General features: G+C 50.3%; 41 protein-coding genes. 20 read left to right on the forward strand and 21 right to left on the reverse strand.

The window, feature by feature from the left end; all coding sequences use genetic code 11:
• Nucleotides 1-265: 265 nt before the first annotated feature.
• The gene (locus E0496_RS29755; RefSeq protein ID WP_141505527.1) at nt 266-1,627 is read left to right on the forward strand and encodes an asparaginase; all 1,362 of its coding nucleotides are present in this window, start codon (nt 266-268) and stop codon (nt 1,625-1,627) included.
• A 20-nt stretch (nt 1,628-1,647) separates the two neighbouring features.
• Nucleotides 1,648-3,846 (forward strand): asparaginase domain-containing protein, encoded by a 2,199-nt coding sequence (locus E0496_RS29760; RefSeq protein ID WP_141505528.1) that lies wholly within the window; start codon nt 1,648-1,650, stop codon nt 3,844-3,846.
• A 67-nt stretch (nt 3,847-3,913) separates the two neighbouring features.
• Here E0496_RS29760 and E0496_RS29765 read toward each other — a convergent pair whose 3' ends face one another.
• Both E0496_RS29765 and E0496_RS29770 read right to left on the reverse strand, forming a co-directional pair.
• Nucleotides 3,914-4,924, reverse strand: a complete 1,011-nt coding sequence (locus tag E0496_RS29765; RefSeq protein WP_141505529.1) for an ABC transporter substrate-binding protein — start codon at nt 4,922-4,924, stop codon at nt 3,914-3,916.
• An 89-nt stretch (nt 4,925-5,013) separates the two neighbouring features.
• On the reverse strand, nt 5,014-6,840 hold the full coding sequence (locus tag E0496_RS29770) for a helix-turn-helix domain-containing protein (protein WP_141505531.1): 1,827 nt from the start codon (nt 6,838-6,840) through the stop codon (nt 5,014-5,016).
• A 211-nt stretch (nt 6,841-7,051) separates the two neighbouring features.
• On the opposite strand from E0496_RS29770, the gene E0496_RS29775 reads away from it, so the two are divergent.
• The 7 genes from E0496_RS29775 to E0496_RS29800 all read left to right on the forward strand — a co-directional run bounded on the left by E0496_RS29775 (nt 7,052) and on the right by E0496_RS29800 (nt 12,967).
• The gene (locus E0496_RS29775) at nt 7,052-7,690 is read left to right on the forward strand and encodes a TetR/AcrR family transcriptional regulator (RefSeq protein WP_141505533.1); all 639 of its coding nucleotides are present in this window, start codon (nt 7,052-7,054) and stop codon (nt 7,688-7,690) included.
• Nucleotides 7,691-7,752: 62 nt separating this feature from the next.
• Nucleotides 7,753-7,881, forward strand: a complete 129-nt coding sequence (locus tag E0496_RS37030) for a hypothetical protein (RefSeq protein WP_277755895.1) — start codon at nt 7,753-7,755, stop codon at nt 7,879-7,881.
• A gap of 107 nt (nt 7,882-7,988) precedes the next feature.
• Entirely contained in the window at nt 7,989-8,765 is a 777-nt protein-coding gene (locus E0496_RS29780; protein ID WP_141505536.1) for an ABC transporter ATP-binding protein, read from the forward strand.
• Between the two features lie 49 nt (nt 8,766-8,814).
• Nucleotides 8,815-9,870, forward strand: coding sequence for an aliphatic sulfonate ABC transporter substrate-binding protein (locus E0496_RS29785; RefSeq protein ID WP_141505537.1), 1,056 nt, complete (start codon nt 8,815-8,817; stop codon nt 9,868-9,870).
• Between the two features lie 36 nt (nt 9,871-9,906).
• Nucleotides 9,907-10,758 (forward strand): ABC transporter permease, encoded by an 852-nt coding sequence (locus E0496_RS29790; protein ID WP_141505539.1) that lies wholly within the window; start codon nt 9,907-9,909, stop codon nt 10,756-10,758.
• Nucleotides 10,755-11,576: an ABC transporter permease gene (locus tag E0496_RS29795; protein WP_141505541.1), complete on the forward strand. Its 822-nt coding sequence runs from the start codon at nt 10,755-10,757 to the stop codon at nt 11,574-11,576. The genes E0496_RS29790 and E0496_RS29795 overlap by 4 nt, the downstream gene beginning before the upstream one ends.
• Before the next feature lie 35 nt (nt 11,577-11,611).
• Nucleotides 11,612-12,967 (forward strand): LLM class flavin-dependent oxidoreductase, encoded by a 1,356-nt coding sequence (locus E0496_RS29800; protein WP_141505543.1) that lies wholly within the window; start codon nt 11,612-11,614, stop codon nt 12,965-12,967.
• A 134-nt stretch (nt 12,968-13,101) separates the two neighbouring features.
• Here the strand turns inward: E0496_RS29800 and E0496_RS29805 are convergent, their stop codons facing one another.
• From E0496_RS29805 to E0496_RS29835, 7 genes are all read right to left on the reverse strand, one after another.
• A complete protein-coding gene (locus tag E0496_RS29805; RefSeq protein ID WP_141505545.1) occupies nt 13,102-13,755 on the reverse strand; it encodes a response regulator transcription factor in 654 nt (217 codons plus the stop codon).
• Nucleotides 13,752-18,836, reverse strand: a complete 5,085-nt coding sequence (locus tag E0496_RS29810; RefSeq protein ID WP_141505547.1) for an AAA family ATPase — start codon at nt 18,834-18,836, stop codon at nt 13,752-13,754. The genes E0496_RS29805 and E0496_RS29810 overlap by 4 nt, the downstream gene beginning before the upstream one ends.
• A 254-nt stretch (nt 18,837-19,090) precedes the next feature.
• Complete coding sequence (locus E0496_RS29815) at nt 19,091-19,819, reverse strand: peptidylprolyl isomerase (protein ID WP_141505549.1); 729 nt, start codon at nt 19,817-19,819, stop codon at nt 19,091-19,093.
• Between the two features lie 307 nt (nt 19,820-20,126).
• Entirely contained in the window at nt 20,127-21,425 is a 1,299-nt protein-coding gene (gene melA / locus E0496_RS29820; protein WP_141505551.1) for an alpha-glucosidase/alpha-galactosidase, read from the reverse strand.
• Nucleotides 21,426-21,475: 50 nt separating this feature from the next.
• Complete coding sequence (locus tag E0496_RS29825) at nt 21,476-22,360, reverse strand: carbohydrate ABC transporter permease (RefSeq protein ID WP_141505552.1); 885 nt, start codon at nt 22,358-22,360, stop codon at nt 21,476-21,478.
• A gap of 16 nt (nt 22,361-22,376) precedes the next feature.
• Nucleotides 22,377-23,273: an ABC transporter permease gene (locus E0496_RS29830; protein ID WP_141505554.1), complete on the reverse strand. Its 897-nt coding sequence runs from the start codon at nt 23,271-23,273 to the stop codon at nt 22,377-22,379.
• 36 nt (nt 23,274-23,309) lie between these two features.
• Complete coding sequence (locus E0496_RS29835) at nt 23,310-24,974, reverse strand: extracellular solute-binding protein (protein WP_141505556.1); 1,665 nt, start codon at nt 24,972-24,974, stop codon at nt 23,310-23,312.
• A gap of 71 nt (nt 24,975-25,045) precedes the next feature.
• Between E0496_RS29835 and E0496_RS36290 the strand changes: the two genes are divergently transcribed.
• Nucleotides 25,046-25,249, forward strand: coding sequence for a hypothetical protein (locus E0496_RS36290; protein WP_206669911.1), 204 nt, complete (start codon nt 25,046-25,048; stop codon nt 25,247-25,249).
• Here E0496_RS36290 and E0496_RS29840 read toward each other — a convergent pair.
• The 3 genes from E0496_RS29840 to E0496_RS29850 all read right to left on the reverse strand — a co-directional run bounded on the left by E0496_RS29840 (nt 25,221) and on the right by E0496_RS29850 (nt 30,019).
• Nucleotides 25,221-26,252: a response regulator transcription factor gene (locus E0496_RS29840; RefSeq protein ID WP_141505558.1), complete on the reverse strand. Its 1,032-nt coding sequence runs from the start codon at nt 26,250-26,252 to the stop codon at nt 25,221-25,223. The genes E0496_RS36290 and E0496_RS29840 overlap by 29 nt on opposite strands.
• A complete protein-coding gene (locus E0496_RS29845) occupies nt 26,227-27,996 on the reverse strand; it encodes a sensor histidine kinase (RefSeq protein ID WP_141505560.1) in 1,770 nt (589 codons plus the stop codon). The genes E0496_RS29840 and E0496_RS29845 overlap by 26 nt, the downstream gene beginning before the upstream one ends.
• A 193-nt stretch (nt 27,997-28,189) precedes the next feature.
• Nucleotides 28,190-30,019 (reverse strand): AbfB domain-containing protein, encoded by a 1,830-nt coding sequence (locus tag E0496_RS29850; protein ID WP_421924794.1) that lies wholly within the window; start codon nt 30,017-30,019, stop codon nt 28,190-28,192.
• A gap of 506 nt (nt 30,020-30,525) precedes the next feature.
• On the opposite strand from E0496_RS29850, the gene hisS reads away from it, so the two are divergent.
• A complete protein-coding gene (gene hisS / locus E0496_RS29855) occupies nt 30,526-31,818 on the forward strand; it encodes a histidine--tRNA ligase (RefSeq protein ID WP_141505610.1) in 1,293 nt (430 codons plus the stop codon).
• Between the two features lie 188 nt (nt 31,819-32,006).
• Here hisS and E0496_RS29860 read toward each other — a convergent pair whose 3' ends face one another.
• The 4 genes from E0496_RS29860 to E0496_RS29875 form a co-directional block, all read right to left on the reverse strand.
• Nucleotides 32,007-32,501: a glutathione peroxidase gene (locus tag E0496_RS29860; protein ID WP_141505564.1), complete on the reverse strand. Its 495-nt coding sequence runs from the start codon at nt 32,499-32,501 to the stop codon at nt 32,007-32,009.
• A gap of 191 nt (nt 32,502-32,692) precedes the next feature.
• Entirely contained in the window at nt 32,693-33,187 is a 495-nt protein-coding gene (locus tag E0496_RS29865) for a hypothetical protein (protein WP_141505566.1), read from the reverse strand.
• Between the two features lie 82 nt (nt 33,188-33,269).
• Nucleotides 33,270-34,247 (reverse strand): aldo/keto reductase, encoded by a 978-nt coding sequence (locus tag E0496_RS29870; protein ID WP_141505568.1) that lies wholly within the window; start codon nt 34,245-34,247, stop codon nt 33,270-33,272.
• A gap of 48 nt (nt 34,248-34,295) precedes the next feature.
• Complete coding sequence (locus E0496_RS29875) at nt 34,296-34,742, reverse strand: MarR family winged helix-turn-helix transcriptional regulator (RefSeq protein WP_141505570.1); 447 nt, start codon at nt 34,740-34,742, stop codon at nt 34,296-34,298.
• A gap of 221 nt (nt 34,743-34,963) precedes the next feature.
• On the opposite strand from E0496_RS29875, the gene E0496_RS29880 reads away from it, so the two are divergent.
• Together E0496_RS29880 and E0496_RS29885 are read left to right on the forward strand one after the other, a co-directional pair.
• Entirely contained in the window at nt 34,964-35,200 is a 237-nt protein-coding gene (locus tag E0496_RS29880) for a DUF6953 family protein (RefSeq protein WP_141505572.1), read from the forward strand.
• A 240-nt stretch (nt 35,201-35,440) separates the two neighbouring features.
• Nucleotides 35,441-35,809: a hypothetical protein gene (locus E0496_RS29885; RefSeq protein ID WP_141505573.1), complete on the forward strand. Its 369-nt coding sequence runs from the start codon at nt 35,441-35,443 to the stop codon at nt 35,807-35,809.
• A 188-nt stretch (nt 35,810-35,997) separates the two neighbouring features.
• Here the strand turns inward: E0496_RS29885 and E0496_RS29890 are convergent, their stop codons facing one another.
• Genes E0496_RS29890 through E0496_RS29900 form a run of 3 tightly spaced genes read right to left on the reverse strand, consistent with a single transcriptional unit; the run spans nt 35,998 to nt 39,253 of the window.
• Nucleotides 35,998-36,981, reverse strand: coding sequence for a 2,3-diaminopropionate biosynthesis protein SbnB (locus tag E0496_RS29890; RefSeq protein WP_421924795.1), 984 nt, complete (start codon nt 36,979-36,981; stop codon nt 35,998-36,000).
• A gap of 49 nt (nt 36,982-37,030) precedes the next feature.
• Entirely contained in the window at nt 37,031-37,993 is a 963-nt protein-coding gene (sbnA, locus tag E0496_RS29895) for a 2,3-diaminopropionate biosynthesis protein SbnA (RefSeq protein ID WP_141505575.1), read from the reverse strand.
• Nucleotides 37,994-38,005: 12 nt separating this feature from the next.
• Nucleotides 38,006-39,253, reverse strand: coding sequence for a phenylacetate--CoA ligase family protein (locus tag E0496_RS29900; RefSeq protein ID WP_141505577.1), 1,248 nt, complete (start codon nt 39,251-39,253; stop codon nt 38,006-38,008).
• Nucleotides 39,254-39,415: 162 nt separating this feature from the next.
• Between E0496_RS29900 and E0496_RS29905 the strand changes: the two genes are divergently transcribed.
• Entirely contained in the window at nt 39,416-40,246 is an 831-nt protein-coding gene (locus tag E0496_RS29905; protein ID WP_141505579.1) for a YheC/YheD family protein, read from the forward strand.
• Nucleotides 40,247-40,415: 169 nt separating this feature from the next.
• Here E0496_RS29905 and E0496_RS29910 read toward each other — a convergent pair whose 3' ends face one another.
• Entirely contained in the window at nt 40,416-42,086 is a 1,671-nt protein-coding gene (locus E0496_RS29910; RefSeq protein ID WP_141505581.1) for a PucR family transcriptional regulator, read from the reverse strand.
• Nucleotides 42,087-42,305: 219 nt separating this feature from the next.
• Here E0496_RS29910 and E0496_RS29915 point away from each other — a divergent pair, with 219 nt between their 5' ends.
• From E0496_RS29915 to E0496_RS29940, 6 genes are all read left to right on the forward strand, one after another.
• Entirely contained in the window at nt 42,306-43,067 is a 762-nt protein-coding gene (locus tag E0496_RS29915; protein ID WP_141505582.1) for an ABC transporter ATP-binding protein, read from the forward strand.
• Nucleotides 43,067-43,963: an ABC transporter permease gene (locus E0496_RS29920; protein WP_141505584.1), complete on the forward strand. Its 897-nt coding sequence runs from the start codon at nt 43,067-43,069 to the stop codon at nt 43,961-43,963. Before E0496_RS29915 ends, E0496_RS29920 begins: the two co-directional genes overlap by 1 nt.
• Nucleotides 43,964-44,050: 87 nt before the next feature.
• Complete coding sequence (locus E0496_RS29925) at nt 44,051-45,148, forward strand: ABC transporter substrate-binding protein (protein WP_141505586.1); 1,098 nt, start codon at nt 44,051-44,053, stop codon at nt 45,146-45,148.
• A gap of 425 nt (nt 45,149-45,573) precedes the next feature.
• Nucleotides 45,574-46,944 (forward strand): allantoinase, encoded by a 1,371-nt coding sequence (locus tag E0496_RS29930; RefSeq protein WP_141505588.1) that lies wholly within the window; start codon nt 45,574-45,576, stop codon nt 46,942-46,944.
• Between the two features lie 33 nt (nt 46,945-46,977).
• Nucleotides 46,978-48,264: an allantoate deiminase gene (allC, locus tag E0496_RS29935; protein ID WP_141505590.1), complete on the forward strand. Its 1,287-nt coding sequence runs from the start codon at nt 46,978-46,980 to the stop codon at nt 48,262-48,264.
• On the forward strand, nt 48,261-49,487 hold the full coding sequence (locus E0496_RS29940; protein ID WP_141505591.1) for a pyridoxal-phosphate-dependent aminotransferase family protein: 1,227 nt from the start codon (nt 48,261-48,263) through the stop codon (nt 49,485-49,487). Before allC ends, E0496_RS29940 begins: the two co-directional genes overlap by 4 nt.
• Nucleotides 49,488-50,551: 1,064 nt before the next feature.
• Here the strand turns inward: E0496_RS29940 and E0496_RS29945 are convergent.
• A complete protein-coding gene (locus E0496_RS29945) occupies nt 50,552-51,220 on the reverse strand; it encodes a hypothetical protein (RefSeq protein WP_141505593.1) in 669 nt (222 codons plus the stop codon).
• Between the last annotated feature and the right edge of the window lie 179 nt (nt 51,221-51,399).

Here is a 51,399-nt window from a genome sequence, read left to right on the forward strand (position 1 = left end):
ATCTGTAATTTGCGAGTAAAGCAATAGTTGTGAATAGATGTCATAGTAGAAAACAATATATTAGAACTAGAGTGATTTTGTGTAAAGTAAACTAACATATGTAATCTGCAATAAAGAGAGTAATAGAGTGATGTTAAGAGAATTATAGAGATAAAACCTTTTGTTAACGCTTAATTCGCCATTTTTTAGCTTGTTAACTTATATAACATAAAATAGACTATGGAATAGACAGAGAGAAATATATAACACAGGAGGAGAAGTTAATATGACACAAATGGTAAAAAGCGAGATGGCGAAAAAGGTTCTTATTCCATTATTAGTACTCTCACTGCTAGCGGCAATGGTTGGAGTGCTGGCGAGAACGGATTTTGTTCGCGCTGAGGAAGCGCCACAATTACCTACCTTTAATATTCCTGCTCTGACAGATGAGCAAAAAACTTCCGCTCTTCCTAATGTTATCGTAGTTGCAACTGGCGGTACAATTGCAGGCAAAGCAAGAAATGATGATAAAACAAATTTTCAAAACTATGCAGCGGGAACCTTCCTTATGGCTGATATGGTAGCCCAGCTGCCAGGTAAAAATAAAATTGCTGATGTTTCGACTTTCCAATTTGGAAACAAGGGATCAGGCGGATACACAATGAAAGAGCTTTACGATCTGTCGCTAGCCGTTGATGCAGCGCTTGAAATTTACGATAGCGCCGTTGTAACGACAGGTACAGATACAATGGAAGAGATTGCTTACTTCCTTGATCTTACGGTTCGCAGCGAAAAACCGGTTGTTGTTACGGGTGCGATGAGACCATGGGATGTTATCGGTACAGACGGTCCTGCCAACCTTTATCAAGCGATTAAAGTAGCAGGCAGCGCGAAAACAAAATGGTTTGGTACAGTAGTTATGCTTAACGACGTGATTTATGCGGCTCGCGAAGTTACCAAAACAAACGCTCACCGCAATGATACATTTGATGCTCCGATGTTTGGCGCACTTGGTTATGTAGATGATCCAGCTGTTCGCATTTACCGTGCTACTGCAAGAGCAGCTAAAGCGGGTACAGCAGCTTGGGCTTCGCCATTCGATCTTAAAACCATTTCTAAAGACAGCCTTCCTAAGGTTGAAATTGTATATAGCTATCAAGAAGCAGGCGGCGGCGCTATTCGCGGACTTGTTGAAGACGGAGCTAAAGGAATTGTAACAGCAGGTACAGGTGCAGGCGGTATTTCGTCAGCTCTAAGTACAGCTCGCACAGCTGCAATCAGAGATAAAGGCGTAGTATTCGTATCGACAACTAGAACAGGCTCTGGTTCTATCTATGATAGCGGAAGCGGCAGCGTAATTGGCGGAGACAACTTGAATGCGGCACATGCTCGTATGATGCTGTTGCTATCTCTTGCATTCACTAACGATGTAAGTAAGATTAGAAGCTGGTTCACAACGTTTGGTACGCAAGATGTTGAAATTTCGGTTGATGAAAACACAGTACTGAGCACATCGGTTGAAGAGCCAATTGTTGAGCCTGTCGTTACTGAGCCGACTCCTGAAGTAGAGGTTCCAGCGGCAACAGATGTCATAACAGAGCCTGTTACGACAGAACCAACACCTGAAACAGCACCGGTGACGCCATAATTTTTGAGAGGAGTACGGTTATGACCCAAACAAGCCATTCAAATACAACAAAGAAAATTTTCATTCCTCTCCTCATTGTGGCGCTCCTCAGCACGATACTGACTGGCTATGCCAGCTCAGTCCGCGCTGAGGTAGCAGCACCGGAGCTGCCTACTTTCAATATCCCAGCCTTGTCAGAAGAGCATAAGACCTCACCGCTGCCAAATGTAATTGTTGTGGCAACGGGCGGTACGATTGCAGGCAAAGCTAGAAATGATGATAAAACGAACTTTCAGAACTATGCTGCAGGAACTTTTTTGATGGCTGACATGGTAGCTCAGCTGCCAGGCAAAAATAAAATTGCGGATGTGTCCACGTTCCAGTTCGGCAACAAAGGCTCAGGCGGCTATTCGATGAAAGAGCTTTATGACTTATCGCTAGCGGTTGACGCAGCGCTTGAAATTTATGATAGTGCTGTCGTTACTACGGGAACGGATACGATGGAAGAGATTGCTTACTTCTTGGATCTGACGGTGCAAAGCGAGAAGCCGGTAGTGGTCACGGGTGCGATGAGACCTTGGGACGTTATCGGCACAGATGGCCCAGCTAACCTTTATCAAGCGATTAAGGTTGCAGGCAGCGGCAAGACGAAATGGTACGGCACAGTCGTTATGCTGAATGATGTTATTCAAGCAGCGCGTGAAGTAACAAAATCAAATGCCCACCGCATGGACACATTCGAAACGCCAATGTTCGGCGCACTCGGTTACGTGGATGATCCGGGAGTGCGTATTTACCGCTTGAATGCTCGTGCATTGAAAGCGGGTCAAGCCGACTGGAAAACGCCTTTTAACTTGAAGAAAATTTCCAAGGACAGCCTTCCGAAGGTTGAAATTGTTTACAGCTATCAGGAGGCTGGCGGCGGAGCCATTCGTGCCTCAGTAGAAGATGGGGCAAAGGGTATCGTTACCGCAGGAACCGGTGCGGCAGGAATTTCGTCCCAAATGAGCGCTGCGCGCTCTGCGGCGATTAAAGACCATGGCGTGACATTTGTCTCCACGACAAGAACGGGTTCAGGCACCATTACGGGCGGCGGCAATGGCATTATTGCCGGCGATAACCTGAACGCGCAGCATGCCCGCATTATGCTGATGCTGTCGCTCGCTTTCTCCAGTGATTTCAATCAAGTGAAGAGCTGGTTTGAAACGGTAGGTACGCAGGATATTACGATTGATGCAGAAGAGACGCCAACGACGCCTCCAACGACACCTCCGACAGGCGGATCGGGAGGAAGTGTATCAACTCCTGGAAAAGTGACAATTGGGGCAGGGAATTCCGGCACATTGGGGCTTGATGACAGTGTGACGGTATCCATACCGGCTGGTGCAACGAAGGAGCAAATGGAGCTTTCCATTGAGAAATTGATAGGTAATGGCGGCATCGTAGATTCAACAAGCCAGCTGTTGTCACCAATCTTCGAAATTCTCAAAACGATTTCAGCGAACTTCTTGGTTCCGGCTACGCTGACCTTTAAGTTCGATACGACATTGATTAAGGAAGGCCAAACGGCTTCCGTATTCTACTACGATGAAACGAAGAAACAATGGGTTGAGATGGGTGGTACCATTAACGGAAACCAAATTACCGTTACCTCTGATCATTTCACGAAATTCGCAGTATTCGCTGTAGAGAAGAAAGAAGATTCAATCTCGTTTACGGATATTTCAGGACACTGGGCAGAGGCTGCAATTAAAGAAGCGGTAGCTGCGGGTATCGTGAAAGGTTATGTAGACGGCACGTTCAAACCGAACAACACGGTAACACGGGCAGAATTCTCTGTCATGCTGATGGGCGCATTGAAAGCCGAAGGTGAAGGGGCAGCACTTGCCTTTACCGATAATGCCAAAATCGCAGATTGGGCGAAGGATGCCGTAGCACGTGCGGTTAAAGCAGAAATTATTAGCGGTTATCCGGATGGCACTTTCCGTCCAAGCAGCAACATTCTGAGAATGGAAATGGTATCGATGATTGCGAGCGGTGCGGGTCTCACTTTGGATCCGAATGCAACGACAAGCTTCGTCGATAACAAGGACATTCCTGCATGGGCAATGGGCGCGATTAAGGCTGTGAGTGACAAAAGCATCATTCAAGGCCGTACCGGTAATGTTTTTGCTCCAAAAGCAACAGCTACGAGAGCGGATGCGATTACGATTATTATGAACTTGCTTCATAGCAAATAAACAAACAACAGCATGAAAGGGCGATTCCAAGAGGTCTGCAAAGACCTGGAGGAATCGCCCTTTTCTTTTATTTGATGAGTATATTTGCAATTAAATCAATTTGTCCAACAATGGAGATTGGATCGTAGTGCAGATAGGTGTTGTAATCCAGAATATGCAGATTTCCGTTCTTCACTGCCGGGAGATTTTTCCACACGGGGTTATTCAGGATGTTATCGATGTCCTCCTGCGCGGTTCCCGTGTTGAAGCAGATGAAGATATGGTCGGCATCCGCATATTGCGGGAGAACCTCTAGCGAAATTTCTTTGATTTGCAGTCCGCTGTCTATGACCTCTTTCTGTACGATATCTGGCGCTTTAAGCTGAAGAGCATCGTATATCGCATAGCCTCCGCGGCCATAGTTATCGCCAAGAATAGAAAGTTTCTTTTCCCTGACATTGATGAGAACCGCTGTTTCACCTGGTGCTACGGCTGCCTTGATTTTCTCCCGGCCAGCTTCAGCTGTTTGTTCATAGGTTGCAAGCCATTTTGCGGCTTCCTCTTGCTTGCCTAGAAGCTCGCCGAACAGCTTGACTTCTTCTTTAGGATTTTTATAAGCGGTGTAAGGAACATGCACGGTTGGCGCGATTTTGGCAAGCTGGTCATATATTTCTACGTCAAAATCATTGATTAAAATGAGATCAGGCTCCAGAGTAGTCACTTTCTCCAATGAAGTTGGCGCTCCGATATCCTCAATCATTTTCTCCTGCTCCTTAAGAAAAGGACTGCCCATCCACCATTCCTTGTTCGCGCCGATTGGCTGCAAACCCAGAGCAAGCAAGGTGCCGTGATAATAAGCGGAGACGATCCGCTGCGGATTGGCAGGAACGGTGATGTCCCCTTTGTCTGTTTGGACGATGCGTGTATCGGAGGGAGCGGCAGCTTCCTCATTATTTGTGCTTTCGTTAGCAGTCCCGGTTGGTGAAGCTGACGGGGTGGTTCCCTCGTTATTACCAGAATTGCTGCTGCAAGCGGCTAGTGCGGCAAGAATTAAGATAAGGATAAGACTCGCGGAAACTGTTCTTTTTAAATGAAGCATGATGATCCTCCCTGTGATTAATAATCATTCTCAACGAGAATAGTATCAACCTAGGCTTCCCATCGTCCATGCACAATACTGGCGGATATTCACAATGAATGTGACGTGAAGTGCTCCAAAAGCAGCTTGAGCTGCAGGGATAGGGAGAGCGGGTCGAAGCCGTAGAAAATATCAGCGTTTGATTCGTACACCCGGTTGTTTTGGACGGCAGGAAGCGATTTCCAAACGCTGGAATGGGCTAACTGTTCGGAGGGCTCCACCCAGTGCGAAGGATAATGATGCAAAATAATATGATCACCGGCATATTCGGGCAAGTCCTGAAGCGGAATCCATTCGTTCAGCTTGCGTTGTTCGATGATATTCGCCTGCACGATGGCTGGCGCTTTAAGCTGCAGCCCTTGATAGATGAGCGGTCCGCCCATGCTTCGCAAGTCCCCGTATACGTAAATTTTTTCGGATACAATCTTTAAAATGGTTACTGTCTCAGAGTCGTCGATTCGCTTAGCCAATTGTTTGCGGGCATCTTCGAGCTGCCTATCGAATTGCGCAAGCCATCCCTCACACGACTCGCGTTTCCCCACAGCGTCGGCAATCATTCGAAACTGCTCGCGCCAATTCATCTTATCGTATGCTAAGGGAAGAACCGGAGCTATTTCACGGAGTGCCTCCAGCCCTTGTGACTCCATGTAGCACAAAATAAGGTCGGGTTTTTCGTGAGAGACAAGCTCCTCGCTTTCCTGGCTCCACCAGTCGATGCGTTGAAACCCGGATAGCGAGAGCTTTGTTCCGTAATGCTCAAGCATCCAAGGATCGATATGGCCGAGCCTGGGTACTATTCCAAGCGTAAGTAAACAGGAGGTTGCGTTCGGAATAAGCGATACAAACTGCTTAGGGCGCTTAGCGTAGGCGGAAGGAGATTCGCCGATGAGCTGCTTAAACTTGCGGCTGAAATAGTACTCGTTCTTGATGCCGACCTCCTTGGAAATACTGCTAATAGTGGCGTTCGATAGCTGCAGCAGCTCTCTAGCCTTCTCGATGCGGAGGCGGGTGAGATAATCGACGAAGCTTGTGCCTTTCTCTTTCTTGAACATGCGTGAGAAGTAGGAGGGACTAATTCTGTTCATTCTCGCGAGAAGTTCCCTAGACAGCTCCTCTCGGTAATGCTCCCGCATATAGGCGACAGCGCGCTCGATCGTGGATTTGCTGTCGAACGGGTGCGAGGAGCTCTCCTCTTGGAAAATAAGGTGAAGCAGCTCGTAGAAGAGCAGCTGCGCTTGAAACAAATGGCGATAAGGCTCGCCTGTGGCTGCTTTCTTCAGCTGTTTCACAAGCTGGTGGGCACGGTAGGCGGAAGACAGCCGGACTTCACCGAACTGTGGCCAATCCAACTTTTTTCGGAAGTATTGCCGATCTGGGCTCAAGGGAGCTGTCTCGCCTACAACGTCGAAGGTGATTTTATCGAGCTCAAGCATTTGGTCATTCTCGTTAAATAAATGCATGCCGCTGCCTGCATGGCAGAATAAGGCTGTGTCCTGCTTTAGCTCATGCTTGCGCCCGTTCATATAGAGAATTCCGCTACCTTGGCGTACCATAATTAGCAGGTCTGAATCAGCAACATTCCACTCCTTCTGCGAGTACGGAGCATAGGTGAGGGATTGAATTTCCTTCGGTACAAAAATAGAGGAGTCCAGCAACTCACGGCTTATTTTCTCGCTGAGGGGTGAGGTTGCCTTGCTTTGGTGCTGCTGTTCCTTCAGGACGAGCCGCATAGCATCTGCCTCTTGATCGGATAAGCGGCCGATATGCTTGATTAGACGATGCTTATTTTTTCCATATTCATCCTTGTAAGTGGCGACGATTTTGTAATAGCTATAGGTTTTTCCATTTTTGGTTACGGTGCTTTTTTTCAAAAACATAGGAAGGCTCCTTCATAAAGGTAGGGACTATTTTGGGGACTTTTTTAGCATACCATAACATTGCTGTATCCGTTCATTCTAGTTGCCATGAAGGACGGAAATAGTCATTTCAATTGAGATAGCTGTAGATGGATGAGGGCATGCTTCGGTATAATGGCAAAATGACAGACCGTGAAAACAAAAATAGCGATTGGAAACGAGGGGAAGCTGCATGTCACCAAGAAATGTGGAGAAAGACAAGCTCATGCGCGAGAAGCGAATGCAGCATATTTTGGATTGTGCGCTAAAGGTCATGGCAATTAACGGGTTCCAATTGACGAGCATACAGGATATTGCAAGGGAAGCGAATGTTAGCGTCGGCAATGTTTATCATTATTTTGCATCGAAGGAAGAAATATTTAGCGAGGTGCTGCGTTCGGGACAGACCACTTACGGCAAGTATGTTTCAGAGGTAGCGGCGATGGATATAGACGCAATTACGAAGCTGCGGGGCATCATGTCATCTTGGCTGTCGATTCGCGAGAATTGGGCGTTTACGATTCTGATGCATACGGCAAGACTGTCGGAGGCTACACCGCCAGATATCAAAAAAGCAATCACGGAGCGGTTTACAACGAACTTGAATCCTGTGGCGGCTATTATGCGGGAGGGTATAGAGAAGGGCGTCATTGTGGATGAGGACCCACTGCAGCTGGCCTTTTATTTTGTTAGCTTAATCCAAGGCTTGACGCTGCAAAGGCCGCCTGATTATGAGGTTCCTGTTGATATCAATGTCGATGCGATGATCCGTTTGTTTGAAGTGAAAGAAGCCCGCAGACCGATAGCGAAAAAAAGAGTTGACAAAGCATGAGGCGTACGGCAAAATAAGCAACATAACAAACCGAATACATATTCAACTTGTAAGAATCGCATATGTATGGACAAATCGACCAGACCGCTGGAGATTTAACGTTCCTTTTGGAGATGGGGCACAGGATAGGCGTATGCCTAGATAAAGTGCTTCTTGATCTTCTTGACGAAACGGCTGCCGTTGCCAAATAAAAGACGGAGACAGCCGCTTTCGCATACGAGACGTTAAGTCTTTTTATTTTAGCATAAAACCAAGTAAACGGGTGCGAATAATATTGTATGTTGAAAGGAGCTTTCCTATGGCTGCAGAAATGCTCGTCGTGCAGGAGTTGAACAAGACGTTTGCGACACCAACGGGCGATGTTATTGCCTTGAATCGAATCGGGCTTCAGGTGAAGCAAGGAGAATTTATTACGATTATCGGTCCAAGCGGCTGTGGCAAGAGTACTTTGCTCAAGATTGTAGCCGGACTCGATACGCGTTATGAAGGGACGGTGCTGCTGAACGGAAAACCGATTGACGGTCCGAGTATCGAGAAGGGATTTATTTTTCAGGAGCCTCGGCTGTTCCCTTGGCTGACGGTAGAGAAGAACATTGCGGCAAACCTTTCACTCCGCAAGCCAGAGGTACGGAAGCGTGTGGATGAACTCATTGAGCTCGTACGGCTGAAGGGCTTTGAGCAATCGTATCCGCGTGAGTTGTCCGGCGGGATGGCCCAGCGCGTTGCGATTGCGAGGGCGCTGCTGCGCAGCCCTGATATTTTGCTGCTGGATGAGCCGTTCGGTGCGTTGGATGCTTTCACTAGGTCGCATATGCAGGAGGTGCTGCTCGACATCTGGCAGAAAAACCGGACGACGATGCTGTTCGTCACGCATGATTTGGATGAAGCGGTATTTTTGGGTGAACGGGTCGTTATTATGAATCCGCGTCCAGGGCATATCCGCCATATATTGCCGATTAATCTGCCTTATCCTAGGAAAAGATCGGGAAACGCATTTCAAGAGCTGCGCCATAGAGTGCTGAGTGAGTTTGAGAAAGTAGAAGGTCCTGACATTGATGAGGGTGCAGGCATTTAATCGGTTTATTAGTTTTTCACTATATAGAGGCGATGGGGAGAGATGTAGGATGAAGAGGCAATTACGGTGGCTTACGGCAGCAATCATGATTATGGCGGTGTTTATCAGCGGCTGCGCGGCGAATGGAAATGGCAAGTCCGGCGGCAATAACGCAAGCGGCAACAAGGCAGGCGATGAGAAGGCGGCAAACGAAGAGGTTGGTACCGATAAGTATAAGGGCTTGACCGTAACGATTGGTTATCAGGGCAGCGGCGGCTTGTTCGGTAAAGCGATTGAGGAAAAATGGTTTGAAGAGGAATTCGACAAGCTGGGCGTGAAGGTGGAGTTCGCGGAATTCCAAAGCGGGCCGCCGATGACAGAGGCGATGGCTTCCAACCGCCTTGATTTTGCGGGACTGGGCAACATGCCAATCATTGCCGCTCAAGCGGCGGACATTAAATTTACCGTCATTTCGCAAGCGCTGGAAGGCAAAAACAATGTGGCGATTATTGTACCGAAAGATAGTGCTATTCAATCGATTTCGGATTTGAAGGGCAAGAAGGTTTCGGTAGCTAAAGGCAGCAACGCCTACAATTTCTTGTATCGCGGCTTGGAGGGTGCGGGCTTAAAGTCTTCGGATTTGGAAATTATTCCATTACAGCCGGATGAAGCGCAGCCGGCATTCGAATCAGGCAAAATTGACGCATGGGCGACGTGGGACCCGAATATTACGCTGAACACGCTGCAAGACAAAGCAAGAGTGCTGGCTGACGGCGAGCAGCTGGGCGTATTGTCGCCATCGTTCTACATTGCTAGAAAACAATTTGCGGATGAGTATCCTGAATTGGTAACCCTATATCTGAAAGTATTGGATAAAACGCTGAAATGGGAAAATGACAATTGGGATGAAGCGCTTGACCGTTATGCTGCGGAACGCAGCGTTCCCAAAGCACTGATTGAGGCAATCTTCGTTCGTTCAAAATCAATCAGTATTCCAGTTTCGGATGAAATCATTGCCGAACAGCAGAAAACGGCCGATTTCCAATTTGAGATTAAATCGATTCGCAAGAAAATTGACGTATCCGAGGTTTTTGACAACACGTTTATTGAAGAGGCGCAGAAGTAAGTAGTCTGAAAAAGATAATGAAACGAGGCGTTTGTTATGCAGCAAGCAGAAACGAAAAGGGTAGTGCCAGGGCACATTCGCGCAGAGAAACGCAGGCAACCGAGCCGGTTCTCTATACAGTCGGTCAATCTTTTGCTAGGCGTACTGCTGCCCGTCATCCTGCTTGCTGTGTGGCAAATTGCGGGAATGATGGGCAAGCTCAACCCGACGCTGCTGCCGACGCCAGGCGTGATTGTACAGGAGTTCGTCAGCTTAGCGGCTTCGGGTGAACTGCTTCGGCATCTTGGCGTATCGACCTGGCGCGCCGTACTTGGGTTCTTGCTCGGCGGCGGGCTCGGTCTTGCAGCTGGCCTTTGGGTGGGCTTCTCTTACAAGACGGAGCGGCTCATTGATCCATCGCTGCAAATGCTTCGTACATTGCCGCATCTGGCGGTGGCGCCATTGTTTATTTTGTGGTTCGGATTTGACGAGACATCCAAAATTCTGTTGATCGCCAAAGGAGCGTTTTTCCCGCTTTATGTGAACACGTTTCTAGGTATTCGATCGGTAGACGGCAAGCTGTTCGATGTTGCTCGCGTGCTGCAGTTCAGCCGCTGGCAGATGATCAGCAAGCTGGTGCTGCCGGCTTCGCTCCCGAATATTTTTCTCGGCATGCGGTTGTCTATTGGCGTTGCTTGGCTCGGTCTGGTCGTGGCGGAAATGATGGGCTCCAGCTCGGGAATTGGTTTCTTGATTAACGATGCGCGTTATTTCTCGATTACATCCGTCGTGTTTGTAGGCATCATTGTATTCGCACTTGTCGGAAAGCTGACGGATTCGCTGGTTAAGCTGCTGGAGAGAAGATTGCTGAGATGGCAGGACAGCTACAAAGGGGGAGACGCATCATGAGCGGTCAAGTGGTGGAGAAGAAAACGGCCAATCGTGCCGCAGGCGGGGACTGGCTCAGCCGGATTCCTAAATCACTGCATGGTTGGATCGTGCCGCTCGTGATTACAGCCATCTGGCAGGCGGTCACGGGTATGGGGCTGTTGTCGGAGACAATTCTACCCACTCCCCTTGCCATTCTAAAGAGCTTTGCTGCCCTTGGCGCCAGCGGAGAATTGTTTGAGCATTTGGGCATTAGCATTTACCGCGCCGGCATGGGCTTTTTTCTGGGAGGCACGCTGGGTTTGCTGCTCGGCTTGTTCTCGGGACTTGGCAAGGTCGTGGAGAAGACGCTTGACCCATCGCTGCAAATGCTGCGCACCGTGCCTTTGCTCTCCGTTATTCCGCTATTTATATTGTGGTTTGGCATCGGTGAGTTTTCTAAGGTTTTACTTATCGGACTTGGGGCTTTCTTCCCGGTTTACGTGAATACGTTCCTTGGCATACGGAGCACCGACGCGAAGTTGTGCGAAGTGTCTCGGATTTTTCAATACACGAAGCTCCAGCAGGTTACGAAGCTCATTATTCCTGCTGCTCTTCCTAATATTTTGCTCGGCGTAAGGCTGTCGCTTGGTGTTTCCTGGCTGCTGCTGGTCGTAGCGGAAATGATGGGCACGAGCGCGGGCATTGGTTATATGATTCAGGATGCAAGAGCCTATTCGGAGACGGAAATTGTTTTTGTCGGCATTATCATTTTTGCCGTTGTCGGCAAACTGTCGGATTCAGCGGTTCGCCTACTGGAAACGAGGTGGCTTCGCTGGCGCGATACGTATAAAGGGTAAGGACATCGATGGTTGGGAGAGGCAGGTAATTAATTATGGGGAAACGGCACGAGCAACTCCATCTGGGAGCTTTCATTTATTATGCGGGGCATCACCATGCGGGCTGGCGGCATCCGGATTCAGGCGTCGAGGGCATGTTCGACGTGAAGTTTTATCGGGAGCTGGCACAGACTGCCGAACGCGGCAAGCTGGATATGATTTTTTTCGCGGATTTATTGTATGCAACGAATGTGGGCCAAGCGGTCGCCGGCATGCTGGAGCCGATCACGCTGTTATCCGCGCTGTCGGCAGCTACCGAGAAAATCGGCTTGACGGCAACCGTCTCGACGACGTACAACGAGCCGTTTAACGTAGCGCGTAAGTTTTCTTCGCTTGACCATATTAGCGGCGGGCGCGCAGGCTGGAATATTGTCACCTCGCAGCTGGATATAGAGGCTCATAATTATGGCCGGCCGGAGCATCCGGAGCATGGCCTTCGTTACGAGATGGCGCGAGAGTTCGTTGATGTCGTTACGCGTTTATGGGATAGCTGGGAGGACGGGGCGCTTGTGCTTGATCGCCAGGCGAACCAATTTGCCGATGAGGCAAAAGTGAAGCCTGTGGACTATAGCGGACAATGGTATTCGACGAAAGGGCCGCTTAACGTGCCGAGGTCGCCGCAAGGCTATCCGGTGCTCATCCAAGCGGGCTCGTCTGAGCCGGGTAAAGATTTTGCCGCGAGTACGGGCGAGGTGATCTTTACGGCACAGCAATCGCTGGAATCGGCCAAGGCGTTCTATGAGAGCGTGAATAACAAGCTTGGCGATTACGGTAGAGAACGCGGAAGCCTGAAGATTATGCCGGGACTGTCGCCTGTCCTTGGAGCAACGGAGGAAGAGGCTAAGCAGCGATTCCAGGAGCTGCAGAAGCTTATTCCGGAATCGGCGATTGTCGGTTTTCTATCAGCCTTTCTCAGCTTTGATATTAGCGGCTACTCTCTTGATGAGCAACTGCCGGACATTCCCGATCCAGTCGAGGCGTCCAATGGTATGAAAAGCCGCGTCCAGTTGATCATGGATCTGGCGCGTAAGGAACAGCTATCCATGCGTGATCTGGGCAGGCGAATACTCGGAGCGCGGGGGCATCTGCAATTTGTGGGCACGCCTGAACAACTGGCGGATCTGATCCAGCTTTGGTTCGAGGAGTACGGCTGCGACGGCTTTAACATCATGGCGCCTGTCTTGCCGGGGGGTCTCGACGACTTCGTTAATCTGGTCGTGCCGATTCTTCAGAAGCGGGGGTTGTTCCGGAAGGATTACACGGGCAATACCCTTCGTGAGCATCTGGGCCTGGTACGTCCGAGCGAGCATCATTTCCGTAAGGCGCATCTGGTCGGGCAGGAACAGGCTTAGAAAAAAAGTGACCCGGAAACGGCCTTTCTAATAGAAAGGATCGCTCTTCCGGGTCTTTGCTTGTTAAGGCAGGGCTCTAAGGCGGACTTGCAGTGAGCGATAGGCATAAATACATACAACCTCAACCCATCCGCCTACAATAAAGTCTGAAGCCGAACAATTGCCTGGCCGCGGTCAATGACCTCCAATTTGCTATACAAATTGCTAATATAGTTGCGGGCCGTGCCCTCGGCAATATGCAGCGTGTCGGCAACTTCGCGATTGTTAAGTCCCTTGATGATCAGCTGTGCCAGCTCTTCTTCACGTTTAGTCAATTTGATGCGGTTCAGGTTGCTTTTTTGCATATATTCATATTCCTCGGTGAGCATGCTCATCCGGGCTGCCAATTTAGCCGCTACAGCAGCGGGGAGGATGAACTGTCCCGCTATGGTATCGTGAATGGCAGCGATCATCTTGTCAGCGTCCATATCCTTCAGCATATAGCCGCTCGCTCCGTTTGCTAATCCCTCGACAATATAATCAATCTCGATAAAGGTAGTTAATATCAGAACGAACAGGTTCGGATGGCTTTGTTTAATCCGCTTTAACGCACTGATGCCATCCATAACGGGCATTTGAATATCAAGCAGCACGAGATCAGGTTGAAGTGATTCGACCAGCTCACAAGCCTCTTCTCCATTTTTTGCCGCGCCTATAACTTCTAAATCATCTTCCAAATCCAGTATGGTGCGAAGTCCTTCCCTGGTTAGCAGCTGGTCGTCCGCAATGACAATTTTAATTTTTTTCATGTTCTGTCTCCTATCCAGCGTAATTGATAAGGCAAATCAATGCGGAGTAAACATCCTTGTCCGGCACGGGATTTAATTGATAATGTACCGCCCAGTTGCTCGACACGTTCTTTCATGGCTTTAAGTCCGAATCCCATGAGGATAGTATCTGAACCTTTGCCCCTGTCTTCCAGTCGGAACTGCAAATGAGCTCCGACAGGCTGTAGGCTGAAGTGAAATTCCGCGCTTCCTCCATGACGAATGCCATTGGTTAATCCTTCTTGCAGAGCATGATAGATGGTTTTCTTATAGGCTGTAGACATTAAATCGGGCAAATCGTGTATAGCCTTATGAATGGTTACACCCGCATTCCGCTCAGTATCCCGAATAAGCTGCTGCAGCATGACGGGAAGGTCGGCATACTTATCCTCTTTCAGCATGTGGACGGAGCCACGAATCTCATTCAGGCTGTGCCGGATCAAATCCTGTGCCTCGCCCAGTCGTTTAAGGCCGCTTTCCATATCCTTCTGAAGCAGCCGCTTGCCGGCCTCGATCTGGAGAATGGTTGAAGTGAGCGTATGTCCAACGATATCGTGGATCTCTTGAGCAATCCGATTGCGCTCCTCATAGACGGAAACTTCTGCTAGCGCCGCGGAGGTCTCTCGCATCGATCTCTCCAAGCTGCTGGTTCGTTCTTCCACTTGCTGCTCCAGATTATTTTTTAGATACTGAATTCCGGAATAAAGCTTCGCGTTAGCGATAGATATGGCACATTGATTGCTAAGCAGGTTGAGTACATCGAGCCTCTGAGGAGTAAATACGCCTGGCGACAGATTGTTCTCCAAATAGATCAAACAGATCAGCTTGTTCTGATGTACGATTGGCAGGCAAAGTACCGATTTTAACCCAGATTCCCGGATCTCCGGATTTCGGGAAAACACGCCCTCAACAGCCGCATGATGCAAAAGGACCTTTTCATGCGTTCTTGCGGCATACGCGACAATAGCCGTTGGAACGATTGTGGATGACTCTTCAAGTAGAAGGGACTCGATATGCAGCTTCTCTGCCGTGCCGTAGGCTTCAATAGTCCATGTATCCTCATGGTCAAAAATAACTGCTCCGTATTCCGCTCCAGCATTATGCAGCATAAGTCTCATGAGCGAATCTAATAATCGGCTCATCTCCATTTCGCCCGACAAGGCTTGTGCGGACTGGACAATCGATAGGGTGTCGAAATGCTCTAAGCCCGGCTCCCGCCTGGTGTGCAGAAGATGAGGGAACTTTTGCTTCACATCATCTGCTTTGGCCTTTGCCCCCCATTGCAGGTAGGCCTCGTAGGCTTCGGTCATATATAGTTTGGCTAAGTGCAGCTTGCCTTGGCGAATGCCATATTTGGCATAGCATTCCGCTGCTATAGCCAGGTCGTGGATATAATGGTAAGTACGGGCTGCTTCAATCGCTTGCTCATATTGTTTTTCGGCTTGCTGGTAGTGACGTGATAGCCGAGAGAGCTCAGCCTTGATAAGGAAATATTTATGGCTGAAATTTTCGGGACTGCGAGCCGCGAACTTCTGTATGTACTTTAGATTCTTGCGCATAGCTGCTATATATACACTCTGCTCTTCGGTGGAGGATTGCTCATACAACTGGGACCAGACCAGCGACTCGTAATAATACTGCAGCGTATGGTCTGCTGTCTTATCTTTCCTGGTCTTCAAGATGGCGGCTGATTGGATCAAGGCTTCCTTGGCTTCTTGATATTGACCGAATAAATAGCCGGGCAAATAGCGGCATACACAAATCAATTCATCTACAATTTGAAAATGATCGCCATGAACCGATTCAATATAAGCGGCTTCGTTAATGCTAGCAAGATCAAAGGTATCGTCAGAGGATCGCTCCCCTGTCAACCTGACGAGCAGGGCGACAAACACGATAGCTTGCTTGAGATGGAAGTTGCTATTGTCACGCGAGAAATCCCCTGAATTTTCAATGAGCCGTTGATAGATGCTTCCGAGTGGACTGCTTCCTTGCAGCATGGCCCCGCAATTAATGAGCACGCTTTGATTCCCTTCCCATAAATCGCCGGATTCCAAGCCGACTCTGCCAGCATTTTCAATGAATTTGTCTAACAGAGCGGGATTATAGCGCCGCCAGCTGTTGTAGCAAAGGGTAAAGGCCGTCAGCGTACGAACGTGCAAGGACGGGAAGGGCTCCGATAAGCGGCATGCCAGCATCCCCCATCTGTAGGCCTCCTCATCGTTGCGGAGCTGGTAATATTGAAAGAAGGAGTAGCTCATAAAGCCAATGGAGGCCTCTGGCGTCATGCCATAATCGAGAGTTAGCTCTATCATTTTGAATGCAGTGCCGAGCCAGCCCTTTCTGTTCAAATAAAAGGAGGCATGGCTGGTGTGGGAAAGGGTGGTCATCGCTGTTTTGCGGGCTTCATCCGACATTGGCGGCAGCTTGCTCAGCTCATCCAAAGGGTATTTCCGTAATTTCCGGCGCAGCTTCAGCCATTGGAGAGTCAGTGCTGCGGTACTGGGATTGAAATGATGAGCTACATTTAATAGCTCAAGCGTGTGGCCACCTAGCTCAAGGACCTCCGTGTAATGGTTGCTGCTTGCTTCTAGCTGAATTTTAATGGAATAGATTTGCGCTTTATCCTTATTGTTCGTCACTTTGCTAAGCAGCAGTTGAAACAGCTCATTGGCCTTGTCAAAGTGGGCGCATAAATATTCAAGCTCCGATTGTTCCAGGTAAATTCGAAAGGTAAGCGCATAATGCTGTTCCCAGCTCGATTCTTCCAGTAGGGCAGACGCATAGCGCATATAACGAAGGGATGTCTCATAGGCCGTTGTTTGCTTGGCTCTCAGGCCGGCATCCAGATTAAGCTCTGCAAGCTCAAGCCGCTGCTTGGGAAGAACGACTTGGTCCCAAGCTTGATTGAAATGGCTTAACGCTTCGAAGAGGGTTGTCTTGCCCTTGTCCATTTGCAGAATGAAATGCGAACCAATTCGGTAATGCAAACCGTTGCGATCTGCTTCAGGGACAAGAGCATTCGCTGCCAGGCGAATACGGTCATGCTGAAACTTATATAAGCCAGCCGAAGGATTGCCCTGGATCAGTTGGAGCAGATTCTCCTGCAGCGCTATGGTCAGTGCTTCGGAAAGCTCATGGGCGCCAATGCCGGTAATCGTGCTAAGTGTATCCAAATCAAAGCGCTGCCCAAGAAAAGAGGCTCGGCCCAGCGCAAACACGGTCTGCTCGTTGTACCCTTGTAATTTGTCTGCCAAATATTCAACGGCATTATCAGATATGTTCATCTCGGCAATAAGCCCCAGATCCCATTGCCAGCTCCGGCTGGACTGATTAAAGCTTACGGAATGGTCGGCAACAAGATCTTGAAGATATTGCTTGAGGAAAAAAGGGTTGCCTTCCGTCTTGTGAAGCAAGGCCGCAGCCAAATCTTCGATGGTCGCAGACTCGCTGCGCATGGCGTCGAGAAGAAGCTGTTTCAAGTCACCGGTTGTAAGGGCTGCTAATGGCAGCTTACGCATAGCTATGCAACGGTCCTCTAGCTGCTTCTCCAATTGGGCCAGTGGATGCTGCTCTGTTATGGAGCTGCGGTAGCCCAAGGCGACAAGCAGGTGCGTAGTGGCGTGGTCTTCCAGCAAATACATCAAATATTGAAGCGAAGCCTCGTCAGCCCAATGCATATTGTCGAAAAATAACACCACGGGCCGGTCTCGTTGCAGGAACAGCTGCAGAAATCGGTTCAAAATCTGATGGAATCTGCGTTTGGCTTCGACTGGTGGGAGAGGAGCAATAGGCGGCTGTTGGCCGATTAATAGCTCCAGTCGCGGAACAAGCTCGATCAGGAGCTGGCCGTATCCGTCCATGGCTTGCAATATTCGCAGCTTCCACACTTCCATTTGCAGCATGTTCTCCATTAACAATTGGCTGACCAATTGATCAACAGCATCCTGCCATAGGCCATAAGGAAGCGGAGGGTAATGCGAGCTGCCATTACCGGTAATGATAAACCCTTTGAAGGGGGCTTCGGGTCGGAGGCATTCATGGATGAAGGCCGTTTTGCCGATTCCAATGCTGCCGCTTACCCATACCGTTTCAACAGCGCCGTTGGCAGCTCGAAGCATAGCTTGCTCAAAATGATGCAGCTCGGAATGCCTTCCATAAAACTTATTCGGTATGATCAAGCGTTCCGAAATATCCAGGCTTGCCAGTACAAAAGCTTCCTCATGGCGCGAGGAGTCCAGCCAAGCTGGAATAAGTTCGATGTCTGATTTAATGCCATAGGCGCTGGCATAACGCCCCTCCGGCATTTTCTCCATGCATTTTGCTACTATATCAGAGACGGGTTTGGGAACGGAAGGGTGGCGATGATGCAGCGGCTCGGGTGTGCCAGCTAGATGGCGATACACGATATCAACAACATCCTGCAGCTCGAAGGGCAGGCTTCCAGCTATCCATTCATAAAGAGTGACGCCTAGCGAATAAAAATCGGATCGGTAATCGGGCTCCATTCCGGTTCTCCCCGTATGCTCCGGTGATATATAGGGAAGCATGGACTCGGGCCGGCTGCCGGCCCGCACTAATGGGCTTTGTTCGCCTTTAAAGGAGCACATGCGGATATCTATCAATCTGACTTCATAGGTTGCAGGGTCGACCAGCAGATGAGAGGGGGTTAACTCATTCAGCGTCCAATTCTTCCTATGGATATGCAGAATACAATCGGCGGCTCCTGCTGCAATGCGCAGCCTTGCAGGCAGTGTCAGTAGGGTAGCATGTGTGCGCAAGAGAATATCCATTGTATAACCGTTCATATCCTGCATGAGCAGGACAGGACGGTCCGCCAAAATAGTTAGGCTGAGGGGCTTGATTGCTCCTTGCCCATCTAGTTTTTGAAGCAGCTCATACTCATAACGAAAAGCGGCCACCGCGTCCGATCCCGGGTAGGCATGATAGGTTGTTTTAACGATAACTGTATGTTCATCCTCAAGGTGCTGCAGCCTGTACAGCATAATATCCCCGTTATTACCTATGGCCTCCAGTGTTCTGTACCCTGGCATCTCAAACATAGACTGCACTCCTAGCGACTAATAATGAATTTCGTATGTTCGACTTGAAAAAGCTAATTATTCCTATTATAGCATCGGGTTGGGCTTGATTAGCAGATGGAATGGGTAATGAGGATAGGGAAGATAGAGAAACAGATGAAAAAAAGCGTTCAAATCCACTTTTGCAGTGAATTTGAACGCTTTTTTATACAATACTATTGCGCAGTCCCACACGAATGGGAGAACCTTTGCAAAGTGTTGTTGGTTTTAGTATGCTACTCTACCTTTTTAGGTTCTTCAAAAGTCATGCCAAGCGTGTCTACCGTAACTTTTTTCATCGAGATAGGGTCCGTAGGACGATCATTTGCGCCGGTTGTCTGGTTTACGATCTCATCAACGGCTTCTATGCCTTCAGTTACTTTGCCGAATGCCGCGTATTCATTATCCAGAGATGGAGCATCAGCTACCATGATGAAGAACTGCGAGCCTCCGGAATCCGGTACATTCGTGCGAGCCATGGAAAGTATGCCTCGCGTATGCTTCAGCTTGTTCTCAAAGCCATTGCTGCTGAACTCGCCTGGAATGCCGTAGCCAGGGCCGCCCATGCCGGTGCCATCCGGATCGCCGCCTTGAATCATGAAGCCCGGAATGACCCGGTGAAAGATGACGCCGTCGTAAAATCCTTTGTTCACAAGGGAGATGAAGTTGTTAACCGTGTTGGCAGCGACCTCTGGATAAAGCTCCAGCTTGATGATTTGGTCATTGCTAAGCTCAATAGTAACCACGGGGTGCTTGTCCGAACCTAGCAGTTCAGGACCATCTTCTGCTACAGGCGCTTCTGTAGGCGTTTCGGTAGGCGGCGTAGTGGCTGTGTTCCCGCCAGCTGAGCCTTGGTTGTTGCTGCCGCCCGTTCCTTTGCTTCCGCCGCCGCAGCCTGACAATACGACCAGCAGCGTGAGTGTAAGAAGAAGCATCATTCCAAGACGTTTGTTTTTTGATAACATTCCAATATCCTCCTCAAAATGGCGAACGCAATCGCAGCTCTTAAGCATTCGGAGAGCATAGCGTTCAACTTAGTTCAACTATAAGAATGGATTAGTATTGAAAACGTAATGTCATTCTTATATTTCAGCAAAAAACGAGCTGCTTCAACCAAAAATTGGCAACAGCTGCTAATACTTGTCCAACTTGTATAATAGCATATCGGACGATTTAAATGCGAATGGGAAACGAACGAACGTATGCCGCCCTAAACAAACAAAAAAAGCAGCTATCGTAATTGGCACGATAGCTGCTTTTTTAATTAATGTATTAACGATAGTTTGGCAGCAAATATTGATTGGCATCCAGCATTTCGTCCACCAGCGCCTTGATATTGTCGATAGGCAGCTCTGCTCCTGTATGCGGGTCCAGCAGTGCCGCATGGTAAATATGCTCGCGCTTGCGCGTAATCGCCGCTTCAATCGTTAGCAGCTGCATATTAATGTTCGTGCGGTTAAGCGCCGCGAGCTGCGGCGGAAGCGCGCCGAAGCGGGTAGGCGTCACGCCTTCGCTGTCTACGATGCAGGATACCTCTACGCAAGCCTCTTCCGGCAAATTCGATATGAGACCGCCGGTATTGAGCACGTTGCCTGCGATTTTATAGGGGATATTCGTCTCCATCGCTTCCATGATGTAAGAGGCATATTCATGAGTGCGCGTGTGTGTGACGGAAGTATTGTTGACTAATCCGTTCATCGCCTGCTCCCAATAAAGCTTGTTGCTGTCGCCCCAGCCCTTGTAATTTTCCGTTGGGATATTGTACTGCTCCAGCAGCTCCGGATAGGCGTTCTTGATGAAATAAGGGACGTATTCGGCTCCGTGCATGCTGGATTCGGTTACATAATAGCCGAAGGTATTCATGATTTCGTAACGGACCATATCATCATGCGGTCCTTTGCGCGCTGCTGCCCGTCGTTTGATCTCCGGATACAGATCTTCGCCGCCGCGTTTAATGTCGAGCAGCCAGGCTTGGTGGTTAATGCCGGCAATGCGCCAGCGCACATCCTCCGCGCTCATGCCAAGGCCTTCCAGCAGCTCCTTCGCGCAAACTTGAACGCTATGGCACAAACCTACCGCTTTAACGCCTGTTTCGCGCAAAATCGCTCCTGTCAGGATAGCCATCGGGTTCGTGTAGTTCAAGAACCAAGCGTCAGGGCAGAGCTCCTCCATATCCCGTGCGAACTCCAGCATGACGTCGATCGTCCGAAGTCCCCGGAACAAGCCGCCCATGCCCAGCGTATCGGCGTAGGTTTGTTTCAGACCGTATTTGCGCGGCATTTCGTGATCGCTGCGAATGACGGGCTCGAAGGCTCCGACGGATATTGCATTAATGACGTAGTCGGCGCCTTTAAGCGCTTCCCTGCGGTCAGCATAGGCCTTGATGGTTGCTTTGCCGCCCAGATTCTGATTTAAGTTGATCAGCATCTTCTCCGATTCCTTCAAGCGCTCCAAATCAATATCATGCAAAGCGATGTGCGCATCGGCAAGCGCTGGCGTGAGTATACAGTCGCCAAGTACGTTTTTGACGAAAATGGTGCTTCCTGCACCGATGAATGCGATTTTTGCCATAGTTTCTCTCTACTCCTCTGTTATATGATGAAATGAATGATGTCTCGCAGTTAGCCTTTAACGCTGCCCATGACGATGCCTTCCGCAAAATATTTTTGCAGGAATGGATAGACGAACAGCACGGGGAGCACGGCTACAAACACTTGAGCTGCTTTGGACGTGCGATCGGATACCTCTGCCCACTTCAATATGTCCTGGGCTGCCATAAGCGACAAGTCCCGATTGACGATGACGGTTTGAAGATAGCTTTGCAGCGGGTAGTTGTCCGGCCTATTCATTAGAATTAATCCGTCGAACCACGAATTCCAGTGTGTCACAATGCAGAACAATGTCAGCGTAGCGACTGCCGGAGCGGAAAGGGGCACGGCGATCTGCCACAGCGTTTGCCACCGGCTAGCCCCGTCGATCTGGGCGGCCTGATCAATTTCATCAGGCAGCGATTTGAAGAAGTTGAGCAGCAGAATAACGTTGAAGATCGGTACGGCGCCAGGCAAAATCATGGCCCAGAACGTGTCGATAATGCCGGTCATCTTGATGGTCATGTACCAAGGAATCAAGCCCCCGCTGAACAGCATCGTCACGACGAAATACCAGGCGTAAGCGTTGCGGAAGTGGAATTCATGGCTTCGTTTGGACAATGGGTAGGCAATCAAGATGGTCAGCAGCATATTAAGCGGAACGCCAACGGCCACCCGTCCCAAGGAAATCAGGAACGCCCGCCCGAACTCGGGCTTGCTCAGCACGAAGGAATAAGATTTAAGATTGAAGTCGACGGGCCAAAGGCTTACTTTCCCCGCGCTTACGGCAGCGCTAGAGCTAAACGAGATCGCCAGCACATTCAGCAAGGGGAAGAGGCAGGCAATGGCTACGGCGGTTAAGAACAAATAGTTGAACGCGAGAAACGTCCGTCTGCTTATCGAAGCGTGTTTATTCATGGTCAACCCACTTTTCCTAAAAAATCCGATAGTTTGTCAGCCGGTAAGCAAGCATATAGGAAACGCCGATCATGACGAAGGAAACAACTGATTTAAACAACCCGACGGCAGTAGCGACGCCATAATTGGCATTTTCAAGCCCGATGCGAAATACCAGCGTATCGATAATGTCACCGGTCTTGTACACTTGGGGGCTATACAGGTTAAACACCTGCTCGAAGCCAGCGTTGAGCACATTGCCTAGGCTGAGCACCGACATCAGGACGATCATGGGCAGCAAGGCGGGCAGCGTGACGTTCAGCGTCTGCCTCATTCTGCCTGCTCCGTCCATGGAAGCCGCCTCGTATAAAGCCGGATTGATGCTGGTCAAAGCAGCCAGATAAACGATGGTTCCGTAGCCGAACTCCTTCCAGGTGTCCGTCAATACGAGCGTAAACGGGAACCAGTCGGGATCGCCGAGAAAATAAATAGACGGAATGCCTAACGAGCCGAGCAATACATTCACAAGACCCGTTGACGGAGACAGAATATCGATAAGAATGCCGCTTAATATGATCCAGGACAAAAAATGCGGGAAATAAATGATCGTCTGGATGCTGCGCTTGAACAGCCGATTGCGCGCTTCATTCAGCAGCAGCGCGAACAGGACAGGGACGACAATGCCGGCGGCCATCTTCATGCCTGCGATGAAGAAGGTGTTGCCGAGGACGCTAAGCGTCCCGGGCAGATGCAGCATATACTCAAAGTTCTTCCATCCGACCCAGGGGGACCGAAACATCCCCTTGGACGGAACCAGTCTCTCGAACGCCATGATGATGCCGGCCATCGGCACGTAGCTGTAAATGAATACCAGGAGAAAGCCCGGCAGAATCATTAGATGAAAGGGCAGCTCACGGATGGTCTTACGTTTCATTGGTTATTCGCCTCTTTCTTGCCGGAGAGGCATCCCTTATTGGGAAGCCTGCCAAGCGTTCACTTCTCCGGTAATCGTATTGCCGCCAAGATCATTCCACTGAGTTACGAATTGATCGAATTCGTCGATCGAACCGCCCATGATAATGCGGGTGAATACCTCTAACTGCAGCTTTTGAAGCGTAGCGTTGTTATCGGTCATCCCTTGCGTAGGGGCGCCGAAGTAAGCGTCATCGACAAGCTGCGCGTTTTTGGAGTAGCCGTCAATGACCGATAAGGAGCCGGCTGGCCCGTACATCTGTTCATTGCCCCACAGCTTATGGTCTCCAGCACGGAAGGCCAAAATATTATCATAATAACCTTTCTCCTCTGTATTTAGGCTGGAAGAATCCTTCGCTTCCAATGCCTTGACTACGTTGAGATAGGCGTCGAGATTTTTGCGCGGCGCTTCGCCATAGAGGAGCGCGTATTCGAAAATGGCGGTATTGTTGTTGACGCTATAAACATCTGGCTGGGCCGTTTCGCCCCAAAGCTTCTCGAAGTCGAAGTTCAGCACCTTAACGGCCGCTTCCGGGTTTTTCGCTCCTTTTTTGACCACATAATACGTGTTGATGGCAAAAGGCACTTGCGCTTTGGCGGGTTGGTCGTCGATGGAGACGATCGAAATCGGTTTCCATTCCATCGCAGGTTCCGCATTTTTTCCGTCCTGCAGCCAGCCTGCATTCCAGAAGAAGCCGTAGAACAAACCCAGCTTGCCGCCGTTGGCAGCTTCGCTTACCTTGGTCGCATCCTTGGTTCCGAACTCCTTGTCAAGCAAACCTTGTTTATAAAGCTCCTGCAGTTTAAGCAATGCTGCTTTGGTTTCCGGCTGTACGCTGCCGTAGCCCAGTTTTCCAGAGGCATCCTTCACCCATGTGTTTGGATAGGCATGAAAGCCGTTAAAGAAGCCTTGCATGCCGGCGTAGAAGCCGAAAATATCTTTATTAATGCCAAGGCCGTAAGTGTCGGCTTTATTGTTGCCGTCCGGGTCCTGCTTAACGAAAGCTTCGGCGGTTTTGATCACGTCGTCCATCGTTTTGGGCTCAGGCAGCCCGAGCTTCTGGAGCCAGTCCGTACGTACCCAGAGGACATGGGTTTGTCCAAGCCCGGAGGTCATATTGGGCAGACCGTACAGCTTGCCGTCGAAGGTAGCGGATTTAATGGCATTGCCTCCGTCTTGCGACATAATGCCTTTGGTCAGCTCCGATCCGTACTGCTCGTAGAGAGAGGTGAGATCCTCAAGAGCGTCATCCTCGACCAGCCGTTTCAGCTGGGAAGCGCTGACCGGTGTAATATCAGGCAGATCATCGGAAGCGATGGCGATGTTAAGCTTCTGATCGTATTGGGCAGTCGGTGTTGTCCATAAATACTTCACCTTCACGCCAAGCTCGCTCTCGTAGGCCTTCGACCACACGTTGTTGTCAATGGATTCTCCTTCGCTGTACTTGGTGCCCTCGGTAATTCCTCGAACGGCGGTTACTTCAATCGGAGGATCGTATTTCCCCAAGGGTGTTATCGAAGCGGTGTCCTTGGGCGTGTTGCTGCCAGCCGCGCTTTCTTCAGGTGTAGTGCCTCCGTTATTGCCGTTGCCGCTGCTGCATGCAGCCAGCGAAAGAACGAGAAATGAAGACAGTAAAAGCGCTATTCCCTTTTTTCCTTTCATCGTGCAGACATCCCCTTTCTGCTATCTTTATTCCTTTGCAGCGTAAGTATAGCAAACGCTTGCGATAGGCTGTGAGTGGTTCAATTTTGAAGGTAGTTAGAATATTTTCCGCTCTGCTGAGCCATCAGAAAATTTCCCTCGCACCATATGAGGATTATTTTCTCCTGGTTGCTGCTTCGGTAGACGGTAAAAAGCCTGAACGCGCGCAGCGGATGATGCCGCCAGCCGCTTTCGGGCCTCTTCGATTTAGGGACGCTCCGTATGCAGCTGCCTGAATTCGCTTGGCAGCATGCCGGTTTGTTCCTTGAATAGCTTGCTGAAATAACGCTGGTCCATAAAACCGCATTTTTCGGCGATAAGATAGACCGGATGATTGGTGGACAGGAGAAGCTCCTTCGCGGCGTGAAGGCTTGCGGTCTGAAGGAAGTGGCTGAACGTCAGCCGCATAATATCCCGGAAGCTGGTGCTGAAATAGCTTTTGCTCAGATTAACGAGCTGGCAGATTTCGCTTTGCTTCAGATGCTGGCCGGGGTGCTCTGCAATCAGATCGACGGCTTTGATGACCGCTCGGATGACATCCTCGGAATAGGCGGAGCTTCTCAGCCATGCGGCGAGTTCCGATCGTATGCCTTGCAGCCAGCTGGCGGCGCCGCCGCTACTAGGCAGGGAGGGGCGCCGCTCCCAGTCAAACATCGGAAAGCTGCGTTTCCAGCGCTCCGCTGCAACGGACAGAATGGCATGGGCCTCATTGCCGCCCGCTTGCTCCAGCTCACTAATCGCCTGGGATAGTAGGCTGAACCTGTCGTCTTCCATGACCCACTGCAGATCTGAGCTTGTTTCGGCAGCCGCATTGCGGGCGAGGGCAAGCTTCTCCTTGGCCAAATGGCTGCTCGATGTATCCTGCCGGACGGCCTTCAGTATCCGCTCCATGGTCACATCGAGATCTAATTCCTCCAGCTGTGTTTTGACGATATAATCAATTGCCCCAAGGCGAAGCGCCTCTTGAATGAATTCAAAGTCCTGATGGCAGGTGAGGATAACGACTTTCAGCGCGGGATCATGCTCCTGTGCTTTCTTCATCAGCTCTAAGCCAGACATGCCAGGCATCGTAATATCCGTCATCAATAGCTGAACGGGGTGCGATCGCAAAAACTCCATGGCCCGCTCGCCAGTCGCGGCTTCGCCTGCAATTTCTACGCCAAACTTGCTCCAAGGGAACATGAGCCGCATCCCTTTGCGTACCAAGCTTTCGTCATCCACGATTAGGGCCTGAATCAAGGGCTTCCACTCCTTTTATGGTATCCGGGAGACGAATGGCGATCGTTGTACCGATCCCTGTCCCGCTTTCCATCGTTAATTGTGCTTCTGTGCCATAATAAACGTCCAGCATTTTTTTGACGTAGCGCAGTCCGATTCCGAGCCCCGACTTGCGGAGCTGATCGTCCTCCTCCTCCAGCATCGCGAGGAGCTTGTCAGCCGGGATGCCCTTGCCATTGTCCTTTACGCGAAGGTACAAGGAACTGTCAGCTCGCGTAATTGTCACCTCGATTTCCCCTCGGTCATCGTCATCGAAGCCGTGGTACAGCGCGTTTTCGACTAATGGCTGAAGAATAAAGCGCGGAATCGGGACGTCTAGGCATTCCGGCCCAATGCTCAGCTTAACGTTAAAAGAATGATCGTATCTTATATTTTGCAAATCGATATAATCTCGAACGGCATCGACCTCTTCGCGTACCGTTACGATAATGTTTTTCTTGCCCAGATTATAATGCAGCACCCTTGTGAAAATCGAGACCAGCCGGGCGATATTGGTATGGCCTTCGATGCGGGCCAGCCACTGGATGGTGTTCAGGGTGTTATGCAGGAAATGCGGATTGATTTGGACAAGCAGCTTCTCTACCTCCAGCTGTCCGCGCCGTTTCTCCTTGTCCTCCACGTCGGTAATCAGCTCGGATATGCGCCGGCTCATTTGATGGAAATTGTTCATGATGTGGTTGAACTCTGTCAATCCTGTAGCGGACACCTGAGTAAGAGATGGATTGTAACTGAACCGGGTAATCTCTCGGTTGATGATCCGAATGGGGCGATAAACCATCCGCCAGATTAGCCAGGCGAGAATAATGCCCAGTCCGAAGGAAAGCGAAGCAAACAAGATGAACTGCGAAAGCCATTTGTTTAATTCGCGGTTATAGTCATCCTTCGGAATGAGTTGATATAAGGTCCAGCCTTGCTGCCCGGTTGCTTCAAAGACTTTGTATGCGTGATCAGGCGGTTCGAAGGCAGTTTGCTGGTTATCCGGTCCGCTGGGCATATTCGTATAGGCAATCTGCTTGGCAGGCGTGGTTAAAACGTGGTAGACCGGTGATTCCTCATGGCTGGCTGCTGCCGTACTCGCCTTCGCAAACATCGCATCGAGACCAACGACTTTGGTCTCGATGTAAGCATAGAGGGAGCGTCCTTGTCCATAATTCAGCTTGCGGAGCAAGGAGAATACGGGCTCGGCCTGATTGGCAACGTCCAGCGATTCATGCGGCCCGTAATAGGTGAACAGCTTTTGCTTGAAGAAGGCATGCAAATCTTCGGGTTGGAACTGAAGCTTCACGTTGGCATTTGGGAACAGCAGGGGTTCTGCCTGCTCGGGCGCATAATAAAACATGACGCCCAGATTGGGATTGGAAAAGTTGACATTGGCGACAGATTGGTTAATGTTGCGGTATAAAATCGCGCGGTCAAAAGAATTGTTGCTCGTGATGAAGTTCACGACGTCCCGGCCTATGCCGCCCTCGATATCCATAAGCTGCGACACGCGTCCAAGCTCGTCGAGTTTCCGGTCAAGCTCGTCGCGCTCGCGCTGAACTTTGTCGAGCCATTCCGCTTCGATTTTTTCGGTCTGAACGATATATATCCAACGATACGAAATATAACCGGTCAATAAAATAGGAATAATCGTGGCGATCGCCAAGATGACAGCGAGCCTGCCTTTGAGCGAGCTAATTAATGAAAAGCGATGGACAGATTCCATACGCTAGAAGCCTCCTATGCGGCGATAATCGTTCCGCCTGCCCGCCTTTGCACAGCGAGAGCGAGAACAGCACTATCTTAACATAAGCGGTATCGATTCGGTACAAGCGGGATTTTGGAGGGCGTGTAGAGGAGGAGAGGCGGAAAAAGAGGAGACAGGCTTAGGCCCATCTCCTCCTGCTGAATATGAATGGCTAAAAGTTGTAGCGCTTGAACGTTGCATCACTCTTTAGGGTTGCGGCACTAGCTGAATTGACGGCAGCGAGCTGAAGCACATAGTTATAATGCCGAATGAAGTAGCCGGGCTGGCTGTAGGATTCGTAGGATGCTTTTGTACTATCGGCCCAGCCTGCAACCTGATTAAAGGAGGCATCATTTTTAAAGGTGCCTGTTCCGCTATATTGCTGCAGTACGATTTGGTTGCTGGCGTTGCGCGCCAAGTAGTAGCCAGGCAAATTCATCGATTCGAACGAGACAGCAGATGAGCTGGCAAGTCCCGGTACGATGCGGAATTGAGAGTCCAAGGCGGGCGAGACGTTCTCGTCGATGCGGGCCGCATAATTATAATGGCGAACATAACGGGTAGAGTAATTATGCGATTCAAGCCGGCTATAGCCAGTCGCGTCGGCAGTTGCAGGACCAAGCAAGCGCACTTCATGCACCGTCGGCGTATACCAATTGCTTGGGTTGTTGAAGAGCACGGCATTCACCAGGTTAATGCGCACATAACGGGCCGTAAAGCGGACCGCATCCGTCGTAAAGCCATAGCTCGTATTGCTGGTTCGATCGATGGCTGCATAGTTGATTCCATCGTTGCTTACTTCGATTTTATATTTGTAGTAGGCCTCGGAGCCCTTGTACATGAACCAAGAGATGTCCACTTCTGTAATCGTTTTCGGAGCGCCGAAGTCAACCTGCCACCAAGCAGGCCAGGAGCTGCTGGAAGCGGTCCAACTGGTCTGGGCATTGCCGTCATTCGCATTGCTGGCGGAGGAGGATGAGCCCGTAGAACTCGCGGTGGCCGTTTTTCCTTGCGCATGGTTCACAAGCGACGGCAGGGTGACGGTCCCGGTAGCGGCATCGATGCTCCAAGAGCTGTACCAATTCAGCGAAGCGGCAGCAGTTGAATCATTTAACGTAAGCGGCAGCCAGATGTAATGATGGTCGCTTAAGTTAAGCGGATTCCAGCGATCGCCCATATAAATATAGGAGGTTGTGCTGCTGCCGGTAATCGTTGCGATGCTATGGATCTGCGACCCATAGGCTGCGGGATCACCAAAGGGGGACAAGGAGGACCATGTGCCTGTCATGGAGCTTGCCGTAGCATAGCCGCCTTGGTTTGGATACCAGCCGGAGGCCTGTGAGGTAAACAAGTAATAGGTATTGTTTTTCTTCACGACGGCAGGAGCCTCGCGGTATCCATTCTCAAATACCCAGCCGACAAAGGAGGAGACGTCGGTGTAGCTGGCATTCAGCTGGAAGATCGCCATGGTGTCGTTCGTACCGCCGTTTTTCTTCGATGCAGTCACTAAGTAGCCGGTGCCGTTCGTGTCGACGAAAACCGTCATGTCGCGAGATTCATAATTGAGCGGACGGAAGCTGCCTTGGTAAGTGAAATTCCCGTCTGGTGTGCTGCTTGTGGCAACAGCGACGCGGCCCAGGGAATAATCGGTGCCGTTCTCGTAATGCATCCAGAGCACGTACTTGTTCGTGGCGGCATTGTAGATGACCTTTGGCCGCTCAATCTTGCTGGAGTTCAGCTCGGGAGCAGAGCTTTTTGTTAAAATGCTGTTGCCGAGCGTCCAGTTTTTCAAATCGGTGGAGGTGTATACGTTAACCCTGTCAAACGTCCAGTTTACGGCTTTCTCGCCATACATGTAGTAGGTGGACCCCACCTTTAAAATATTGCCGCTATGGGCGTCAATGGGGTTGCCGGCCGTGTCCAGCCACTCGGTTCCATTCGTGATGCTAACATTCGCTGCTTCCGCGTGTTCAAGCTTTGCTCCTGCATACACTAAAACCATAAGTAAGAACATGGTGATGAACATGGACAATCTTTTTCGGGTAATACGCATACTCTAATTCCCTCCCGTAAACGATGGATGATCCTTCATCAATAAGATAAAAGCATTTGCTGTTATCTTGTCCTGAGGAAAAAAAGTCTGGGCAGCTTGCGAATCTGGATCTCATCCAGAATGTAACGAATATTGTAAACGCTTACAAGTGAACATAACAAACTTATGTGAAAAAAAATGATCTTGTCTGAGTGAACAATTTTGTTCAAGGGGGTGGGGTTGCTAAACAAGCGGTGATTCGCTATAATCACATTAATTCAGTCGAAGGGATTGGGTATCATGTACACATTCCAATTGAATCAGCTTCATCATTTCATTAAGCGTTAGCACCCCTGAACTTTTCTCAGGGCGGGCTAGCGCTTCTCGCGTTGGCCTCCCTGCAGCATACGATGCGCGCAGGACCAAGAGGTCCTGCGCGTTTTTTTATTCCAATTTAACGGGAGAGGATGATCGTGATGCAAAATGTGAAGGGGACTTATGATTATTTTGGCAGGGAACAAGCGAGAAGAAGACAAATCCAGAACATCCTGCGTGATAAATTTGAGCTATATGATTTTGACGAGATGGTCACGACCGAGCTGACGGAGCTTGACTTCCTCACCTCCAAATATGCAGGCGGCGATGAAATTGTGAAGGAAATGTACCAACTGACCGATCAGCGCAAGCGACGATTAGGCTTGCGGTATGACCTGACGATCCCCTTCGCGAAGGTGATCGCCTTAAACCCGGGCATCGAGCTGCCGTTCAAGCGTTATGAGATGGGCAAAGTATTTCGCGATGGGCCGGTAAAACGCGGACGGCTGCGGGAATTTCTGCAATGCGATGTCGATGTGGTGGGAGTGAAGGGACCGGAGGCAGAAGTCGAACTGATGCAGCTGGCGGCAGACGTATTCCGCGCGCTGGATATTGCTGTGATACTGAAATGGAACAATCGGCGTTTCTTGGCCGAAGTGCTGGAGGCAGTCGGTGTTCAGGCCGAGGATACTTCCTCGGTTATGCTGACCCTGGATAAGCTTGCAAAAATCGGGGTTATCGGCGTGAAGGAGGAACTGCTGGATAAAGGTCTCAGCGCTGACGCCACGCGTGGCGTTATGGGACTGCTCGAGCTTGAGGATGTAAACTTGGAGGATATTGTTGGGAAATATGAGCTTCAAGGCAGCGAGGGAGTGCTCGAAGTGCTCGCGGTACGAAATATATTGAGGGAGCTTGGTTTAGATGAGACATGCGTCTTCGATCTGTTTCTCTCTCGGGGCCTTTCTTTCTACACAGGTACCGTTTACGAAATCTTTGACGCATCGGGAGGATATTCCTCCAGCTTAGGTGGCGGCGGGCGGTATGATGCCATTATTGGCAAGCTTGTGGGAAGGGATGACACCGAATCTGAATATAGCGCAGTAGGGCTCTCTTTCGGTATGGAGTCGATTATGGCGGTCCTTGAAGAACGAGCTTACGAGGCCGTTCAAGCTCCGGTTGTGCTAATTCCGGTTGGCGTGAGTGCCATAGAGCTGCTGCAAACGGCAGCAGAGCTGCGCGCTGCTGGCCTTCGAGTAAGACTGGATACGAGCGGGCGCAAGCTGAAAAATATTTTGGCCTCCCTTGCCAGTAGCGGCATCCGGTATGCGGTGCTGGTTGGAGAGACCGAATGGAAGGCTGGCATGGTGCGCCTTAAGGATATGGAGGAGCGGGTGGAGCGGGACGTGAGCATGGATGAACTGCTTTACCGAATTGCAGACAAATATGTCGGATGATTCTTTCCTGTGAAAGTCCGGGCGTTCATGCTGCTTTACGGCTGAGTCGCATGCTTGGCACTGAATTAAGGACATAACGGCAGGCTGGGAATCTGGACGTATATTAATTGATTGGGCTATTTGCCAATCGACAGAAAAAAGGGCAATCCTGTAGCAAACGATGGCTGCAGGATTGCCCTTTTTATGAATCAAACGTGCGTAGGAGCTTTCACCAATTTCTGAATGTGGCTTTCGATTTGCTCCGGTGTATCCTTCGGGCTGAAGCGCTTCAGCACTTTGCCATTCTGATCGACGAGAAATTTCGTGAAGTTCCATTTGATGGATTTGGTGCCAAGGAAACCACGTGCTTCATTTGTCAAATGCTGAAACAAAGGATGCGCGCTGCTGCCGTTAACATCGATCTTCGCGTACAGCGGGAAGGAAACACCGAAGTTGATCTCGCAGGCTTCCGCTACTTTACTGTTGTCGCTAAGCTCCTGATTGGCAAATTGGGAGGAAGGGAAGCCTAGAACGGCAAAACCCTGCTGGTTGTAGCTGTCGTGGAGCTTCTGTAGTCCCTTGAACTGCGGGGCAAGGCCGCATTTGGTAGCCGTGTTCACGATCAGCATGACCTTTCCTTTGTAAGGAGCAAGCGTTTGGGATTCGCCTTTAATTGTCTTCACTTCAATATCGTATATGGACATAAGAAAAACCTCCACGAATTCATTTTATATTTTGTATGATTTAATTTTACGCAATATAAAAAGAAATGTCAAACGAAAAGAAGAGAGAGGCTGTCCTCCTTCAAAAGGAACAGCCTCTCTCTTCTATCGGTTACGACTGCAGCTCAGGCAGAAGACGGCGACTGCCGTTTAGGTTTGTGAGAATAAAACCACTATTCAAGGATGATGTTGGATGCTCCGGCACGTCGCAGCAAGACGTCAGCCTCAGCTTCGGTCTCCGTTTCAGTCAAGAGCAGAATCTTTCCTTGCTCAATGGCATCGCCGCATACTTCCACTAGCCTGCCTGGTATGCCAATATCATGCAGAACGTCTTGAGTGCGGGCGCGCTCGTCCACATCCGCATCCGTCACTCCAATAACGACGCCGGGACTTGCTCCGACTCCGAGTCCTCCGGCTACATAGCCTCCCGAGGCAATTGGTGCAGCTCCGATCGCTGGGACGATTCGCTCGCCGCGCTGCCCTTGCGCATCTCGAATCTCATACACCTCTTCAACGGGTACGTCAGACTGCGCTGCAAGGATTGGGGCAGCTTCTTTATTTTTTACAAAAATTCGCAAGTTGTGATTGCCTGTAGTTGTGGATTGAAAAGCTTGAATAGCTTCCAATACGCCTTCTTCTTTTTCGAAAATACCGATGGTCACCTTCATGGTGAGCCCTCCTCTCGCGATTAAGCTAATATGAGGTTACATTCTCATATACCCTTATTGGCGAGGTTTGAATCGAAGGCTATTATCGGCAAGCAAACAATGACACCTTGCTTATTTCCTCGATTTCATCCGCGGTTAACTGGAAGCGCATGGCCTTCACGTTTTGCTCGGCGTGATGGATCTTGGACGCGCCGGGAATAGCAAATACCGTTTCGCCATGTGCGTGAATCAGCCAGTTCAGTGCCGTTTGCGTAGCTGTAGCCTGATGTCTGCTGGCGACCAGCTCCAATGTATCGATTAGCGGCCGAGACCGCCTAAGTCCCTCGGCACGGAAAGGCGTGCTGAATTTTCGGGGTCCGCTGATTGCTTTGACAAGCTCAGGGTTATGATGGAACTTTCCGCTTAATATGCCCTGCTCAAGGGGAGAATACGCAATAATCGCAATGCCGAGCTCTTTGGCGGTGTCCAGTATTCCGTTTTGCTCAATGCGGCGATCCAGCAGGCTATATTTGACCTGATTGGAGGCCAGCCGCAAGCCTTGCGCTCTTAATACGCGGTCAGCTTCGCGCATTTGCTTGGCCGAAAAATTGCTTACGCCAATATGTTGAATTTTACCCGCAGCTGCGAGCTTGGCCATCTCCTTCATCTCACTGCTTACCGAGGACAAGGAGAAAGGCTGATGCACCTGATGCAGATGGATGGTGCGTCCTTCAAGCAAATGAATACGTTCATCAATGGTTTTGCCAATATTGCTTGCAGTCCGCATCAGCGGCCACCACTTGGTGGCTATATAAGTGTTACTGTCAGCAGGAAGGGCTTCGCGGAGGGCACGCGCGAGCAGTTGCTCGGATTGGCCATTGCCGTAGATCTCGGCCGTATCGAACCAATTGATGCCGCCTTCATAGCTCGTTCGGACAATCTCATTTATCATATCGCTTTGAAGAACAGGCCAGAACTTGCCGACAAGCCCAGTACCGTTGCTGAATTGCCAGCAGCCAAGGCCGAGTGGCGACAGCTGCAGATTCGTAGGGCCAAAGGGACGAAGAAAGCTTTCAGTCACGGTTGGTACCTCCTGATCAGGTGATGGATGGTTGGAATGTTCTTATAATTATTTGGCGGCGTTCTGTTGAATGCGTTGCAGAAATTGATGCATTTGTCCCAGCAGCTCAGCGCCTTCTTCTGGCTTGGCATCCAGCATGCAGGCTAATTGCTCGGGAAAGCCAAGCGCTTGCTCTTTTAATGCCCTTCCTTGCTTGGTCAGTTCAACAAGAACGCTGCGCTCGTCATTGCGGTCACGTGTTCGCGTAATGTGACCAGCGGCTTCCAGTTTCTTGAGCAGCGGAGTCAGAGTGCCGGAATCGAGAAAGAGTTTATGGCCAAGCGCAGTGACCGTCACATGATCCTGTTCCCATAACGCTAGCATCGTTACATATTGCGTATAGGTCAAATCAATCTTTTCGAGCATCGGGCGATACAGCTTCGTAATCTCCCGAGAGCAAGCATAAAAGGCGAAGCAGATCTGGTTGTCTAATTTTAAAATATCATTGCTGTCCATGTTGTGATCCTCCAAAGGAAGGTGTATTTGTTGAATGTTTAGAATACTCGTTTGCTAGGTATTGTGCCCTGTATCTAAATTTAGTAAAATTAAATTGTTATAAATACAATATAGTGGAAGCGGCACTAAGCTGTCAATGCAGGCGTAAGGCTCCTTCTATTTGAAGAGAGACCGTAATCTATGCTATAGTTACAGCGTTTATTCATGAAGGAGTGAGAAGGATGTCGCATACCGCGAATGAAGTTGCAGAATGGATGTTAAATGAATTGAAAGAAAAAGGGATTTTACATCAAAGTGCTGCCGTGGAGTATATCAAATGCCAATTTGGCGAATCGTTTATTTATATTAACGAACACGGCAATGCTTCCATCGATAAAGAAGTAAAGAAGGTTTTTCGCAAGCTGCATAAAGGGAAAGCGGCTTGGGAGAGAGACGGATTTTTCTGGGGCTGGAGTTAGCCCATTAGTGGCAAGCATGGCATTTTAGGCAAAAAAAACGGGCACCTTCGTTTATCGTCCATTTTAGCATAACGGCTTGACAAAGATAACTGTAACTATTAAACTTACAGTATGGAAGTTCAACATAAGACGTCACTTGAGAAATCGAATGTGCAGCGTCTACTTTTTTACAGTAAGTGTAATGAAAAGAGTTACAGTTAAGGGGCTAGTCTAACTATTAGGGATAGGTGGTGTTGGAAGATGAAATTCAACATAAGCGACTGGGTACAAGGGAAAACAAAAGATGGCGAGCTTATTCACGGATTTGTCGAAACAATCGATATTTTACAGGGCTTTGTAACTGTGAATGTTGTGAAGTCGGATAACGAGGAAGTGATTGGCAAAATCGTTGCTGTTCGCTCATCCTGGCTCAAAAACGTATCCGACATTGCTGTAGATGATGGCCAGCTTTTTCAAAACTCAATCAACTTGGCACTGGATACTTGGGATGAGGCCTGGTTTATGGAGCTGACCAACACACGCAAAGCAAGCGAGGGTGCTGCCGCTCAAGCGGGAGACAAATCGAATATATATTCATTTCCGGTTAATCGGCTAGGCCAATCTGCATAAGATTAGCGGCGCCGATCGAATAGTACGAATAGCAATGAGAAAAAGGATGATGCCAGCGTTTGCTGGTGTTATCCTTTTTTTGTGGGTGCTGCTACTTCCAAGCCATGTCTAGAAAACCTAATCTCGTTCGAAGTACCTGCCGGTACGTGGGCGGTCTTCGAATCCATAAGTGCGAAGGCTGTCAGGCCTTATTTTACCTGCAATCCAATGCCCAGAACACTGGCTTGATCAACAAAGTAACGTGCCGCAGCCATATCGAATACAGCCATCCCCATCGGGCAAAACAAGACGGTTTCATCTTTGGCAAAAGGGGCCAGCGCTCCTCTGCACACCACATCGGTCAAAGAAAGAGTGTGCGCTTTAGTTAAGCCTCGTTCCAAATGCAGCTGCTCAATGTCGGTATTCTCGCGGCAAACCTCTTCCCACTCATCGACGACAATCGCTTGGATGCGGTCGATAGCCGCGGTTGTATAGTCTCTTAAGGACACATCCAACAGCAGGCTGCCTGGGGAAGGCGGACGGTCGATATAGCGTTGATTGCTCACCGTGCAGGTGATAATAAGATCGCAGGCTTCGTATAGCTGTTGCCAGCTGTCCGCTACCCGAGTGCGCGCACGCAGAGGCTGGTCCTCAGCCGCTAGTTGCGAGTGGCTCAGCTCGCATCCCCTTAAATCATAAATATATGCCTCTTCGATGTGTTCGTTATACAATTGGCCGCACATTTCGTAGTGCAGCTGTCCGACTGGTCCGAATCCAATAATGCCGAGCCTCAGCCGTCTTTTCTCTCCTTGTGCTTTCAAATAATGTCGAAGCAGCAAGCCGCTGACGGCGGCTGTACGGGCCGCGCTTGGCAACGCCGAGTTGATTATGGCATAAGGGATGCCAGTATCGGCGTGGTTTAGCAGCGTAACGCTGTGTGCTCGCGGCAATCCGGCATTAATATTGCCTGGAAAGCTCGCAATCCATTTGATGCCCGCTGTCTGTACATTGCCTCCCGCATAAGCAGGCATAGCGATAATTCGATTGTCCGGATTGCCGTAACGTAAGTAAGGCTTAATAGGCTGCGCAAAATCACCGGATTCCAGAATGTGTACCGCAGCTTCCGTGCTGTGAACGAGCTCTTTCCAGTGCAGGCCGATTGTGCGAATATGCTCATCACCGAGGTATAACACAGTCATGTTCCTTTCGATGGCAGGATAAGGCATCCTATGTCGATGCGCTTTAAGCGTTAAAAGATTGGCCGAATTGCTGCTTCACCCATTCATCGTTATACACCGTATCCATATAGCGTTCTCCGCGATCATGCAAAATAACGGCACAGACGGAATGGTCGGGAAGCTCCTGTTCAATCGATTTCAAGGCATGAATAACGGCGCCGGAGGAAGGTCCGGCAAGCAGTGATTCCTCCTTGACGAGCAGTCGGCAGCCGGCTACCATGTTTTGGTCTGTGACTTTTATCTCTTGATCTGTAAATGGTCTCTCGCCAAATGGAGGAACGATGCCGGCTCCAAGTCCGGGAAAACGCCGGTTGCCGTTCGCCCCGCCAAAGATGACGCTGCCCGCCGCATCCACGGCGATCACTTTCGTCGCAAGCTTATGGTCTTTAATATATTGGGCGCAGCCGAGCATGGTTCCGCAGGTGCTGACCCCGCCGATTATGTAATCGACTTGGCCAAGCTCCTCAATAACCTCGCGCATGGTTCCTTCATAATGGGAGAGATAATTGTTCTTGTTGGCATATTGATTCGGCCAGAAGCTATTCGGAATACGTTCTAATAATTGCCGTACTCGGCTCAGCCTTGCTGGCAGAAATTCTCCCGATTGTGGATCGGGTTCATGAACCAGTTCAATATGTGCGCCGTAGGCTTGCATGATGCGAATGTTTTGCTGCGTCGCTTTGGGATCAATGACGCTAATGAAGCCCATGCCCAAATAGGAGCAGATGGCTGCAAGGCTAATCGCCATATTGCCAGAGCTGGATTCGATGATGACTGAGCCGGACCCAATCAGTCCCTCCTCCCAAGCGGCGTTAATGATTCGGGCGGCGGATCTATCCTTGGCGCTGCCTCCGGGGTTAAGCAGCTCCAGCTTGGCGTGGACGGTGATGCCGCGATCATTGGCAAAGAGCTTGGAGAGCTGGACGAGCGGCGTATTCCCAATGACAGACAATATATTTCTTCCCATCGACGATTCTCCTTAGAAATAAATTTTTTTGGATTTCACCGCCCCGCGTTCCAACTGTTCGTTATCCGCAGCACGTGTCACCGTAATGCCCTCGAGCATACGATTTTCAATCATTTGTCCAATTTCCCCAATGGTATGCTCGATAGCATGCCGAATATCAGCCAGTCGCTCTTCGTCTAGCATTTTGCTGCGGATATGAACGGACAGCCTGTTATTGCGCAGGCTCACACGCAGCTCGGCATCGGGCACAAAACGATTCACGACGCTTTCGATGTCGTATAGGCTGATTTTTTCCCCATGCTTGAGTTCGCTGCCGATCCGCTTAACGATGCAGCGGAAAGATTGCCTTTCCTGTCCATCAACCAAGATCGTCTGGAAATCCCGGACAACGTCATAAGTGACGTATCGTAGTGCCGGAAACACAGTGCGATTGGAGGAAGTCAGCACGAGGACACTTTCGCTCGCCGGCAGCGGTTCGAAGCGTGGATCGATTTGCTCGGCAGGCAAGGCTTCTGCATAAATGCCGTCCACGAAAAGGTATCGGCCTAAGGTGTGGGAGTAGGATGCGATTGCTCCAATTTCAATGGAGCCATAGGTATCCAAAACATCTGTAGGCTCAATCCCGAAGCGTGCGGCGATATTTGCCTGCCAATCCAGAGGAGCCATTTCGCCTACGAGAATGATCTTTCGGATGCCAAACTGTTTTAGATCATCCGCGGCAGAAGCAATCGCGTCCAAAATCGACGGCATCGTGTAGAACAGATCCGGCTTGAAGGAGGAAAGCTTGCGGATATGCTCCTCGATGGGTAGGGCGAAGGACAAGGAATCCGCCTCGTAGCCGAGGCTCGCAAAGATGGACATCGCAGTGCTTGCCGCGTGTCCGGTTCCCATATCCGCCAGCGCTTTGCGAAAGGGGGGTGCTGTTTGCTGCCCGGTGATTTCGGCGTTGAGCCACTCTTGAAAGGAGGCTTTTTTTGCAGCGATATAGTGCTCGTCGTCCTCTGGGGAATAATAGATCGCCTTCCGAATTCCCGAGGAGGTGCCGGATGTCTTGTATACCGATAGCCCGGGTTCGGTTCTTGCCGCTGCAGCGTAATAATGCTGCTCCAGTCGTTCAGAGGTGATCAGCGGAAGATCACTCAGAATTGTTGATTCGCAGGACTCGGGAGTAATTCCTTGCTGGGAGAGAAGCGTGCTGTACCAAGGGTGGAACTGACAAGTACGCTGAATGAGGGAGTGAAGTGGAAGGATCAGCTGCATTTGGTTTTTCGACCTCCTATAGGACAAATATCACGGTTAACTGGGTTACTAAAGCATATGTTGCTGCCGGATACAGGTTCAAGTTATGGGGACAGCCGCCTACATCCAATTTGCAAAAGGTTCGTATGCTAAGGAGAGCAGATAGGGAACGGAGGGGTTTTCATGGGAAAGAAAAGAGGGGCGGCATTGAAACGTGTTCGGAGTGTAGCGGATAAGTGGGCCAAGACGCAGCTGTACCAAAGGGATGCCATACTGAAAAAGCATTTGCCTGCCACAAGCAGAATGACGAAGGACAGCTTGCTTGGCATGCTGCAGCAATGGGGAATGGTCTATGTGAAGCCCAGAAGAGGGGCGCAGGGCTATGGCGTGATGCGGGCTGAGCTTAATAAGGGAAAAGGTGTGGGGAAATTGGGTCACCTTTATGCTTATCAGCTAGGAACGAGAAAGCTGAGCTTCGGTACTTATGAGGCGTTTTATCAGTCGATAGCCAAGGCTGTAAAAGGGGAAGATTATTTGGTTCAGAAAGGCATCCACCTGCTCAAGCACCAGGGTCGCCCGTTTGATATTCGCGTTGTTGTGCAGCGAGCGCCGTGCGGCGGCTGGGAAGCGACCGGGACCCTAGGGAGGGTGGCTCATCCAGATAAAATCGTAACCAATGGCAGCCAGGGAGGAACGATCTATCCGACGGCATATTTGCTGCGCAAGCACACTAAAGCTGCAGAGCGAAAAAGCATGCTGAATTATATGGATCAGTTGGGCGTTCGTTCCGCCAAGAAGCTGGAGCGGGCGTATCCTGGTATCAAGGAGATCGGATTGGATCTGGCTATTGACCGCCGGCTAAAGCCATGGATTCTCGAGGTGAATACAGTGCCGGACCCTTGTCCGTTTACCCTCCTAGAGGACCAGTCCATGCTCCGCAAAATCATTCGCTACGGCAGAGCATACGGCAAAACGTATGCGCTCAACTGTAAAAAAGCGAAGCGCGGACTATAATCGGTGCAGTTTGTTCGGAACGAGGCTGCAAGCTCAAATATGCTCTTACAGCGCTCAAGTAACATTGGTTAGTGACGTGTAAGAACATATAGTTTCTATCAGAGTGAAATCGGCTTCGGGGTTAGCTCGAAAGAAGGCTGTAAGCACAAGACGCTTACAGCCTCTTGCCTCACTCGGCTGCGAATAACGATTCCATGGAGAAGGCGGTGCGAAAACGGAGGCTCTCGACGGGATCACGTAGATCGCGGCCCGTGAGCCTTTCGCATTTTTCGAGGCGATAGGTGACCGTGTTGCGGTGAACGAACAGCTGCTTGGCGGTCTCAGCCAGTTGGCAATGTGTGTCATAGAAGGTGCTTAGCGTCTTTAGCAGGTCGCTTCGCTCCTTTCCTTCAATGCTCAGTAAATCTTTGAACGTCTCCTCGTAATACTCCTTAAGCTCTTCCTTCGGGATCATTCGCAGCAGATTGCTGAAGTTTTTGGCATGGTAGGGTTGAACAAATTGTTTCTTGCGTGCATCGTAGCCGGTTTGCAATGCTTCAATGGCTTCCTTATAGGACAAGGGTACATCGGATAGTTTGGAAACGGGATTGCCGATCCCGATGGAGATCGGAATATTGTGCACCATGCTTAGGCTGCTGACCATTTGCTTCAGCTGCTCCAGAAACTTGCTTTCTTTGCCTTCAGCAACATCTTGACTGGCATGGAGCGCGATGAGAAAGCAAAAATAATCGTTTTTGGTGAATAGGACAAACCTCAGATCAAGCTTTGAAAACTCGCTTTTGAGCAGGTTGTAATGGCGGTCACGCTCGGATATGAAGCGGCCGTCCGTTTCGAGCGCGCTGGAGGGACGCAGCAGGTCGAATGAGGTATCGCGCTTAGCCACAACGCTGACATAGACGGGATGGTTAAGCAGATCGTAGTTTTTGCTGCGGTGAAGCAGCTCTTGCTCGGAAGTAATCAATCCATCGACGAAGTCGGAAAAAAATTCGTTCTTATACCTCCGTGATCGCTCCTTGACCGCTTGCCTCTTCATCAGTTCAAGCCCGATTACATTAACAGCTTGCTCCATCGCATGTTTAGTGAGGTTGCTGAGCTGCTGGTCGCTGTCGCTCGTCAAGGCAAGCAAAAAGCCTTCCAGTTGAAAGGTAACGATAGGGTGAAGCTCGGCGGTGAAATAAGAGGTGCTCGCTGCAAAAGCTTGCGGAAGCTCCATTGTAAAGGAGCCATGCGGCGACACGGCAGCAGCCTTTGCATACAGCTCAGGAGGAAGCGCGCCGTAGAGCGACTCCGTCATCGAGCTGGAGCGAAAGAGCAGGCCGGCATGCTGATTCATAAGCATTACGGGCGAAGCGATGAGTATGGACAGCGCCTCGATCACATCCTCCGTGCTCTTGCCCTGCATAATCATTTGCGAGAACTGCTTATGGGTAGTCAGTGCGTAGTTTAGCTCATCCGTACGTTTCTCCAAAATATGGCTAAGCGAGTAGTTCGCAATATCGCCTAGCGACTGATCTAACGAAAGCTCAATAATGGGGAATTGAAGCTTCTCCGCGCATTGCAGCACATCGGCAGGCACCTCCTGCAGGAAGCGCTTGGTCTTAATCGCAAGCCCGGCGCAGCCGACCTTGGCCATGTTGGTAACAAGTGACAGCAGCGCTTCAGGATGATCCTTCATCGCGTATCCGGTCGTCAGGAGCAGCTCCTGCGGCTTTAAATAATGAATAATATCGGGAGCGTCCATGATATTGACCGACTGGACGCTATTTGTCATGCCGTCCATTCCAGCAACCACTTTGGCATTCGCATATATCGGCAGAGAAACCAGCTCTTTGAGCAGCATAAAAGCACCACCAATCCAATTTGTGTTAGATAATATTACATAAATATATCAGCTATGCAGCGTACTGTAAATGTATGATTGTATAGGTTATTCAATGAATATCCTCTATTTTTGGTTAATGTGCACAATGACAGCAAGCCGAATTCGGATTATGATGTAGCTACACATCACCGATACATGTTATAAAAGCTTACAACAAAATGGATTGGGGTTGGAAAAATGAAATTAGTAGTGAATCAAGTCGGCAAAAGCTTTGGAGCCAGAACGATTTTGAAAAACGTAGATCTCACAGTCAACTCACACGAGTTTATATGCATACTTGGCCATAGCGGATGCGGCAAATCGACGCTCTTGAATATGATTGCAGGTTACCTGCTGCCCGATGACGGTTCCATCACCGTAGACGGGGATGAGATTAAAAGGCCTTCCAAATCGCGGGGGATGGTGTTCCAGGATCATGCGCTCTTCCCTTGGATGACGATCAAGGACAACATCGCTTTCGGGCCGGAGGTTCAGAAAGTGCCGAAGGCCCAGGCAAAAGAGACTGCAATGGAGTTTCTGAAGCTGGTTGGGCTGGAGCCATACGCTTCCCATTATCCGGGCGAGCTGTCAGGCGGAATGAAGCAGCGGGTAGGCATTGCAAGGGCGCTTGCAAGCAAGCCGGATATTTTGCTCATGGATGAGCCGTTTGGTGCACTGGATGTACTGACGCGCGAGACGATGCGGGTCGAACTGCAAAAGATTTGCAGCCAGCTGAAACCGACAATCTTGTTCGTGACACACAGCATCAGCGAAGCCGTTTATCTGGCTGATCGTGTAGTAGTCATGAAGCATGGCGAGATTGCGGAAATTTTCGAGGTGGGCATCAAGCATCCGCGTTCCTCGCATTCCGCTGGGTTTGGCGAGATGATGAGCCGGATTGAACGGGTTCTAATGGATGAGGAGCACTTGGAGCTAGCGCAAGCAAAGGTGGGGTCGTAATGAACGGAGCAAAAATAACAGCGGTAAAGGACGGCGGTTCAGGCGCGTCGACTCTGGTAGGATCGCCCGTCATGAACAAGCAGGTGAGGGGCAAAAGCTCCTCCGCGGTAAGCCGTTTTTTTCAAAAATACAATATCTTGCCTTCTATCCTGTTCTTCGTCTTCTGGGAGTTGTTCTCCAGAGTAAACGAGACGGCGAAGTTCTTTAATCCTAACTTTCTTCCTGCTCCAACCGTGCTGCTGCAGGAGGGCTGGGAACTTGCGAAGACGGGGATTATTACGGACAGCTTGATCTCAAGCACGATTCGAATTGCACTCGGTTTCGTGATCGGAAGCGCATTTGCGGTAGGGCTAGGCGTCATTATGAGCAAGTTCAAGACGGTAGAGCGTTGGTTTTCACCGATCCTTAACCTGGTCGGACCGATCCCGACGCTAGCGCTTCTTCCGTTGTTTATCATCTGGTTCGGGATCGGCGAGTTTCCGAAGGTGCTGCTCATAGCGTGGACGACGTTTATTCCGGTGCTGGTTTATACGCTTGACGGCTTTAAGTCGGTACCGTCGACCCTTATTCGTTCGGCGCTTAGCTTGGGTGCGACGGAGCGCCAGATTTTTACGAGAGTGATGCTGCCGTCGGCGATTCCGAACTTTTTGGTTGGCGCTCAGGTAAGTCTTGGTTTATCCTTCTCCGCTCTGATCGTCTCCGAGATGATGGGCGCAAAGTCGGGGCTCGGCTACATTATAGTAGACGCGAGGAATTATTTTAAAATATCGAATATGTTCATTGCCATCATCTTGATTGGCCTCGAATATAGCTTGTTCTCTTATTTGCTTAAATTAGTTGAGAAGAGGGTTATGGTTTGGCGCAAGGGCGGACTTCGAGATGCCATCGAGAAGTAACGCCGTGCACGAAGGCATACGAAGCAAGCGAAGGTAAAGAGAGCAAGGCGCAGCACCATTACAAAGAGAAAAGTGGAGGGAATATCGATGAAAAAAACAGGGAATTGGTTGAAATCGGCACTTGTACTTACGACGCTAACTTTTGTGCTTGCAGCATGTGGGGGCAACAATAATGCGCCTGCGGCAACGAATGGCGGCTCCGCATCGAATACGCCGGCATCCACTGAAGCTTCAACGAAGCTGGAGACCGTCGACTTAACGCTGGTAGGCGTGCGTGACGCTCAAATTTCCTCGCAGCAAATCATTGCCGACAAACTTGGCTACTTCAAGGAAGAAGGGCTTAACGTGACGAGCCAGCTCATCGAGAGCGGCCCGGATATCGGTCCGATGGTAGCGGGCGGCAGCGCGCCGGTGAGCATTCAAACGAACTTTATGGATATTATTTTGAAATCGACGGACATTCCGGTCAAAATCATTGCGCCGCTCGCTCAAATTGCCGGTACGCAGGCTGTAGTCGGTTCAAGCAAGCTGGAGCTGAAGAGTGCGAAGGATCTGGAAGGCAAAACCATCGGTATTCCGAGCGGCGCTGACGTGACGATTGCAATCAACAACATGGCGAAAGAGCTTGGCGTTGACGCAAGTAAGATCAAATACGTCAACCTTGCGCCGAGCGACGCGGTTGTGGCATTGGAGAAAGGCGATATCGATGCGCTTGCGGCGTGGGAGCCATTCATTACGAAGGCGATTCAAGGCGGCGGCAAGTTCCTCTTCAGCGGCACGAAGAGCGAGCTGCCTGACAAGGTTGGCGATGTGGACTGGATGAGCGTGCATACGACGATTCAAGTTTCGGATTCATTCCTTGAGAAAAATCCGAACACCTTAAAGGCTGTGCTTCGCGCTTTGAAGAAAGCGACGGATTACATCAATGACAACCGTGAGGAAGCCATCAAGACGCTGGCTCCTGAGCTTCACTTGACCGAAGAGGAGCTGACGCAAATCATGTCCCGCAACGTGTATTCCATGGAGGTTGGCGATACTTACGTGAATGGAAGCAACGGCCCAGCGGTGGGTGAGTATTTGAAATCAGTGGGCAACATCAAGTCGATTCCGGCACCAGCTTCCTACCATGATCTAAGCCTGCTTAAGGAAGTAGATGCTAGCTTGATCGTAACAGAGCTTAAATAAAGGCGAAGCGTAAAGAACAGCCAGGCAAGCGAAGTCGCATGAAGGAAAGTTAGAAGCTTAATCGGGCCGCGGACCTCGTTGTCCGCGGCCTGCTTGTTTAACTGGGGAACGGCTTGGATGGCGGTTGCTGCTGAGTGAGAGACTTGGCTGCGCTTGAAGTAAATACATTAGCGGTGATTTTAGTAGGAATGAGTAGTGGATACACTGGAAATTATCCATTTGCTGAAAAAATAAAATTAAAATAATTTAGCCTCACTGTTTTTATATTTGTTTACAAGCGCGACTCTAAAGAATGAGCTACTCGCGTAGTGACCAAAATGAAAAAAAAGTTCAACTTATATAGCTGGCAATCTCATAGAATGCATCAGAGCAGGCTGGAGAATAGAACGTGGCTTCACCCTACACATGGAAAGGCGGAGAATGGGATGGCTGAACAAGATAAACTGGATTTGCTCATTAAAAACGGAAGCGTCGTATTGCGCAATGAAGTGCGCGTACTTGATATAGGAGTTAAAGCGGGGAAAATCGTGCAACTTGGCGAGGCCTTGAACGGCGCTTTTGCGGCCGAAGTAGTGGATGCGGTTGGACTGACTGTCATGCCGGGGATGATTGATGTCCATGTCCATCTGAACGAGCCTGGCCTCGGCGATTGGGAGGGGTTTGAGACGGGATCGGCTGCCCTCGCGGCAGGCGGCTGCACCACTTATGTCGATATGCCGCTGAACGGCATTCCGCCTACGGTTACGCTTAGCGCGATGGAATTGAAGCTAGCTGCGGCAAAAGGCCGCTCCTACGTGGATTATGCGCTATGGGGCGGGCTTGTTCCGGGCAAGCTTCATGAGCTTAAGCCGCTACATGAGGCAGGCGTTGTTGGTTTCAAAGCGTTTATGTCATCGCCCGGTGATCCGAGTGAGGATGCCTTTCGGGAAGTAGACGATTATACGCTGCTTGAGGGAATGAAGATCATTGCGAGCCTCGGTAAGGTGCTCGCGCTCCATGCGGAGAGCGAGCCGATTGTTGCTAAGCTGGGGCAGACCGCACGGTCGGAGGGACGTTTGACGCCAAGTGATTATGTCGCTTCACGGCCCATTATTGCCGAGCTGGAAGCGATTAATCGGGCTCTCTTTTATGCGGAGCAGACGGGGTGTGCGCTTCATTTTGTCCATATTAGCAGCGAGGCTGGCGTTCATGCGATCAGACAGGCTTCTGAGCGGGGGCTGGACGTTACGGTAGAGACTTGTCCTCATTATTTGACTCTGACGGCTGCGGATTTGGAACTCAAAGGGGCGGTTGCTAAGTGTTCTCCGCCGCTGCGGGACGCAGCAGAGCGAGAGAAGCTGTGGTCGGCGATTGCGCAAGGGCTGGTTGATATGATCTCTTCGGATCATTCGCCTTGCCCGGCTTCAATGAAGGAAGCGAATCATTTTTTTGATGCTTGGGGCGGCATTGCTGGAGCCCAAAGCTCGGTGGAGCTGGTCATCGGTGAAGGGCATGTCAAACGGAGGCTGCCGTTAACGCTGATAAGCGAGCTGTTGGCAGGCGGACCGGCGAGGCGCTTTGGTTTGCAGGAGTCCAAAGGCGAAATACGGATCGGCTTGGATGCGGATTTCGTTATCGTTGATTTGAACAAGCGGTATGTATTAGAGGAAGAGCATCTCTATCAGAAGCATAAGCACAGCCCTTACATTGGCGAGGAAATGTTATGCCGAATAAAAGCGACTTATTTACGGGGCCAAAGAGTATATGAGGAAACGGCAGGACTAAGCGAGAGCAAGAGAGGCGCATGGGTTAGATAGCTTTATTTTGCCAACGAGAAAGGAGGAGCAGCTATGGAGCGAAGCGTACTTCCTCATCCGCAAGAGAGGGAACAGCTATTATCGTATTTTGAGACGCAGGTGATGCAGGTATTGAACTGGCTGGCCACGTTTAGTCCGGATGAAGAAGGCGGCATTACGCGGCTGCTTTATACCGAGGGGTGGCTGGAGACACAGCAGGCGCTTCAGGCCAAGATGGCAAGCAATGGTCTATTGACGGAGTTTGACAACGTGGGCAATTTATTTGGAAAGCTTTTGGGCGAGAATGTGGACGCTCCAGCCATTATAACCGGTTCTCATATCGATACGGTCGTGCAAGGCGGCATTTATGATGGGGCTTATGGAATTGCGGCAGGCTTGCTAGCGCTGGAGTATTTGCAGCAGCAGTATGGCAAGCCGAAGCGGACGCTGGAAATTGTGTCTCTGTGCGAGGAAGAAGGAAGCCGCTTCCCGATGGCTTACTGGGGATCGGGAAGTATCGTCGGCAAGCGGAACTTTGAGCAGATCGTTCACTTGCAGGATTCGCAGGAGGTGTTTTTCGCGGATGCGATGCACCGGTGCGGCTTTGGCGAGGGGATGGCGAGAGACAGCAGGCGCAGCGATGTTGGAGCGTTTATTGAGGTTCATATTGAGCAAGGGGCGGTGCTTGAGAAGGAGGGCATTGCGATTGGCATTGTCGAGACGATTGCGGGCCAGCGGAGGCTCAAATTCGAAGTGATCGGCGAATCGAATCACGCGGGAACGACGCCCATGCATATGCGCAGGGATGCTCTGGAGGGCGTAAGCATGATGATTCAAGCTTTGCGGCAGGAGGCGATCCGAATCGGAGCTCCGCTGGTAGCGACGGTGGGCAGGTTGCAGGTGCAGCCGAATGTGCCGAATGTGGTGCCGGGCAAGGTCATTTTCACGGTGGATGCGCGTCATGCCGATGAACAGGCGCTTGATCGTTTTTGCCGCTGGGTGATGAAGGAATTTACCGCGCTTGCGGATGAACGGCAGCTTAGTATTCAGGGGTCGGAGTGGTTTCGGGAGGAGCCGGTGCCGATGAATGAGGGGCTTAAGCGGCATATGGACGAGGTTTGCGGCAACATGGCCATTACTTCGAAAAGAATGATCAGCGGAGCGGGGCATGATGCCCAGATGTTCGAGCATATTTGCCCGACTGCCATGCTGTTTGTTCCGAGCAGGCGCGGAATATCGCATTCTCCGGAAGAATATACGGAGCCCCGCGATCTCGCGGTGGGTGTGCTTGTGCTAACGGAGCTGCTTTATCGATTAGGTTATGAGGGGGAAGAGCTATGAAGCCATATAAAGATTTGTCGCCATCGCCGCGTACGATTATGACACCGGGTCCGGTGGAGGTTGACCCGCGCGTGCTGCGGGCCATGTCGTATCCGATCCTTGGCCAATTCGATCCAGAGTTTACAGCTTTGATGAACGAGACGATGGGGATGCTTAGGCAGCTGTTCAAGACGGAAAATGAATGGGCGTTCCCAGTGGATGGGACATCGCGATCCGGTATCGAAGCGGTGCTCGTCGGCTTGATTGAGGCTGGTGATAAAGTGCTGGTGCCGATCTATGGGCGCTTCGGCCATTTGTTGACCGAGATTGCCAAGCGCTGCGGCGCGGAAGTGGTTGCCTTGGAGAAGGAATGGGGCAGCGTATTCGGCACGGAGGAAATCGTCGCTGCAATCCGGCAGCATCAGCCTGCACTTGTGGCTTTGGTTCACGGGGAAACGTCGACGGGACGGATGCAGCCGCTCGAAGGGATTGGTCAAGCGTGTCGGGACACGGGCGCGTTATTCGTAGTCGATGCGGTCGCCACCATTGGCGGAATCGAGGTGGCAACCGACCGGCTGCTCATCGACGCGGTCATCGGCGGGACCCAAAAATGCCTATCGGTACCGGCGGGTATGGCGCCTATTACGTACAATAAGCGGGCGGAATCCAAGCTGCAAAGCCGTAAAAAGATTGAACGAGGCTTGCTCATGGCTGATAGTGAGGAGGACCCGCTGTTGCGTCCGATCCAGAGCAACTATTTGGATTTAAGCCAACTGCAGGACTATTGGAGCCCGGCGCGGCTGAACCATCATACGGAAGCGACCTCGATGCTGTATGCGCTGCGCGAAGGGTTGCGGCTCGTAATGGAGGAGGGGCTTGAAGCGCGCTTTGCTAGGCACCGCGAGCATGAGGCTGCACTTATAGCAGGCTTGGAAGCGATGGGATTACGGCTGTACGGTGATCCTGCCTGCAAAATGACAGTTGTCACTTGCGTCGAAATTCCCGCTGGCGTGGATGGGGAATCGGTCCGGTCGATGCTTCTAGACCATTTTGGCATTGAAATCGCCAGCTCCTTCGGCCCGCTGAAGGGCAAAATATGGCGCATCGGCACGATGGGCTACAGCTGTAGCAAACGCAACGTGCTGCTCACGTTAGGCGCGCTTGAAGCCGTACTTCTGCGCCATGGCCACGAGCTGGAAGCGGGCCATGGGCTTCAAGCGGCTATGGCGGCTTATGGGATGTAGGTATATATAGCATTGCTGCATTGCGCGTATGCGGGGTGACTAACCGCTGGCCTCTAGTAGCCCGCAAACGTTGCTATGTTGCACGTATGCAGGAACTAACCTCTAGTAGCCCGCAAACGCTGCTATGTTGCACGTATGCAGTAACTAACCCCAGATTAGTGTGAAAGGCGAGTCTACCCTGCACGTATGCAGTAACTAATCCCAGATTAGCGTGAAAGGCGAGTCTATCCTGCACGTATGCAGTAGAATGCGTCGATTATGAGCCTGAGCTGGGCCGAATAGGGGTCTATGTTGTATGGAGTGCAGGATAGAAGCCGCTTCTACCTGAAAAGCGATCTCCATCCTGCGAGCATACAAGATAGGTTGGCGGTGGGGGGGAGTTAATTGTTTCTTTGAGGTGTGATACATACTCGAAGTCGCGTATTGTCTCTGGGGGTTGTTTGTAACTATATAAGCTAACCTTTAGTAGCCCACAAACGCTGCTATCTTGCACGTATGCAGTAACTAACCCCAGATTAGTGCGAAAGGCGAGTCTATCCTGCACGGATGCAGTAGAATGCGCCGATTATGAGTCTGAGGTGGTTCGAATGAGGGGCTATGTTGTATGGAGTGCAGGATAGAAGCAGCTTCTAACAGAAAAGCGGCCTCTATCCTGCGAGCGTACAATATAGGTTAGCGGTAGGAGCGGGCGAATTAACTGTTGCTCCCGAGTTATGCTGCACGCTCTTATGTATTCCGGAGTTGCGTCCTGACAATGCTATGTTGTTCGTATTTATTAACTAACCTCAACCTCTAGTAACCCTCAAACGCTGCTATGTTGCACGCATGCAGTAACTAACCCCAGATTAGTGTGTAGGGCGAGCCTATCCTGTACGTATGCAGTAGAATGCACCAAATTGGAGCCTGAGGTCAGGCGAATGGGGGTCTATGTTGTATGGAGTACAGGATAGAACCCGCTACTAGTAGAAAAACGGTCTCTATCCTGCGAGCGTACAATATAGGCGAATTAACTAGCGCCTAAATCCATCGATGTTTCACGTACTGGAATTGATACGCTCTAGATTCTAGAACAACAAGTCGAGCGTTTCTTTTTTTAACTCATAGTACCTTATGGTCGTTCCTTTCGAGATGGGATGTAGCAAGCCTTTTAGAACCATGCCTATCAATAGCTTGCGGGCTGTACGAAAATTCAGCTTCCAGGCTTCGCAAAGGTCGATAGGACGGATCGGCCTGCCGAGTTTCCATGCGAGCAGCAATAAGTCTTTTTCCGTCTTGGTTAATGAATTCCTATCATCTTTGCGCAGCAGGTAGGGGCCGAGGGCGAGTTTGAGCAGCGAGCGGCAAATCTCGGGACGGTCCTTGATATCGTCGAAGGAAAAATGGAGCATTTTCCAGCCTATGGCTGTAAGAAAGGTGTCCCGATTTAGCGAATAGCTAAACTTCTCGCGATCCATGTCCTTGATATGAGACTGATAACCATGGCATTCCACATTGAATAGCCCGAAAGGCGGAGTATAGGCCAAGTCTAAAAAATATGATTTGCGATTGCGATCGTATACTTCGAATTCGGGATGGAGATGGTCGAAATGACCGAAGACGGGCCACCATACGTTTTCCAATAATAATTTCTCCCCAAACCCATGGCCTCTCAGCAGTCTCGCTCTTCTTTCGCCGCTTCTGGCATCTAAATGCTTCTCGATAAAGATGGTATGAGCTTGTTCGAATGTGTCCAATTCCTAATCTCCTCCTTTATGTCCACGCAAAAAAACGCCCACATGCCTAATGGTGAAGTGCTCCCTGTCAAGTAGACAGTGAAAAAAACAAAAAAAACGGTTAGGCCTATCCCTCAGTTCAAGTACAGAGAACTGGGGGATTATTTCATTACGCAGCTCGACGATACTCATGGGGAGAC

Source organism: Paenibacillus luteus (assembly GCF_006542765.1).
Lineage (GTDB): Bacteria > Bacillota > Bacilli > Paenibacillales > Paenibacillaceae > Pristimantibacillus > Pristimantibacillus luteus.

Bases quoted from the DNA above. Each gene is read 5' to 3' on its own strand.
- E0496_RS29920 (WP_141505584.1), top strand. From the start codon at position 43,067: ATGAACGGAGCAAAAATAACAGCGGTAAAGGACGGCGGTTCAGGCGCG.
- E0496_RS29830 (WP_141505554.1), bottom strand. From the start codon at position 23,273: ATGAAACGTAAGACCATCCGTGAGCTGCCCTTTCATCTAATGATTCTG.
- E0496_RS29875 (WP_141505570.1), bottom strand. From the start codon at position 34,742: ATGGACAGCAATGATATTTTAAAATTAGACAACCAGATCTGCTTCGCC.
- melA (WP_141505551.1), bottom strand. From the start codon at position 21,425: ATGGCAAAAATCGCATTCATCGGTGCAGGAAGCACCATTTTCGTCAAA.
- E0496_RS29800 (WP_141505543.1), top strand. From the start codon at position 11,612: ATGGGGAAACGGCACGAGCAACTCCATCTGGGAGCTTTCATTTATTAT.
- E0496_RS37030 (WP_277755895.1), top strand. From the start codon at position 7,753: ATGTATGGACAAATCGACCAGACCGCTGGAGATTTAACGTTCCTTTTG.
- E0496_RS29940 (WP_141505591.1), top strand. From the start codon at position 48,261: ATGAAGCCATATAAAGATTTGTCGCCATCGCCGCGTACGATTATGACA.
- E0496_RS29770 (WP_141505531.1), bottom strand. From the start codon at position 6,840: ATGTTTTTGAAAAAAAGCACCGTAACCAAAAATGGAAAAACCTATAGC.
- E0496_RS29915 (WP_141505582.1), top strand. From the start codon at position 42,306: ATGAAATTAGTAGTGAATCAAGTCGGCAAAAGCTTTGGAGCCAGAACG.
- E0496_RS29850 (WP_421924794.1), bottom strand. From the start codon at position 30,019: ATGGTTTTAGTGTATGCAGGAGCAAAGCTTGAACACGCGGAAGCAGCG.
- E0496_RS29780 (WP_141505536.1), top strand. From the start codon at position 7,989: ATGGCTGCAGAAATGCTCGTCGTGCAGGAGTTGAACAAGACGTTTGCG.
- E0496_RS29775 (WP_141505533.1), top strand. From the start codon at position 7,052: ATGTCACCAAGAAATGTGGAGAAAGACAAGCTCATGCGCGAGAAGCGA.
- E0496_RS29755 (WP_141505527.1), top strand. From the start codon at position 266: ATGACACAAATGGTAAAAAGCGAGATGGCGAAAAAGGTTCTTATTCCA.
- allC (WP_141505590.1), top strand. From the start codon at position 46,978: ATGGAGCGAAGCGTACTTCCTCATCCGCAAGAGAGGGAACAGCTATTA.
- E0496_RS29790 (WP_141505539.1), top strand. From the start codon at position 9,907: ATGCAGCAAGCAGAAACGAAAAGGGTAGTGCCAGGGCACATTCGCGCA.
- E0496_RS29810 (WP_141505547.1), bottom strand. From the start codon at position 18,836: ATGTTTGAGATGCCAGGGTACAGAACACTGGAGGCCATAGGTAATAAC.
- E0496_RS29765 (WP_141505529.1), bottom strand. From the start codon at position 4,924: ATGCTTCATTTAAAAAGAACAGTTTCCGCGAGTCTTATCCTTATCTTA.
- hisS (WP_141505610.1), top strand. From the start codon at position 30,526: ATGCAAAATGTGAAGGGGACTTATGATTATTTTGGCAGGGAACAAGCG.
- E0496_RS29845 (WP_141505560.1), bottom strand. From the start codon at position 27,996: ATGGAATCTGTCCATCGCTTTTCATTAATTAGCTCGCTCAAAGGCAGG.
- E0496_RS29795 (WP_141505541.1), top strand. From the start codon at position 10,755: ATGAGCGGTCAAGTGGTGGAGAAGAAAACGGCCAATCGTGCCGCAGGC.
- E0496_RS29760 (WP_141505528.1), top strand. From the start codon at position 1,648: ATGACCCAAACAAGCCATTCAAATACAACAAAGAAAATTTTCATTCCT.
- E0496_RS29910 (WP_141505581.1), bottom strand. From the start codon at position 42,086: ATGCTGCTCAAAGAGCTGGTTTCTCTGCCGATATATGCGAATGCCAAA.
- E0496_RS29805 (WP_141505545.1), bottom strand. From the start codon at position 13,755: ATGAAAAAAATTAAAATTGTCATTGCGGACGACCAGCTGCTAACCAGG.
- E0496_RS29865 (WP_141505566.1), bottom strand. From the start codon at position 33,187: ATGAAGGTGACCATCGGTATTTTCGAAAAAGAAGAAGGCGTATTGGAA.
- E0496_RS29835 (WP_141505556.1), bottom strand. From the start codon at position 24,974: ATGAAAGGAAAAAAGGGAATAGCGCTTTTACTGTCTTCATTTCTCGTT.
- sbnA (WP_141505575.1), bottom strand. From the start codon at position 37,993: ATGGGAAGAAATATATTGTCTGTCATTGGGAATACGCCGCTCGTCCAG.
- E0496_RS29925 (WP_141505586.1), top strand. From the start codon at position 44,051: ATGAAAAAAACAGGGAATTGGTTGAAATCGGCACTTGTACTTACGACG.
- E0496_RS29930 (WP_141505588.1), top strand. From the start codon at position 45,574: ATGGCTGAACAAGATAAACTGGATTTGCTCATTAAAAACGGAAGCGTC.
- E0496_RS29825 (WP_141505552.1), bottom strand. From the start codon at position 22,360: ATGAATAAACACGCTTCGATAAGCAGACGGACGTTTCTCGCGTTCAAC.
- E0496_RS29885 (WP_141505573.1), top strand. From the start codon at position 35,441: ATGAAATTCAACATAAGCGACTGGGTACAAGGGAAAACAAAAGATGGC.
- E0496_RS29900 (WP_141505577.1), bottom strand. From the start codon at position 39,253: ATGCAGCTGATCCTTCCACTTCACTCCCTCATTCAGCGTACTTGTCAG.
- E0496_RS29860 (WP_141505564.1), bottom strand. From the start codon at position 32,501: ATGTCCATATACGATATTGAAGTGAAGACAATTAAAGGCGAATCCCAA.
- E0496_RS29815 (WP_141505549.1), bottom strand. From the start codon at position 19,819: ATGTTATCAAAAAACAAACGTCTTGGAATGATGCTTCTTCTTACACTC.
- E0496_RS29880 (WP_141505572.1), top strand. From the start codon at position 34,964: ATGTCGCATACCGCGAATGAAGTTGCAGAATGGATGTTAAATGAATTG.
- E0496_RS29785 (WP_141505537.1), top strand. From the start codon at position 8,815: ATGAAGAGGCAATTACGGTGGCTTACGGCAGCAATCATGATTATGGCG.
- E0496_RS29905 (WP_141505579.1), top strand. From the start codon at position 39,416: ATGGGAAAGAAAAGAGGGGCGGCATTGAAACGTGTTCGGAGTGTAGCG.